The sequence below is a fragment of the Variovorax sp. GW821-FHT10C12 genome (assembly GCF_059415405.1).
This window is the reverse complement of the sequence record NZ_JBWKNE010000016.1, coordinates 1-44,123: the sequence shown is the minus strand read 5'-3', so window position 1 is coordinate 44,123 and position 44,123 is coordinate 1. Positions and strand designations below refer to the sequence as shown.

Sequence of the window (44,123 nt, the reverse complement as noted above, 5' to 3'; positions counted from 1 at the left end):
GAAGCGGAGGGACGCAGACAGCAGGGTCGCCTTTCTTTTGCCTACGTTTCTTTGGCGAAGCAAAGAAAAGTAGGTCGGCCGCCGGGCCGAGACCCGGCCCCGGAAAGCAAACCCAAAACGGCGTTCACCTAGCAGGAGCAGGTCAATGACCGACAACGCCCTTCCCCCGGAAGACGACCGCACCCGAGTCGTCTCACGGCCCGTGCCATCCACCAGCGAAGCTGACACAGGCGCCACCGTCATCACCGGCGGCGGCTTCACCACAGCCTCAGGCACCCCCGTCACCAGCCCAGCAACCTCAACCCACGACGCAGGCCTCCTCCCCGTAGGCAGCCGCCTCGCCGAATTCGAAGTCACCCGAGTCGTAGGCCAAGGCGGCTTCGGCGTCGTCTACGAGGCCTGGGACCACACGCTGGAGCGCGTAGTAGCCATCAAGGAATACCTCCCCACCTCGCTCTCCACAAGACAGCAAGACGGCACCGTAGTCCCCTTGTCAGAAAGACACAGAGAAACCTTCGACCTAGGCATGCGCAGCTTCATCAACGAAGCCCGCCTGCTCGCCCAGTTCGACCACCCCTCGCTCCTCAAGGTCTACCGCTTCTGGCAAGAAAAGGGCACCACCTACATGGTCATGCCCTTCTACAAGGGCGACACCTTGCGAGAGGCACTCGTAGCGATCCCCGCAGGCGTCGACGAAGCCTGGCTCACCCGCATCATGGACGGCGTCACGCAAGCCCTTGCCGTGATGCACAACGCCCACTGCTACCACCGCGACATCGCCCCCGACAACATCATCCTGCTCGAAGGCTCCGGCCGCCCCGTGGTGCTCGACTTCGGCGCCGCGCGCCGCGTGATCACCGACAAGACGCAGGCGATCACCGTCATCCTCAAGCCCGGCTACGCGCCCATCGAGCAGTACGCCGAGATGCCCGACATGTCGCAGGGCGCGTGGACCGACGTCTACGCGCTCGCCGCCGTGATGCACGTCGCCGTGTGCGGCCGGGCACCGCCGCCCTCGGTGGCGCGGCTGCTGTCCGACAGCTACGTGCCGCTGGCGGGCAACGACATCCTGCGCCAGCGCTACAGCGACCGGCTGCTCGCAGCGATCGATGCGGGCCTGGGGGTGCGGCCCGAGGCGCGGCCGCAATCGATGGCGGAGCTGCGCGCGTCATTGGGTCTCGAAGTCGGCCACAGCATCGCGCCCACGCCGCGCACCGTGCCGCCGTCGGGTGCACGAGGTAGCAGTCAGTCGGGTGCCGATGCACCGACCGTGATCGGCACGGCCCACATGCCGAAGCCGATCGCCGCCAAGGCACCTGTTGCTAACAACAGCAAGGGCGGTGGCAGCAACAAGGCCGTCCTCGGCGCCGTCGCCGCCGCCGTGCTGGTCGTTGCAGCGGGCGGCGGATGGTGGTTCCTCGGCCGCTCGGGCAGCGAAGGCGATGCCGGCAAGACGGCGCAAACCGCCACACCCGCACCCCCATCCGACACCCCCACCCAGGTCGCCGAGGCCCCGCCGCCACCTCCTCCACCGCCGCCTCCCAAACCACGCACCCCCGCCGAATCCCTGCAATCGCTCGCGGCAGGCGCCGCCCCGGGCTTCGAAGTCACGGCCACGCCGAAAAAAGCCGAGGTCGCGATCGGCAAGGACAAGCTGGCCTTCGAGGTGCGCAGCAAGCGCGACGGTTTCGTCTACGTGTTCCTGCTGTCCAGCGGCGGCGAGATGTTCCTGCTGTTCCCGAACCTGCTCGACAAGTACAACAAGATCACCGCCAACGCCGCGCTGGCACTGCCGCGCGCCTCGTGGCCGATGGACGCCGGCGGGCCGGCCGGCACCAACCAGTTCGCGGTGCTCGTGAGCGAGCACGAGCGCGACTTCGGCGCCTCGGGCGTGCAGAACGAAGGCGTGTTCCCGCAGTTCCCGCTGCCGGTGCTCGCGGCACTCGAAGCCACGCGCGGCACCGGGCCGTCGCCGCTGTTGGGCAAACCGGTGTGCGTGCCGGGCGCCCCGCCGTGCAACGACGTCTATGGCGTCGCGAATTTCAAAATCGTCGAGAAGTAATCGTCTGTAGAGCGTCGGCCGCTTTCGGCCCCCATTCCACGACCACGACCAGGAGACTTTCATGCACACGTCACCGTCGCCGCACTTCGCGCTTCCCCTCTGCCGAACGGCCGCCGTGGTCGCGCTGGTGCTGCTGGCCGCCTGCGCCAACACGCCGCCGTCCGCCACGGGCACGGCCGCCACCACGCCCACCACGACCGACACGGCGCCCGCCGCGTCGCGTCCCACCGGCGGCAGCGTGGCCGGGCAGGCGCGCACCTTCTCGACCCAGCTCGCCACCTACACCTCGGTCGGCTTCGACGCCGTGCCGGGCTGGGCGCGCGACGACTTCTCGGAAAGCTGGCCGGCGTTTCTGGGCAGCTGCAAGGTGCTCAACGGCCGCGGCGCCGAGTGGAAGGACGTGTGCGACCGCGCGCTGAAGGTCGACGGCAAGAGCACGCAGGCCATTCGCGGCTTCTTCGAGAGCGAGTTCTCGGCGTACCAGATCCGCGACGACGACCGCAAGCCCGACGGCGTGGTCACCGGCTACTTCGAGCCCGAGATCGCCGGCAGCCGCACCTACGTCGCGCCGTTCATCTACCCGGTCTACGGCCAGCCCGAGGACATGCTGTTCGTCGATGCACGCAAGCTCCCGGCCGGCAGCGCCACGGTGGCCGCGAAGGTCGAGGGCCGCAACGTGATCGTGCAGACCGGCCTGAGCACGCGCGACATGGGCGCACCGGGCCTGTACGCGCTCGAACTGTCGGCCATCACCCGCGACACGCTCGACCGCAAGGTGCGCCTGCGCATCGACGGCAAGCGCCTGCTGCCGTACTACACGCGCGAAGAGATCGAGACCAAGGGCGCACCCAACGCCAAGGTGCTGGCCTTCGTGAGCAGCGCCACCGCGCTGTACGAGATGCAGATCCAGGGCTCGGGCCGCATCAAGCTGCCCAGCGGCGAGATCGTGCGCGTGGCCTACGCCGAGCAGAACGGCCAGCCCTTCCGCCCGACCATCGCGCAGGCCGCCAACGGCAAGCCGCGCAGCGCCGTGAAGGTGCGCGGCGGCTCGCTGGAGCTGACGCTGGACGACGGCGACGACGAAGACACGGGCGCCATCGACAACAGCGTGATCCGCACGCGCGGCTTCACGCTGGCGCGGCCCACGGCCAGCGGTGCGGTGGTGGTGCCGGGCCGTCGCACGGCCGGCGCGGTGACCGGCTCCGGCATCAAGGACCCGAGCTACGTGTTCTTCAAGGAATCGACCTCGCCCGCGGGCGGCCCGGTGGGCGCCTTCGGCGTGCCGCTGTCGGCCGGCCGCTCGATCGCGGTCGATCCGCGCAGCACGCCGCTGGGCTACCCGGTGTTCGTGTCGACGCGCACGCCCGGCAGCGGCGCGCCCATGCAGCGCCTGACCATCGCGCAGGACACCGGCGGTGCCATCCGCGGCGCGGTGCGGGCCGACTACTTCTTCGGCAACGGCCAGCAGGCCGCCACCAACGCGCGCCGCATGAAGGAGCGCGGGCAGCTGTGGATTCTTCTGCCGCGCGGCCTGGCCGTGGCGCAGGCCGCGGTGTCGGGTGCGATCCGCACGCGCGGTGGCCCGGTGGGTGCGAACCTGCCGCAATGCCTGGTTCCTTCTGAAGGCGTCTGCGTCGACGACTGACCTCACTTTTCTCGAACCCCTTGGCCCTTCATGCAGGAAACCCTTTCGTCCGCCGAGAGCTCTGAACTCGTCCGCCTCTGGCGGCGCCGGCAGACGCTGTCCTCGGACGACATGGGCACCATGTACCGCATCGTGGGCGACGCGCTCGTGGCCTGCAATCCGCCCGAGCTGCAGGTGCTGGGCGAGGGGCGGCAGGAGCTGGTGGCGCAGTTCATCTACGTGAAGGTGCTGCGGCTCGACGCCGACCCCGACGAGTCGGAAGAGCGCGCCGGCCACAGCGCGCCGTCCACCGCTTTCGCACTGTGCGCGTACTTCCGCCGCTACCTCATCGACTGCACGCGCGCCAGTTCGTTTCGCCGCAAAGTCTCCATCGGCGACCAGATCACCGAGGCCCAGCTCGAAGACGAACTCGGCCCGGGTGAAGACCTCGACGGCTGCCTGGCCGAGCACGGCCTCAGCGCGCAGGCCGTGCAGCTGGCGGCGCGCGCCTTCATCGCCGGGCTGCCCGAGCCCGAGCGCATCCTGCTGTGCGAGGGCTTCGGACAGGAGGCCGAGGGCGGACTGTCGGGCGTGGCCTCGCGCCACGCCATCGCCTCGTACCACTACCGCGCCGGCCGGCTGGGCCTCGTGCACAAGCGCGAAGGGCTGGGCGCTGGCTATGCGCAGACCCGCATCGGCAGCTGGATCGGCCAGACCCTGGGCATCGCCATCGAGGCCGACAACATGGCGGCGATCCTGCAGGTTTTCAAAATCCTCGGGGCTGAAGCGTCTTATGTCTGAAGACATAGCCATTCAGGAACAGACGCCATGACCACCGACCTCTGGCCCCCGCTCAGCGTGATCCGCCATGCGTTCGAAACCGGCGCGCCGCCCGGCGATGCCGCGCCGGACGCTGCACCCGTCGCGATGCCGCACGGCAGCGCGGGCACGCCCGGCGTGTCGGACCTGCTGCTGCCCTTGACCGAATTGGCCCGGCGCCGCGAGGCTGTCGCCCGGCGCGCCTTCACCGCGCGCTGGGCGCCGGGCCGCCTCGTGAGCGTGGTGCACGACGGGCGCCTGCTCGGCGTGCTGCTCGACCGCTGCATCCACGGCGACCTCTGGCAGGGCTGGATGGCCGCCGGTGAGCCCGACTGGGCCTCCGACTTCGACGTGCTGCTGGAGCCCGACGACGAGCCCTTCGAGCCGATGTTCGGCGTGGTCCAGGCCTGGAACATGCTCACGCTCGAACCCAGCCCGCAGCTGGCCGCGCGCGTGCTCGGCGAGGTGTCGGCCACGCGGCTGGCCGCGATCCGCGCGGTGCACGACGAATGGGCCGCGCACGCGGCGTCCGCCATTGCACCGGAGCCGGGGCGCATTGCGCTGCGTGCCGTGGGCGGTGCGTTCTCGGTGCTCTCGGGCACGCCGCTGGGCCCGCAAGACCCGCGCACCGATTACCAGGCGCTGTACCGCGATGCGGGGTTGCAGCTCGGTCGCGCGTTGGCGCAGCCGCAGGACGACACCCCCGCCGCACCGTCGCCATCGCCCGCCCGGCCGCAGCCGCGGCCTGAAGACGGCTGGTGGGGCAGCATCCGCCGCTGGTTCGGCGCCGAAGGGTGGGCGCGCCCGGCGTTTGCTGCGGTGGCGTTGTTCGCGGTGATCCAGAACGTGGGGCTCATCGGTGGGCGCAGCACTGCGGAAGAGGACGAGGTGCGTTTTCGCTCCGTACCCACGGCGCCGGTCGCGGCGCAGGCCAACCTGGTCGTGCGCTGGAACGAGGGCGTGCGCATCGACGAGGCCGATCGCCTGCTGCGCACGATGTCGGCCGAGGTGGTCGGCGGGCCGGGTGCCAACGGCGTCTGGCGTCTGCGCGTGGCCGATCCGGTGGGTGGCCTGTCGGTGCTCGCGTCGTCGCCCTTGGTTGCGTCGGCCGGGCCGGCTTCGGAACAGCCATGACACGTGCCGCGCTGCCCCCGTCTGTCTCCCTCCCCTTCCGGGGGAGGGCAGGGGTGGGGGCAAGCGGCGTACCCATCGGGCAGGTGCTCCTGATGTTGGCGCTGCTCTTCTGCGCCAGCGCTGCCTTCGCCACCCCACGCGCCTTGCTCGTCGGCGTCTCCGAACTCGTCAACCAGCCCCAAACCCTGTGGCTGCAGGCGCCGCGCAACGACGTCACGCTGATGCGTGACGCGCTCCTCAAGCAGGGCTTCGCCGCCACCGACATCGCCGTGCTGGCCGACGGCGTGCCCGGTGCCGCGCTGCCCGAGGCGCAGGCCATCCACGCCGCACTCGGCCGCCTGCTCGCGCAGTCCAAGAGCGGCGACTTCGTGCTGTTGTATTTCTCGGGCCACGGCACACGCTGGCGCGACACCACCAAGCGCTACCAGGAGCCCGACGGCCTGGCCGAAAACTTTCTTGCGCGCGATGTGCGCGGCGCCATCGGGGCGGACAGCGCACTCGCAGGCGGCGTGCGCGATGTGGACTTCGACGCCTGGGTGCAGGCTTTTCTTGCGCGCGACGTGTTCGTGTGGTCGGTGTTCGACACCTGCGCCGCCACCTCGATGACGCGCGGCGCCGCAGCCGCCGCCGTGCCGGCCACCGCCGAAGGCCCGCCCGACGACGAGGTGCGCTGGCGCGGCCTGCGCGCCGCGCAGCTGCGTGCCGGCCCGCCACCGGCCGCCGCATCGCTCGCGACGCCGCCCGCCGTCGCCCGCGTGGCGCGCGCCCGCTACGTCGCCTTCTACGCCTCCGAAAGCCACCAGATCACGCCCGAGCTGCGCCTGCCGCGCCAGAGCCGCGCGGCGCGCCCGCAGGGCCTCCTGACCTGGGCCGTGGCCGGTGCGCTGGAGCGCAAGCCCGCCACCTGGCGCGAGCTGTTCGATGGCGTGCTCGCGCTCTATCCGCCAGTGATCGATGAGCTCGCCCAGCGCTTCCCCACGCGCGAGCTGCCCTCGCCGGTGGCCGAAGGCAACCTCGACGGCCGGCTGTTCGCCAACAGCGTGGCCGCGGCCTCGACCCAGCCGGTCTGGCGCGCGCAGCGCAGCGGCGACATGCTCACCGTGCCCGCCGGCCAGATCGACGGCCTGCAGCCGCGCCAGACGCTGCGCGTGCTGGCCACGCGCGAGGACGGCACCGTGCGCAGCGCGCAGGCCGCGCTGGCGCAGGCCGAATTCGACAGCGCGCGCCTGCCGGTGCCCGAAGCGCTGCGCGCGCTGTCGGGCGCGGCGACCTGGAGCGTCTCGCCGCTGGCGCCGCCGCCCGCGATCGCGCTGCGCGTGCGCAGCGACAGCGGCCAGCCGCCACCGCGCCTGAACCTCGACTACCCGGCCTCGGTGCTCGCGGCCGACGCAGACAGCACCGCCGACGTGCGCTGGACCGACCTGGGCGCAGGCGGCCAGCGCCTCGAGCTGCTCATGCCTTCGCTCGGCGGCAACGCGGCGGGCCGCGCCGAGCTGTTGCCCGACAGCGCCGCCGTGCAGCGGCGCCTCGAGGCGCTGGCCCGGCTCAAGTGGTGGAACCAGCTGCAGGCACTGGGCGCGGGCGCCGACGACACACCGCTCGACGGCTTCGACGCGGTGCTCGAAATCTGGAACGGCGACCGGCTGGTGCGCAGCGAACCCGCACGCCGCGCCGCCGGCCCGGCGCTGGCGCTGCGCCCCGGCGAGCGCGCGGCGCTGCAGGTGCGCAACACCAGCGGCCACTCGGTCGACCTCGTGGTGGCCGGCCTCGATGCGCAGGGCGGCCTGCGCGCCGTGTACCCCGACGACCCCGGCGACAGCAACCGCTTCGAGCGCGGCACGCGCGAGGCGCCCGCCGCCAAGCGCTTCGATCTGCCCTGGTTCGCCGGCGCCGGTGCGCGCCTGTATGTGTTTGCCATGCCCGCCACGCCGCAGAGCGCACCGCGCCTGTTCGGCTCGGGCGTTGCCGAATCGCCGATGGCCGAGCTGCGGCTGCGCGGCCAACCCCATCCTCAGAAGCGGCCGTTGTTCGCCGCCATGGTGTCCTGGTCGGCCGGGGAGGCGCCCGTGCGCTGATGACCGGAATTTTTTCTCAAGGAGATTGCAATGAGTCTGTCCGCTGAAGGCATCCTGGACCCCGACGAGCTGCTGCGCATGCTCGACCTGCTTGCGGGCGAGACCGCCAACGACTTCATGATGTCGATCGACAGCCGCGGTACCAAGGTCAAGGGCGAGTCGGAGCGCGGCATCGAGTTCATCGACATCGGCGGCTACTGCCACCAGATGGAAGTGGCCGCGCCGCCCGGTTCCACCAAGGGCAAGGTGCGCATCTTCCCGCTGGTGGTGGTGCGCGAGTGCGACGCCGCCACCGCCTCCATCTCGAGCCTGCTCGCGAGCCAGGAGGACAAGCTCGAGGTGTCGATCTTCGTCTACCGCGCCAGCGGCGACCACATGGTGTCCGACCCCTTCCTCGAGATCGTGCTGACCGACGCGCGCGTGGTCAGCCAGGCCATCCTCACGGGCGGGCGTCCGCGCCAGCCGCGCGAGGTCACGGTGTTCGCCGGCCGCAAGGTCGAGATCAAGTCGGCCGCCCAGCAGCACTCCGGCCTGCGCGGCGCGGTGCGCACCGCCACCATCACCGCCACCCAGTGACGACCTTCACGGAGCCCTCACCATGACCACCGCTTCCGCCGCGCTGCTCCAGTCCGCCGACCCGGCAGGCGCCCTCCAGGCCCTGAGCGACGAGGTGCGCGCCAAGCCCGCCGACGCCAAATTGCGCGTCTTCATGGCGCAGCTGCTGTGCGTGCTCGGGCAGTGGGAGCGCGCGCTCAACCAGCTCACCGTCGCGGCCGAGCTCGACGCGCTCGCCGTGCCCATGAAGCAGGTGTACGGCGAGGCCGTGCGCTGCGAAGGCCTGCGCGCCGACGTGTTCGCCGGCACGCGCACGCCGATGATCTTCGGCCAGCCCGATGAATGGCTGGCACTGCTCATCGAATCGCTGCTGCGGCAAGGCCGCGGCGAGAGCGGGCTGGCCGAAGACCTGCGCCAGCGCGCCTTCGACGGCGCGCCCGCCATCGCCGGCACCATCGACGGAGCGCCCTTCGAATGGCTGGCCGACGCCGACATGCGCCTGGGCCCGGTGCTCGAGGCCTTCGTCAACGGCAAGTACTACTGGATTCCCTACGCGCGGCTGGCGCACATCAAGATCGAGCCGCCCGAAGACCTGCGCGACTGCGTCTGGATGCCCGCGCACCTGCAGTTCGAGAACGGCGGCGAAACGCTGGCGCTCATTCCTACGCGCTACGAAGGCACCGAGGCGCAGGACGACGGCGCGCTGCGCCTGGCGCGCAAGACCGACTGGCGCGAGCTGCGCCCCGAGGTCTGGGCCGGCTACGGCCAGCGCGTGCTCGGCAGCGATGCCGGCGAGTACGCGCTGATGGACGTGCGCGAGATCCTCTTCACGCCCGCCGCCGACGACGCGGCCGAGGGCGGCGAAAGCAGCGGCGGTGGCTGATGCCAACGCGCCGGCCGCGCAGGAGCGGCTGCAGCCCTCGCTGCTCGACCGGCTCGTCGACCACGCGCCCGACGAGAAGCGCGAGGGCGACGACAAGCGCACGCTGACCAAGCAGGCGCTGCGCCAGGCCGTGCTGCGCGACCTGAGCTGGCTGTTCAACGCCACCGGTTTCGGCCTGCAGATGGACGACCGCCAGTACCCCAACGCCGCGCGCTCCGTCATCAATTACGGATTGCCTATGCTGTCTGGCCAGTTCACCTCGTCGGTGCAGCGTGTCAGCATGGAACAGGCTTTGAAGAACGCAATCCTGCAGTTCGAGCCACGCATCCTGTCCCGCACTCTCGAAGTGGAACTCGTCATGGAAGGCTCGGCATTGGACTCCCACAACAGCATCGGCCTGCAGATCCGCGGCATGCTCTGGGCGCAACCCGTGCCGCTGGAGTTCCTGATGCGCAGCCGTGTTGATCTGGAAGAAGGCCGCATCGAGATCGAGGACGTGAGCCAAAGCCCGAGATAAGTCCCCCGCATGGACCCCCGGCTTCTCACCCTGTATGAACAGGAACTGCGCTACTTCCGCGAAAGCGCCTCCGAGTTCGCGCGCGCCTTTCCGAAGATCGCGCACCGCCTGGGCATCGAAGGGCAGGAGGTCGCCGACCCGTATGTCGAGCGGCTGATCGAGGCCACGGCCTTCCTGTCGGCGCGCGTCAACCTCAAGCTCGATGCCGAGTACCCGCGCTTCACCGGGCACCTGCTCGACATCGTCTACCCGAACTTCCTGGCGCCCACGCCCGCGATGGCCGTGGTGAGCTTTGCGCCCGACCCCGACGACGCCAACCTGGCCATCGGCCCCACGCTGCCGCGCGGCAGCGGCCTGCGCGCACGCCAGGCCGTGGGCCAGAACACGCACTGCGAGTTCCGCACCGCGAGCGCGCTGCGCCTGTGGCCCATCGAAGTGCAGCGCGCGCAGTACTTCACCTACGCGCCCGACCTGCCGTTGGGCACGCACCCGCAGGCGCGCAGCATCCGCGGCGGCCTGCGCATCGGCCTGCGCGCCACGGCGGGGCTGAACTTCAGCCAGCTCGCGCTCGACGACCTGGTGCTGCACTTCGGCGGCAGCGAAGACGTGGCCTGGCAGCTGCACGAGTGCGCGCTCGGCCAGCCCGTGGGCGTGATGGTGCGCCCGCTCGCGCCTTCGGGTGCGCTGCAGGGCGAGGCGCGCAGCCTGCCGCCGTCGGCGATCCAGGCCGTGGGCTTCGAAGACGACGAGGCGCTGCTGCCCGTCACCGCCACCGGCTTCTCGGGCTTCCGGCTGCTGCAGGAGTACTTCGCCTTTGCGCCGCGCTTCCAGTTCGCGCGCATCGCGGGCCTGCAGCCGCTGCTCGCCGCCATGCCCGTCACCGACATCGAGATCGTGCTGCTGTTCTCGCGCGGCGATGCGGCGCTCGAAAAGCTGGTCGGCACCGACAACGTGCAGCTGCACTGCGTGCCGGCCGTGAACCTGTTCAGCCGGCGGCTGGACCGCGTGCCGCTGACCGAAGGCGTGAGCCAGTTCCACCTGCTGCCCGACCGCACGCGACCGCAGGACTTCGAGGTGCACACCGTCACCGAGGTCATCGGCCACGGCGCGCCGGGCACCGACAGCGCGGCGGTCGAGCAGGCGTTCCGCCCGTTCTACTCGGCCTTCCACGGCGCGCGCCACAACCACCCGGCCTACTTCACGACCACGCGCGAGCCGCGCATGCTGTCGGTGCGCCAGCGCACCGAAGGGCATCGCAGCAGCCACATCGGTTCCGAGGTCTACCTGCAGATCGTCGATCCGCAGCAGGCGCCGTACCCGGCCGCGCTGCGCCAGCTCGCGGTGACGGCGCTGTGCACCAACCGCGACCTGCCGCTGCTGCTGCCGATGGGGCGCGACAACGATTTCGACTGCGTCGAGTCCTTCCCCGTGCAGCGCGCGCGCATGGTGCGCGGCCCCTCGCGCCCGGTGTCGCCGGTCGTGAGCCAGGGCCTGGGATGGCGCGTCATCGACCACCTGGCACTCAACTACCTCTCGCTGTCCGACAGCACGCCCGAGCAGGGCGCGGCGGCACTGCGCGAGACGCTGATGCTCTATGCCGTGCATGCCGACGAGATGCGCCAGGGCCAGGTGCGCGGGCTCTTGTCGGTCAAGAGCCAGCCGGTGGCGCGCCGCCTGCCGATGAAAGGGCCCATCGCCTTCGGGCGCGGGCTCGAGGTGACGCTCGAGGTCGACAAGGACGCCTTCCACGGCCACAGCGTGTTCCTGTTCGGCGCCGTGCTCGCGCGCTACCTGTCGCGGCATGTCGAGGTGAACCATTTCGTCGAGACCGTGCTGCGCCTGTCGGGCAAGGGCGAGCTGATGCGCTGGAGGCCGCTGTGCGGGACGCGCCAGATTCTGTAGCGCGCGTCCATCCGGCGATCCCCGATGTCGGTGCGCGCGCGCGTGTCGATGCCGCGGTGCAGGCCTGGTCGAGCGATCCCTGGGCGTACGACTACTTCGCGGTGATGCGCCGGCTGGAGTCGGTCGCGAAGACCACGCCGCGCTGGGGCCGCGCGCTGCTGCCCAGTGCCGAACCGGTGCGTGTGGGGCAGGAGCCGTCGCTCTCGTTCGCGCCCGCCAGCTTCAGCCGCTTCGAGCGCGCGACCGAGGCCTCGCCGCCGCGCCTGCGCCAGCACTTCTTCGGCTACATCGGCCCCAACGGTCCGCTGCCGGTGCACCTGAGCGACTTCATCCGCGAGCGCAGCCTGAACCACGGCGACCCAACCTGGCTGGCCTTTCTCGACAGCTTTTCGCACCGCTTCTCGCTGCACTTCTACCGCGCGTGGGCACAGGCACGCCCCGCCGTGGCGCTCGACCGGCCGGGCGAAGACCGCTTCCGCCTGCAGGTCGGCGCGCTGGTCGGCATCGGCACGCCGGGGCGCATCGGGCGCGACGAGATCCATGACGACGCGCGGCTGCACTTCTCGGGCTGGCTCGCGCGCCGTGTGCACAACGTGGAGGGCGTGGCGTCGGTGCTGTGCAGCTACTTCGGCGTGCCCGTGACGCTGGAGCGCTGGGTCGGTCACTGGATGCGCGTGCCCGCGGACGAGGTCACGCGGCTGGGGCAGGGCGAGAGTTCACGCGCGATGGGCATGGGCGCGATGCTCGGCACGCGCGCCTGGGACCGCCAGCACCGCGTGCGCCTGCACCTGGGGCCGCTCACGCTCGACCAGTACCGCATGTTCCTGCCCATCGGACCGGCACGCCCCGTGCTGCAGCGCTGGATGCAGCAGCTCCTGGGCGACGAACTCGAATGGGACGCCGAGCTGGTGCTCGACAAGGCCCAGGTGCCGCCCACCCGGCTTGGCCAGCGCGCGGGCAACGCGCCGCGCCTGGGCTGGGCCTCGTGGCTCGGCACGGCACCCCGCGCGCGCGACGCGGCCGACGTGCGCATTGCGCGCCGTTCGGCCCCGGCGTTTCAAACCACCCCCTCGCCAATCGTCTAGATGAGATACGGAGTCCTCCATGAGTGAAATCAGCCGCACCGCCCTCTTCGGCAAACTCAACTCGCTGGCCTACAAGGCCATCGAGGGCGCCACCGTCTTCTGCAAGATGCGCGGCAACCCGTACGTGGAACTGGAGCACTGGTTCGCCCAGCTGCTGCAGGCGCAGGACTCCGACCTGCACCGCGTGATCCAGCACTACGGCCTCGACGTGTCGGTGATCGCCAAGGACATGACCGCCGCGCTCGACCGCCTGCCGCGCGGCGCCACCGCCATCAGCGATTTTTCGCCGCACATCGAGAACGCCATCGAGCGCGCCTGGACCTACGCCACGCTGCAGTTCGGCGAGGCGCAGGTGCGCACCGGCTACATCCTGGTGGGCATGCTGAAAACGCAGAGCCTGCGCAACCCGCTGTTCGGCTTGTCGAAGCAGTTCGAGAAGATCAAGGTCGAAGACCTGGCCGACAACTTTCCGAAGATTTGCGACGCCTCGCCTGAAGCGCAGATGCGTGCCCAGGACGGCACCGGCATGGGCAGCGGCGCACCCGGCGAAGACTCGGGCGCGATGGCGCCGGCCGCCATGGGCAAGGGCGATGCCCTCAAGAAATTTGCTGTCGACCTCACGGAGAAAGCCAAGAAGGGAGAGATGGATCCGGTGACCGGGCGGGACGAGGAAATCCGCCAGATCGTCGACATCCTCATGCGCCGCCGCCAGAACAACCCGCTGCTGACGGGTGAGGCGGGTGTGGGCAAGACCGCGGTGGTGGAAGGCTTCGCGCAGCGCCTGGCGCGCGGCGACGTGCCGCCGCAGCTGAAGGACGTGAAGCTGCTCACGCTCGACATCGGCCTCTTGCAGGCCGGCGCGAGCATGAAGGGCGAGTTCGAGCAGCGCCTGCGCCAGGTGATCGACGAGGTGCAGAGCTCGCCCACGCCGATCATTCTGTTCATCGACGAGATCCACACGCTGGTGGGTGCGGGCGGCGCGGCCGGCACCGGCGACGCGGCCAACCTGCTCAAGCCGGCGCTGGCGCGCGGCAACCTGCGCACCATCGGCGCCACCACCTGGGCCGAGTACAAGAAGTACATCGAGAAAGACCCGGCGCTCACGCGGCGCTTCCAGGTCGTGCAGGTGCCCGAGCCCGACGAAACCAAGGCCATCCTCATGCTGCGCGGCGTGGCCAGCGTGCTCGAGAAGCACCACCGCGTGCAGCTGCTCGACGAGGCGATCGAGGCGGCCGTGAAGCTCTCGCACCGCTACATTCCCGCGCGTCAGTTGCCTGACAAGGCCGTGAGCTTGCTGGACACCGCTTGCGCGCGCGTGGCTGTGAGCCAGCACGCCACGCCGCCTGAAGTCGAAGACTGCATGCGCCGCATCGAAGGGCTCACGGTCGAGCAGGAGATCATTGGCCGCGAAGAAGCCATCGGCATCGACGTGACCAAGCGCGCCGCGCTCGTGGCCACGCTGCTGGCCGAATCGAAGGTGCAGCTCGAGGCGCTGAATGCGCGCTGGCAGGAAGAGAAGGGGCTGGTCGATCGTTTGCTCGAACTGCGCAGCAAGCTGCGCGCGGGCAACAAGCCGGTCGATGAACCGGCGGCCGGTGAAGCCGCCGCCGAGGCCGCCCCCGACCGCGCCACGCTGCTGGCCGAGCTGCACGAACTGCAGGCCAAGATCCACGCGGTGCAGGGCGAGTCGCCGCTCATCCTGCCGTCGGTCGATGAGCAGGCCGTGGCCTCGGTGGTCGCCGACTGGACCGGTATTCCCGTCGGCCGCATGGTCAAGAACGAAGTCGAAGCGGTGCTCAAGCTCGCCGACACGCTGAACCAGCGCGTCATCGGCCAGAAGCACGGCCTCGAAATGATCGCGCGCCGCATCCAGACCTCGCGCGCGCGGCTGGACAACCCGCAAAAGCCCATCGGCGTCTTCATGCTCTGCGGCACCTCGGGCGTCGGCAAGACCGAGACCGCATTGGCGCTGGCCGAGGCCCTGTACGGCGGTGAGCAGAACATCATCACCATCAACATGAGCGAGTTCCAGGAGGCGCACACCGTCTCCACGCTCAAGGGCGCGCCGCCCGGCTACGTGGGCTACGGCGAGGGCGGCATCCTGACCGAGGCCGTGCGCCGCCGGCCCTACAGCGTGGTGCTGCTCGACGAAGTGGAAAAAGCCCACCCCGACGTGCACGAAATCTTCTTCCAGGTCTTCGACAAGGGCTGGATGGAAGACGGCGAGGGCCGCATGATCGATTTCAAGAACACGATCATCCTGCTGACCACCAACGCCGGCAGCGAGCTCGTGATGAGCATGTGCCGCGACCCCGAGCTGCTGCCCGATTCGAACGCGCTGGCCGATGCGCTCAAGGCGCCGCTCATGAAGGTGTTCCCGCCCGCGCTGCTGGGCCGCATCGTCACCATTCCCTATTACCCGCTGTCGCCCGACATGATGAAGAAGATCGTGCGGCTGCAGCTGGGCCGCATCAAGAAGCGCGTGGAAACCAACCACGGCGTGCCCTTCGAATACACCGAGGCGGTGATCGAGCAGGTGGTCGCGCGCTGCCAGGACCCGGAGTCGGGCGGGCGCGTGATCGACGCGATCCTCACCAACACCGTGCTGCCCACCATTTCGGTCGAGTACCTGCAACGCCTGGCCTCGGGCGGCGAGATCCGCCGCGTGGCGCTGGACGTGAAGGACGCGGACTTCACCTACGCGTTCGACTAAGAAGGTGCGAACGAACCCGCCATGACCGCTCATCCCGCCCAGACACGCCCCCTCTGCGTTGCAAATGCTCGCCATAGCCCGAGCTATGGCTGCGCTTTGCGCCTTGATGGGGCGCGCCTGGGCGGGCTGCTCGGCCACGCCGGGTTCATTCACACCTTCTGACCGGACGCCCCAACCTCCAGAGACACAAGATGGCCGACCTCGAGTTCCGCATCGACAGCGATTCCCCCGCCAACGACGACCTGAAGTTCTGGCGCATCGTGGGACACGAGGGGCTGGCGCGGCCGTCGAGCTACGAGCTCACGGTGCTGTCGGCGCGCGAGGACATCTCGGCCAGCGACATCCTCGGGCGGGCCTTCGACGTGGTGATCGAGTTCTTCGATGCCGACGAGGGCAAGCACGAACGCCACGCCAAGGGCCATGCCGTGCGCTTCACGCGCATGGCGCAGATCGGGCGTTACTTCGAGTACCGCATCAGCCTGCGCTCGTGGTTCTGGCTGCTGACCAAGCGCATCAACTCGCGCATCCTGCAGGACAAGCCGGTGCTCGAGGTGCTCGACGCGGTGTTCGAGGACAGCCCCATCACGAGCATCAAGAAGACCAACGTCGACGGCGTGATCGCCACCCACGACCCGCGCCGCTATTGCGTGCAGTTCCAGGAAAGCGACTTCAGCTTTCTCTCGCGCATCCTGGAAGACGAAGGCATCTACTACTGGTTCGACGCGCACGACACGCCCGGCACCATGTGCCTGTCCGACGCGAGCGACATGGCGCACGCCTCGCTGCCGGTGTCCGGCGTGATGCGCTTCATGCCCAAGGGCGCGGGCGAGGCGCGCTTCAACGAGTTCGAGCAGTGGGTCAGCGCGCGCCAGTTCCAGTCGGGCACCTACGCCTCGCGCGACACCGACTACAAGGCGATCAACCGCGTGCTCAAGCCGACCGCGACGGTGGCAGACGACCACGAGCTGTCCAGCCTCGAGGTCTTCGAGTACCCCGGCGGGTACTTCAAGCCAAAGGAATCCGACGTGGTCGTTCCGCGCCGCGCCGACGAGATGATGGCGCGCCGCCAGCTGCATTGGGCGATCACGCATTGGCCCGACGTCACGGCCGGGCGCAGCTTCACGCTCGAGGGCGACCCCGACGGCACGCGCAACGGCGACTACCTGATCGGCGGCTGCATCTTCGCCGTGACCCACCCGGGCTACGAGGGCCTGGGCCAGGAGGCCGCCTCGCAGCCCGTCGAAGAAGTGCTGCGCGAGGCCATCGCGGCCGACGCGGTGAATGTCGACTGCCTGGCGCCGCTGGTCGAGATGATCCGCAGCACGCCGGCGCTGCGCAGCGCCACGCGCGGCACCGGCACCTTCCTGATCACGGCGCTGCCGGCCAAGACCTCGTTCCGCCCGCCGCGGCTCACGCCGCGGGTGACCATGCCGGGCCCGCAAAGCGCCATCGTGGTCGGCGGCAAGGGCAAGGAGCACGACGTGGACGAGATGGGCCGCGTGATGGTGCACTTCCACTGGGACCGCTACGACCAGCGCGACGACAAGTCGACCTGCCGCATCCGCGTCTCGCAGCCCTGGGCCGGCAAGGGCTGGGGCGGCTACTTCGCGCCGCGCATCCACCAGGAGGTGATCGTCGACTTCATGAACGGCGACCCCGACCGGCCGATCATCGTCGGGCGGGTCTACAACGACGACCAGCCGATCCCGTACAAGTCGGCCACGCAGAGCGGCTTCAAGACGCGCTCCACGCCGGGCGGCGGCAACGCGAATTACAACGAGATCATGTTCGAGGACAAGAAGGGCGAGGAGCTGGTCAACATCCACGCCGAGCGCAACATGTCCCGCTCCGTGGAGGTCGACGACTCGATCACCGTGGGCCACGACCAGAGCATCACGGTGGACAACGACCGCACGGTCCACACCATCGGCAACGAGAAGCGCGAGGTCGACAAGGACCAGCGCAACATCATTCACCAGCACCAGCACACCAACGTGACCTGGTGCCAGTACAACCACATCGGCCAGCACCAGCAGAACATCGTCGGCGACAAGGGCCAGTTCAACCAGATCGCCGGCAAGGTCGACATGATCATCGGCCAGACGCTGAACACCAACGTCACGGGCGCCATGACGCAGTACTCGGCTTCGCTGGCGCTCACCTCGGGTCCCGTGACCATGGCGGTGGGCACGCTGGGCATCGGGGCCTCGGGCAACATCAGCGTCGCCTCGGCCGCCGACCGCAAGGACACCAGCGGCGGCAGCCACATGATCGCGGCCACCTCGGGCATCAAGATCGTGAGCGCGGGCGATGTCGACCTGATGTCGTACGCGAACATCAACCAGACCTCGACCGGCTCCAACACGACCGTGCTCGGATCGAACAGCAGCGGCTACCTGGGCATGTCGAACGAAGCCAACATGGGCCTGGCGACCAGCACCTTCCTGGGCCTGCAGATGGGCAACTTCATGGGCGCCTCGATCGACAACGCCCTGGCCATCAGCATGGAGAACTGCGCGGGCCTGCGCATGGGCAACATCGGCGCGCTCGACCTGAGCCTGTCGGCCTTCGACATCGACTCGACCGGCATCAAGGTCGTGAACCCCGGTGCCGGCGGCGGCGCCGCGGCGGGCGCGATGGTGGCGGTGTCGGCGCTGGCCGGGCTGGGCGCCGCGGCCATGGGGGTCTCCGGCGTCGCCGCCACGCTGCAGCAATATGCCGACGCGGCCAAGGCGCTGCGCGACACGGCGGCCGAACTCGACGACATGCCGGTGCTGCAAAGCAAGTTGAACGAGATGGCGTCGGCGGCCGATCGTCGCCTGGCGCAGGGCCGGGCCGGTGCGGGCGCGGCCATCGGTGCCGTGGTCGGCGGCGCTGCCTTGGGACCGGGCGGCGTGCTGATCGGCGCAGGCATCGGAGCCGCCGCCGGGGATGCCGCGTTGCCGGCCACCGTCGCGACGCCGCCGGGCCCGCCGGCCCCGCACGAGGCGCCCCGGGCGGCGCCCACGCAGCCGACGCCGCCGACCGCGCCGCCTGCGCCCGGCCCGTCGGGTGGTGGTTCAGGAAGTGGTGGATCGGGAGGCGGATCAGGATCAGGCGGCGGATCGGGAGGCGGCTGATGCAGGTCTACAAGCCGCTGTCGCTGGGGCTGCTCAGTCGCGCGGTCGAGTACCGCAAGCGCTTCGGCCTGTGCCTGAGCGGCTTCCTGCACGTGCCCTTCGAGCAGGGCGACCGCGGCCGGATCTGGGGCGAGCAGTCGCTGTGGAATTTCGTGGCCGGCGAGATGGCGGTGCCGATGCTCGACGAGGGCATTGCCAAGCTCACGCCGGAATTCCTGGTGCACGGCCATGCGTACCCGGGGCCCGAGGCCACGCAGGGCTGCGCCGTGCGCGTGCGCCTGGGCGGCACCGAGAAGACCATCCTCGCCTTTGCCGACCGCTACTGGGACGGCGACGCGCCCAAGGCCGTGCCGCCCGCCGCCGTCGCACCGATTCCGCTGACCTGGGACAAGGCCTACGGCGGCCCCGACTACCCGCTCAATGCGGTGGGCGCGGGCCGTGTCGAGACCCAGGGGCGGCGCTGGCTGCCCAACCTGGAGCTGCCGCGTTCGCGCGTGCTCACGCCGCGCTCCGAAGTCATTCCCGCCGGCTTCGGCCCGCTCGACACCGTGCACCCGCAGCGCGTGGCCTACCGCGGCACCTACGACGAGACCTACCTCCAGGCGCATTCGCCCGGCTTTCCGCCGGACCTCGACTGGAAGCATTTCAACCTCGCCCCCAGCGACCAGTGGCTGGCCGCGCCGCTGAAGGGCGACGAGCCTTTTGCGCTGGACAACCTGCATCCCACGCAAAGTCGCATCGAAGGCCGGCTGCCTGCGCTGCGCGTGCGGATGTTCGTCAACTACAACCTCGCCGGCGGCAAGGGCGCGCCACCGCAGCAGAAGCTGCGCGAAGTGCCGATGCGCCTCACGACCGTCTGGTTCTTTCCGCATGCGCAGCGCATGGTGCTGGTCTTCCACGGCATGGCCGAGTGCGCGGAGGACGACGGCTCCGACATCGCCGCCGTGCTCGGCGGCGTGGAGCGCCTGGGCGAAGCGAAGGACGACGCGCACTACGTGGACGTGCTCGCGCGCCGCAGCGACCCGGTGGACGGCGGCATCGAAGCCTTGAACGACACCGACCTGCTGCCGGGCGGCATCGACATGACCGACCCGTCGAGCGAGCAGGTCCAGGAGGCCTTCCAGATGGACGGCCTGCAAGGCGACGCGCAGCGCCGCCGTGCCGAGATGGAAATCCAGCTCGCCCGCGAAGCCGCCGCCGCGCAGGGCAAGGACCCCGATGCGCTCGGCCTGCAGCTGCCGCCGCCGGAAAAAACGCCGCCCCTGGCCGAACTGCCGGCCTACATCAAGGCCAAGCGCGAGGAAGCGCGGGTGCAGCAGTGGGCCGGCGTCGAGCGCATCGTCGACGAGTTGAAGCGCGCCATGGACCTGGAAGACGCGGGCAAGGTCGACCTGAAGAAGCTCGCGCATCGCGGACCGCCGCGCTACAACGCCGACCTGCACATGGCCGAGCTGATGGCCCAGCGCAGCCAGGGCGCCGTGTTCGACCCTGCCGCCGTTGAGCGCAAGCTGGGCCAGCGTGAAGCAGCGGAACGCGCCGCCTATTTGCAAAGTGCCCATCTGCAGCCGCCTGCGTATGCGCTGCAAGGCCAGGCCGCCACCGACGGCCGCACGCAGCTCAAGTGGATGCTCGACCACGGGCTGCGCAACCTGCCGGGCATCGACCTCACGGGCGCCGACCTGTCGGCCCTCGACCTGCGCGACGTGAACTTCACCGACGCCTGGCTCGAAAGCGCCAACCTGCAGGGCGCCAATGTGTCGGGCGCCTGCTTTGCGCAGGCGGTGCTGGCCCATGCGAAGCTCGACCAGGCCGTGGCCATCGGCACCGACTTCACGGCGGCCAACCTCGGGCGCGCCACCCTGGCCGGTGCCGTGCTGGACGATGCCACGCTGGCCGGCACGATGCTCAGCGGTTGCGACCTGGCGCGCACGCAGCTGCGCGGCGCGCGCATCGCGGGGGCGCACCTGCTCGACACCACCTGGGGCGTGGCGGACTGGAGCCGCGTGCAGGGCGCGCAGTCGCTCTTCTACAAGCTGAAGCTGCAGGGGCTGCAGCTCACCGAGGCCGACCTCTCGGGCAGCAACTTCATCGAGTGCGACCTGGGCGGCATCGACCTGCGCGGCGCACGCCTGGGCGCCGCCACGTTCCTGCAATGCAACCTGGCCGGCGCGCGGCTCGAAGGCGCGCAGCTCGACGGCGTCGTGTTCGCCAAGGCCTGCTCGCTCGCGGGCGCCGACCTGTCGCAGGCCAGCCTGAAGAACGCCAACCTGGCCGAGGTCGACCTGCGCGGCGCCAAGCTGGTCAAGGCACAGCTCATGGGCGCGCACCTGTCGCTGGCCCAGCTGGACGGCTGCGACGCGCGGCTGGCGAACCTCGAAGGCGCGCTGCTGCGCCGCACCGGGCTGTCCCGCGCGCGGCTGGCGGGCGCCAGCTTCAAGGACGCCGTGCTGCAGCATGCCGACCTGCGCAGCGCCGACCTGCGCCAGGCCAACCTGTTCGGCGCCGACCTGTCGCGCACCAGGCTCGACGGCGACGTGCGCTTCGACGGCGCCCTGCTCGAGCGCGTGCGCACCTGGCCGCGCCTGTCGCCGGACCAGCAGGCGCAGTACGCCGCGGAGCGACCGCTGTGAAAGCCGAGACGCTCTCCTTTGCCCTGAGCATGGGCGAACCGGTCGACGGCCTGAACCTGCGCAAGGGCCAGTTCGCGCGCACCTTCCTGGGCGGCGGCGTGTTCACCCAGGCCGACCTGCAGGACGCGGACTTTCGCGAGTCGGACCTGCGCGAGAGCGTGTTCGACCAGTGCACGCTCGACGGCGCGATGTTCAGCGGCGCCAACCTGCGCCGCGCCGTGTTCAACCGTTGCAAGCTCGACCACGCGGACTTTCGCGGCGCGAACCTGCACAACGCCACCTTCAGCGAATGCGCGCTCGCGCATGCCCAGCTGGGGCAGGCCTGGCTCGGCATGGCGACGGTGTCGCGCTGCAAGCTCGACCACGCCAGCCTGGCCGGCGCCGACCTCGAGGCGGCGACGTTCACCGAGACGTCCCTGCTCGACGTGAACGCCGACGACACCCACTGGAAGCACACGACGGTGCTGCAGTGCGACTTCGCGCAGTTGACCTGGGCCCGCGCCCGCATGACGCGCAGTGCCTTCATCCAGAGTGCGATGCCCGGCCGCTCCTTCGTGGGGCTGGTGCTCGACGGCTGCCAGTTCTCTTCGGCGGACCTGAGCGGCGCGGACTTCTCCGGCACATCGATCCAGCAGTGCAACTTCCAGGGTGCGCGGGTCGGCGGCGCCAATTTCTCGCGCGCCAGCGGCAGCCACGTGCTGTTCTGCGAGGCGCAGGGCGCGCAGGCGAACTTCACAGGCGCGAAGCTACGGCAGTCGCTGTTCACGGCGGGCCAGTTCCAGGGTGCGCGCTTCGACGGGGCCGACCTGTACCAGTGCCACTTCGCGAAGGCGCAACTGGCGGGCGCGAGCATGACCGGGGCCGAGCTGACCTACGCCGATTTCCGCCACGCCGACCTGAGCGGTGCCGACCTGCGCCAGGCCACCTTGCTGCGCGCCTGCCTGCACGGCGCCGCCACCGACAACGCCCGCATGACGGACCGCGCCCGCGCGCTCGAGACCGATCCCGAACTGGCCAAGGCCGAACGCTGGGCCGTGGTCGGCTGAAGGCCACGCCGCACCGCTCGCCCGCACCTCACATGCTCCCAGGAGATCTTCCATGACACACAGCAGCAACAGCACCGCCGCGATGCCCCGCAAGCGCACCGTCGACCTCGGCGGGCCGACGATGGCCCAGCACTGCGTCGGCCTGGTCGTCGCCAGCGACGAGGACGGCTTCACCATCGCCAGCGGGTCGCAGCGCGTGCGCGGCCGGCGCGCGGCGAGCTGCCTGCTCGAGCCCTGCCGGGGCGACACCGTGGCCGGCCTTCTGGTGGCGCCCGACGAGCTGTGGGTGGTGGCCGTGCTGCAGCGCGAAGACGACGTGGAGAACGTGCTGCGCTGCCAGGGGCCGACGCGGCTGGAGGTCGAGGGCGGTGCGCTCACGCTGGCCGCCGAGCACTTCGCGTTGCGCGCGCAGACGGCCCGGTTCGCCGTGGACGACACGCAATGGGTCGGGAAGAAGCTGCACTTCATCGGCAGCACCATCAAGCTCGTGGGCTCGGTGTTCTCGACGGTCTTCGAACGGGTGGCGCACTTCAGCAAGAGCCATGTGCGCACCACCGAGGGCATCGACCGCGTGCAGGCGACGCACCTCGAATGCGAGGCCCAGCAGCTGGCGCGCATCTCCGGCCAGCACCTGCTGCTGAACGGACAGGACCTCGTGAAGGCGCGCGGCGGCCAGATCCATTTCGGCTGAGCCGCACATCCACCTTCAACGGAGTCCGACATGTTCGCCAACTGCCAGATGATGGGCACCGACATGGGCTTTCCCGATGTCTGCATCACGCCAGCCGCGCCATCGCCCATTCCCGTGCCGTACCCCAACATCGCGATGGGGCCGATGGCGATTCCCAACTGCCCGACCATCCTGCTCATGGGCATGCCGGCGCACAACCTGGGCACCACCATCCCGATGACCAACGGCGACAACGCAGGCGTCATGATGGGCGTGGCCTCGGGCACGGTGATGGGGCCGAGCCGTCACCTGACGGCCGCCTTCACCGTGCTCTTTTGCGGCATGCCGGCCACGCGCCTGACCAGCGTCTCGCTGCAGAACAGCACCAACTGCCCCGGCGTGCGCGTCGTGCCGAGCCAGGCGTTGGTGCTGCTGCTGGCGCCATAGAAGTCTCGTGCATCGACGACTGGAACCGGACCGATCGATCCCCTTGAAAGGCATACCTCTTCCGGCGAGATTGCCAACGCGACACCCGAAATGAATACTCCTTCAGCGTTTCCTTGCTTGCCGCATGCAAGCAGCGTTTGGGCGTCGCCCTGAGGGCCGGTTCATGATTCAAATCACTGTTGTCACCCGGCAAGGCCTCCCGGCGGGGCCGCCGATGGCCGCGGAGTTCGGTCCCCACGGCGGCACCATCGGCCGCGCGGAGACCAACACGCTGGTGCTCGACGATCCCGACCGCACCGTCTCGCGCGTGCATGCGCAGGTGCTGTGCCGCGACGGACAGTACGTCGTCATCGACCGCGGCAGCAACCCGATGCAGTGCAACGGCGTGTCGCTGGGCTCCGGCAAGGAGGCCGTGCTGACCGACGGCGCGCGCCTGGTGGTGGGGAGCTTCGAGCTTGCGGTGCGCGTGATGGCTGCGGCGGCGCCGCCACCATCACCACAAGCCATTCCCGACACCCTGTTCGGCGGCGCCCCGGCGGTGCCCGTGGCGGCGGCGCCATCATCGAGCGACGATCCCTTTGCCGATCTGCTGGCGGGCCTTGCACCGGCCACCGCGCCTGCGGCGCCGGCGCCTGCTGCTTCAGCGGCGCCCGCCGATGCCATGCTGTTCCCCGACCCGATGGCCACCGGCTCGCGCAATGCGCAGGCCGCGCAGATCGATCCCTTCGCCGACCTGCTGGGCGCCGCGCCGTCGGCTGCGCCCGCCGCGGGGCTCGGTGCGCTCGACGACTTCTCGGACCTGGGCGAACCGCCCGCGCACGGCAAGGCGGCGAGCATCGATTCGCTGTTCGGTGGCACGGCAGGGGCCGGCGGCATCGGTGGCGATCCGCTCGCGCTGTCGCCGCTGGCCGATCCGCTGCTGCAGCCCAACACCGCGTCGGACGCCGACCCGCTCGCCGCGTTCCAGCGCGCCGCGCCCGCCACGCCGGTGCCGCGCTCCGATCACCTCCCGATCGACCAGTTCGGCTTTGCGCCGCCGAAGGCCATCACGCCGCCACCGCCGCCACCACCACCACCACCTGTTGCCGCACCGCTGGCCAACTTCGACGACATGACAGGCCAGCCGATCCGCATCAGCGGACCCGAGAACGCCGGCCGCGTTGCGGAGCCGCCACCGCCGCCGCCACCACCGCCGCCCGTGCATGTCGCGCCGCCGGCACCCGCAGCAGCCGCGGCCCCGCGCGTCGCCTCCGACGACGAACTGCTCGCCGCCTTCCTGCGCGGCCTCGCGAGCACGCACCAGCCGCCCGAGATGCTCACGCCCGGCCTCATGGAGCGCGTCGGCGCGATGCTGCGTACGGCCACCGAAGGCACGCTGCAGCTGCTGCTCACGCGCCAGGAGTTCAAGCGCGAGGTGCGCGCCGAGGTCACGATGATCGCGGCGCAGGCCAACAACCCGCTGAAGTTCTCGCCCACGGTCGAGGTCGCGCTGGCGCACCTGCTGGGCCCCGGCGTGCGCGGCTTCATGCCGCCCGAGGCCGCGATGCGCGACGCCTTCGACGACCTGCGCGCGCACCAGTTCGGCGTGATGGTGGGCATGCGCGCGGCGCTGGCCCATGTCATCGGGCGCTTCGAGCCGGCCGAGCTCGAGAAGAAGATCAGCGCCAAGACCGCGCTCGACGCGCTCTTTGCCGCCAACCGCAAGGCCAAGCTCTGGGACCAGTTCGTGGCGCTGTACGGCGGCATCGCGAGCGAGGCCGAGGACGACTTCCACAGCCTCTTCGGCAAGGCCTTCCTCGCGGCCTACGAAGAGCAGATGGCGCGCCTGAAGTCCGACACCTGAAGACCACCAGAACCACCCCAGCACTCGCGAGGCACCCCGCTTGGAAATCGAAATCGTCACGCTCTCCCGGCAGGGCGGGCGCACCTACAACGAGGACGTGCACGGCCACTGGCACGACGAGCGCTACGTCGCCTGCCTGGTGGCCGACGGCGCGGGCGGCCACGGCGGCGGCGACGTGGCGGCGGCCACGGTGCGCGCCAGCATGCTCGGCGGTTTCTCCGCCGCGCCCTCGCTGGACGAGGCCGCGCTGCGCGCGCTGGTCGAGCGCGCCAACCTGGACGTGGTGGCGCGCCAGGCCGAAGGCGGCAAGCTCGCCGGCATGCGCTCCACGGTGGTGTTCGCGGTGATCGACCTGGAGCGCGAGGTGCTGGCCTGGGTCCACAGCGGCGACAGCCGCGCCTACCTGTTCCGCGGCGGCGCCATCGTGGCGCGCACCACCGACCACAGCCTGGTGCAGCAGATGGTCGCGGGCGGCATGCTCGACGAGGAGGGCGCGCGCCTGCATCCGCAGCGCAACATGCTGCTGTCGGCATTGGGCTCGATCGAGGAGCCGCCCGACATCGCGGTGTCCGACCGCATGCGCCTGATGCCCGGCGACGTGCTGCTGCTGTGCAGCGACGGCGTGTGGGAGCCGCTGGGCGACGAGTGCCTGGTCGACACGCTGCATGCGTCGCGCACGCCGAGCCAGTGGACCGAGCTGCTCGACGCGCAGATCAAGGCCAACGCCAAGCCGGGCCACGACAACTACACGGCGCTCACGCTGTGGGTGATCGAGGACGCGGACGACGACATGACACGGCTGCTGCCCGAGAGCGTCGCGTCGACGGACCCCTGAGCGCGGCCCGCCTCGCGACGCAGGCGGTGCCATCCTTCAAGCAAAACGCCCATCCGTCAGATGGGCGTTTTGCTTGGGGCGCCGAGGCCGCTCAGCTGTACTTGCTGGCCTTCTTCTTGACCCGCTTCAGCGCGCTGCGCAGCAACGCGGGCATGTCTTCCCGGTTCGGCAGGTTGGTGTAGTTGTCGATGTTCTGCTCTTCGCAGCAGTTGGCGCAGCCGTTGTTCAGCAGGTCGAGCGCATAGCGCGTCTTGCTGATCGTGCTGGACGCACCGGGTTCGCGGAACGGATCGAAGATGCCGTCCGGCAGGACCTTGCGACCGCGCGCGATCGCCTGTTCCTGGAAGTGCGTGATGTGCTTCAGGGTGACCGGCCCGTAGTAGCCGTCCACGACGATCACTTCGTTCCATCCGGGGGGCGGGTCGAAGTCGTGGTTGAAGCCGAGCAGCTCGTAGTAGAAGATCTTGAACAGGGCCTGCACCAGCATCACGTCTTCACGCGTGTTGGAGCCGATCCGTCCGACCGACCAATCGGAGTTGTAGGTCGTGTGCAGCTTGCCGCTGGTGCCGATGAGTGTGGTGCTGAATGCCATGGCATTGCTCCGGTGAGGACGTGCAGGGGCCGGCCCCTGCACCGTGGGTGCCAGGGGCGGACTGGGCTGACGAGTCCGTCGCCCGTCAGCGGGTTTCGGTGGTGGCCACGTTCCAGCCGAACTTCACCTCGCCGCCGCCGGCGCCCTTGTCGTCCTGGCCCTTGTAGGCGAACTCGATGTCCTTGAAGCTGCAGGACACCTGCTCGTGCACGTCGCCGCCCTGTGCGCCGCCGGGGCCCACGCTGGAGATGAAGACTTCCTTGAGCGTGACCTTCAGGTACTCCTGCTGGCCTTCGCCCGACTTGCGGCAGGTCATGACCATGTCCTTGAAGTGCTTGCCGCTCACGCAGTTCTTGGCGAGCACGGGCGATGCCTTGTCGTAGACGTGCGTGAAGTTGAATTCACCCGGCGAGGCCTTGCCCTTGCCCGAACCGCCACCCGATCCCGCGCCCGATGCGTTGCTCACGTTCCAGGACCACGACGAAATCTCGATCTCGTCCTTGTGGTCCTTGTGCGAAGACTCGCCCTTGACGCCGTCGAGCTTGATGTGAAAGTCAGATGACATGTTCCTACTCCTTGGAACCCGATTGCATTCGGGCGGTTGATGATCGAAACGAAAAAAATGGCTGCCGGCGGTGGGAGAAAAGTTCCGCTGCCCGGCAGCTACTCATAGAACGAAACGGAACCGGCAATTCAAGAAGAATTCGCAGATTTTTTCAACCGGCACCCTTGGCCGTCGGCAGCTTGGACACCAGCCGCAGCGAGACCGTGAGGCCTTCGAGCTGGTAGTGCGGGCGCAGGAAGAACTTGGACGTGTAGTAGCCCGGGTTGCCTTCCACTTCCTCCACGATCACCTCGGCGGCGGCCAGCGGCTTCTGGGCCTTGGTGGTTTCCGACGAGTTGGCGGGGTCGCCGTCCACGTAATTCATGATCCACTTGTTGAGCCAGCGCTGCATGTCCTCGCGCTCCTTGAAGCTGCCGACCTTGTCGCGCACGATGCACTTCAGGTAGTGCGCAAAGCGGTTGCAGGCAAAGAGGTAGGGCAGGCGCGCCGCCAGGTTGGCGTTGGCCGTGGCATCGGGGTCGTCGTACTCGGCCGGCTTGTTCAGCGACTGGGCGCCGATGAAGGCCGCGAAGTCGGAGTTCTTGCGGTGGATCATCGACAGCAGCCCGGCCTTCGACAGCTCGGCTTCGCGCCGGTCGCTGATGGCGATTTCGGTGGGGCACTTCTGGTCCACGCCGCCGTCGTCGCTGGGGAAGGTGTGCAGCGGCAGGTTTTCCACCGCGCCGCCCGACTCGATGCCGCGGATGCGCGACCCCCAGCCGTACAGCTTGTACGAGCGGTTGATGTTGGTCGCCATCGCATAGGCGGCGTTGGCCCAGGCGTACTTGCTGTGGTCGGCGCCGGCGGTGTCTTCCTCGAAGTCGAACTCTTCCACCGGGTTGGTGTTGGCGCCGTAGGGCGTGCGCGCCAGGAAGCGCGGCATGCACAGGCCCAGGTACTTGGAGTCGTCCGACTCGCGCAGGCTGCGCCAGCCGGCGTACTCGGGCGTGGAGAAGATCTTGGTCAGGTCGCGCGGGTTGGCGAGTTCCTGCCACGATTCCATCTGCATCAGGTTGGGGCTCGCGCCGGTGATGAAGGGCGCATGCGCGGCGGCGGCGATCTTGGCCATTTCGCCGAGCATTTCGACGTCGGGCGGGCTCTGGTCGAAGTGGTAGTCGCCCACCAGTGCGCCGAAGGGTTCACCGCCGAATTGGCCGTACTCTTCCTCGTAGATCTTCTTGAACATCGGGCTCTGGTCCCAGGCCGCGCCCTTGAACTTCTTGAGGTTCTTGGCCAGCTCGACCTTGGAGATGTCCATCACGCGGATCTTCAGGTTCTCGTCGGTCTCGGTGTTGTTCACCATGTAGTGCAGGCCGCGCCACGCACTCTCGAGCTTCTGGTAGTCGGGGTGGTGGATGATCTTGTTGACCTGCTCGGTGAGCTTGGCGTCGATCGCGGCGATCATGGCCTGGATCGACTTGGTCACGTCCTTGCCGATGACGGTGCTGTTGCTCAGCGCCTGCTGCGCCAGCGTGAGCACGGCGGCTTCGACGGCGCTCTTGGCTTCGTCGCTGCGCGGCTTGAATTCTTTTTGCAGCAGCGACGAAAAGTCGCTTCCCGCGTACGCAACGTCTTTCAGTGCGCTCTGCTCGAGTGCGTCGGCCATGATGGTTTCTCCTCGTGTACCGGTGTGTGTCTGTCAGGAAATTCGGGCGGGATGAGACTCAGGCGGCGGCTTCGCCGTCTTCGGGCTTCTTGCTGGCGGCCAGCGTCTGCAGCAGGGCCGGGTCCTCGAGCACCTTGGCCAGCAGGTCTTCGGCGCCGCCCTTGCCGTCCATGTAGGTCACGAGGTTCGACAGCTGCGTGCGCGCTTCGAGCAGCTTGGCAAGCGCCCCCACCTTGCGGGCCACGGCCGCGGGCGAGAAGTCGTCCATGCCGTCGAAGGTGAGCTCGACCTTCAGGTCGCCCTCGCCGGTGAGCGAGTTCTCCACCGCGAAGGCGGCGCGCGGCTTCATGGCCTTCATGCGGGCGTCGAAGTTGTCGACGTCGAACTCGAGGAACTTGCGGTCGACCACGGGCGCGAGCGGGTCGGCCGGCTTGCCCGACAGGTCGGCCAGCACACCCATCACGAAGGGCAGCTGGATCTTTTTCTCGGCGCCGTACAGCTCGACGTCGTATTCGATCTGGACCCGGGGTGCCCGGTTGCGTGCGATGAATTTCTGACTGCTCTTGGCCATGGCGATGCTCCTTGCGGGAATGAAAGGGGACGGGTGGAAACGGGGTCGGTCATTCGGACTGGCGTTTGCCCGTCACGGTCTCGATGGCGTCCATCGCGCCGGGCGCGAGGTTGGCCATGATGTCCAGGAAGCTCACGCCGATGAGCTTCTTGGCGCGTTCGATCAGGAGCGGCGCGGGGTTGCCGGGCTCGGCCTGTTCGAGGTAGCGGATGACGCGGTCGAGCATCTGCACCGCGTCCTGGCGGTTCTGGATCTCGCCGCGCGCTGCGGCGGGTCGGGCGGCGTTGCCGGACGGCGCTTCGTCGTCAGCGGCTTCACCTTCATCGGCAGACGCCTCCAGCGCGCCGGCTGCCGCCGTGCAGGCCTTCGCGACCGCGCGTGCGGCGGTGCGCAGCGTGCCCAGGTCGACGGCATCGGTGCGGCCGGTGCGCTCGCCCAGCAGCTTCTGCAGCCGGTCGAGCAGGGCGGGGAGGCCGATGGCGGCCTGCAGTTGTTCGGGGTGCGCCGCGTGCAGGGCCTCGAGCCCGCCATGCACCTGCGCGGACGAATAGGTGGCCTCGCCGCCGACCGCGTTCAGCACGCCGTGCGCGATGGCGATGTCGCGCACGCGGATCGGGCCCACGCCGGGCGCGTTGCCCACGGCAGCGTCGTACAGGTCGCGCGGCACCATGCTTTCGTCGCCCAGCGGCGCGAGCGCGTTCAGGCGCATGGTGGGGTCGTTGTCGTCGTCCGCATCCAGCTTTGGATGTATGCCGTCCCAGAAGGTGTCGAGCAGCCCGGTGAGCAATTGCAGGCCGGCGACGAAGCCGACCGTGCCTTGCAGGCGCGTCGCGGCCCGCAGCAGCAGCACGGCGGCGCGCACGTCCTTGCTGCGGCGCAGCTGCGCATCGGCGCGTTCGGCCACGTCGCGCCAGTCGGGTTCGACAGCGGGGATCACGGTGTCGCCGAACTGCTGCTCGGCCTTGCCCTGCGCCGCAGCGATGAGCGCCATGAAGTCCGCGTCGTACTCCAGGTCGTCCCCGCAAGGCGAGGCCTCGCCGATGGGCGTGAGCAGTGCGTCGACGAGTTGTGGAGTCAGCATGTTGCCTGTTCGAGTTCGCTGGTGATAATCAAAGATGCGTCAGGACCGGTCAATGCAACGAAGGGAATAGCATGCGCACGCTGGGTACACACCATTCGTCCTATGAGGGCCTCCTTGCAGTCGCATCGCGACGCCGTATCGCGGCCCTTGGCCTTGCTGCAGCGGGTCTTTGGCTGGCGGGCTGTGCGAGCAAACCGGTGGTCACGCCGGTGTCGATCACGCTCACGGCCGGCGCCGATGCCAACCCCGATGCGCGAGGGCGCGCTTCGCCGCTCACGGTGCGCGTCTACGCACTCAAGTCGCCAGGGCCCTTCGAGGGCGCCGACTTCTTCTCGCTGTTCGAGAAAGACCAGGCCACGCTCGGCGCCGAGCTGGTGCAGCGCGAAGAGATGCTGCTGCGCCCCGGCGAGAGCCGCAAGCTCGAGCTCACCCTGCCGGCCGATGCCAAGGCGATCGGCGTGATGGCCGCGTTCCGCGACCTCGACCGCGCACGCTGGCGCGAGGTGCGCGCGGTCGTGCCGGGCCAGGCGCAGGTGCTCAACGTGAGCTTCGGCGCGCGGCAGATCCGGGTGGACGCTGCGGCCAAGTAGCGTCAGCCGCACAAGAGGCCTTCAGCGCAGTTCCGCCGGCACGGTGGGCGCAAAGCGCCCCGGCCGCACCAGCGGTTGGTCCGCCGGCAGGAAGCGGCCGAACAGGTCGCTCACGAACGCGGCGCCCGCACCGCCCTCCGATGCGGTGGCCGTGAGGTAGAGCCCGCGCCAGCGCGGCGCGCGCGCCCCTTTGCCGTGTCCCTCGAACAGCCCCTGCGCCACTTGCCGCAAGGCCGGCTGCAAGGTGCGCACGCTTTCCACGAAGCCATGCAGCGCGAGCCGTCCCGCGGGGCCCGGCTGCTCGCGCAGCAGGGCCATGCGCAGGCCGTGCAGCTGGTCCACGAGCGGATCGAACAGCGCATCGAGCCGGTCGGCGGCGCGCGTGGCGTGCGCTGCGAACGGGTGCTCCACGCGGTGGCCGAGCGCCTGGGCGAGCACCTCTGGCGGCAGCGCGGCGCGCAGCGTGGCGTAGCCCTTCAGTCCTTCGAGGCCTGTGACGACGAGGTAGACCGGCAGCTGCAGGCGCAGCGTCTCGCCGGCCTCGTCGAGCAGGCGGCGCATGTTCGCGGTGGCGCGCTTGCGCAGCGCCGGATCGCCGTGCAGCAGGTCGCCGGCCGCCACGCACACCACCACGCCGTGCAGCGGCAGGCGTTCACGCCGCTCGGCGAGTGCCAGCAGCGACTGCAGCCAGAGCCCGCGCGCGGGCGCCGTGCCCGCCTGGTCGCCGATGGCGTCGGGATGCAGCTCGATGGCCGTGAGCGCGCCGGTGGTCCACCAGCGCCACCAGGGGGTGCCCGGCGCCTCGTTCGCGGGCGGTGCCACGCATTCGGCGCGGGCGGCCGAAAGCAACCCCGGCAGCCCGGTGGCCGGGCCGCCGATGAAGAGGAACCACGGCGCCGTCGCGCGCGTGCGCGGCGCCTGCCGCAGTGAGTTGCGCGCCTGTGCCATGGCCTCTTTCAGCGCATCGACGGCGGCGTGATCGGCCGGCGCACCGAGCGCGTCGACGCGCCGCAGCAGCCCCCGGCGCCGTGCGCCGCGGCCAGCGTCGCGCACGGCGGCGAACAGCAGCGCCAGGCCAATGAGGCAGGCAGCGAGCAAAGGCCAGAAGAGGTGTGCGGGCGAGAGCGTGTCGAACATGGGGAGGAAGGGCCCGGTCAGCGCGCCATGGTTTCGAGGAAGATGAAATCGGCGATGAGCCGCTCGCTGTTCTTGCTGGCCGCCAGCGCCTCGCGCAGGCGCAGCAGGTAGGCCGAGGCCATCTCGTACGGCGGTCGGTCGGAGGTTTCGCTGAACGGCATCGGCGCCGACAGCACGGTGATCAGCACGTTGCCGAACGGCGGACTCACGAGCCAGCTCGAGGGGATGTCGCGCCCCAGCTCCAGCGACTCGCCCGCGCGCAGCCGCGTCGGGGCCTGGCCGGTGTTCAGGTGCATCACGGAGCCGTCGGCGGTGTAGTAGTCGACCCAGATGTAGCTCTCGTGGCGCGGCGCGACCACCTGCACGCGCACCGGATCGCCCTCGCGCAGCCGGCCGTCGCGCGCCGACGGCGCGCTCACGCTCAGCCCGTAGCCCTTCTGGCGGTTGCGCGCCTGCGAGGGCTTGAGGATGGCGAACACCTCGCAGTGCGGCCACACGCGCAGCCCGATGTCGAAGTGGGGCGCGCGCACGCCGGGAATGGCCGCGACGTCGTCCGCCACCTTCAGCAGGTCCTCTTGCCGAGAGACGAATCCCGTCACGCGCGGGTGGCCGTCGGGGTCGATCGACGCTTCGAGGTCCGCGCAGGCATAGCTGGCGAGTTGCCGGTCGATGCGCTGCGTGAGCGCCGTTTCGGCGGCCGGCGGCCCGGCCAGCCAGTGCCACAGCAGGAACAGCGCGGGCACGAGCACGGCGAGCGCGGTGCCGGTGCGCAGCACGGTGCGGTCGCGCCGCCGCATGTCGGCCGGGCCGCGCGGGTCGGGCACGCCGTAGGGCTGCGGCGTGATGCGGTCCTGTGCGAGGCTGCCGAGTGCGAGCGGCGGCGGTTGCAGCTGCCGGCCGTGCAGGTCCTTCAGCTTGCCCAGCTCGCCTTCGTCGCCCGACTCGAAGTAGTACTGGCCCTTGAAGCCGTGCGCCAGCGCGTGCCAGTAGACCTCGCGCACCGCGTGGTCCTGCGCGCCGAGGGCCGAGAGGTGGTGGAAGAACTCGCTGTGCGCGTTGTTGGAGTTGAACAGCTGCACCTGCAGCGGCGCGGCGCCGTCCACCGCATCGGGGTGGCGCCCCAGGATCTCGTCGAGCCACGCGACCATGGCGAAGGCGGCCGATTCGATCTGCGCCGCGCTGGCGCCCGCCACCTTGGCGTCGGCACGTGCGATGTCGAGCAAGCGCAGGGCTTCGCGCTGGGCGTCGCCGTGGGGGAGGGTGGGTTGCCCGGCGGCGATCGATGCGTCCAGGCCGAGACCGAAAGCGATGAAGGGCGAGAAGCAGTCGAGCAGGCGGGCCATGAGGGGTGCCCGCTTCTCAAGCGTGCATTGCGAAGCATGCCGTGCACCGGCGTCTGCAGCGATCGCACATGCCCATGTCCCCGGTGGTTCGAGTGGGCGTTCATTTTTTCAAGGGGTCCACCGGGCCGCCATACCGCTTGGGGTCTATGCCGTTGGTAGGGCGCAGCGGCCTTGCTGGACGGGGCAATCGCCGTTATCTTCGCAGTCGCAGAAGAATCCAATGCACATTGACGTTGGGACACTGGGGTATGCCATGAAAATTCTGATCGCCGACGACCACCGGCTCGTCATCGAGGCGGTCAAAGCCAAGTTGTCGGAACTGGGTGCCGGCATCGAGTTCGTCCTGGCGCTGAGCGTCGACGAATTGCTTGCCGGCGCGACCGACGATCTCGACCTGGCCCTGATCGACCTCAACATGCCCGGCGCGGACGGGCAGGCCCACATCGACGAGATCCGGCGACGACACCCGGCCGTGCCCGTGATCGTGCTGTCGGGCTACGAAGACCCGGCCATCATGCGCAGCGCGCTCGAACGCGGCGTGCTCGGTTTCATTCCCAAGGCCTATTCACCCGAAGTCATGCTGTCGGCCGTGCGCCTGGTGCTGGCAGGCGGCGTGTATGTGCCGCCGATGATGCTCACGGCGCTGCCGCCGGGCATCGTGGCCGGCGTGTCGGCCTCGTCTGCTGCGGCGGGCGAGCCCTTTGCGCGCGGCGGCAACGGCGGTGGCGGCACCCAGACCCTCGAACACCTGCGCAGCGTGCTGACCGAGCGGCAGGTCGAGGTGCTGCAGCTGCTGTCGCAAGGCAAGCCGAACAAGCTGATCGGGCGCAGCCTGGGTATCAGCGAAGGCACGGTGAAGATCCACCTGGCAGCCATCTTCCGCGCGCTCAACGTGCGCAACCGCACCGAAGCGGTGGTGGCGGCGCAGGCGCTGACGGAAGCGCAGCAGGCCTGAAGAGGCTCAGTCGGCGACAGCCGACGCCGGGCGGCGCATGAAGCCGCGCGAGGGCACGATCCATTCGACGATCTGGTCCGTCTCGGGCACGGGCGTCGTTGCGTCGTCCGTGAACAGCATGCGCTCTTCGACCAGCAGGAGACCTCGCGCGCCCAACACCTGCAGCGTGGCACCGCCAAGGTCCAGGGACTGCGGCGCAGCGTCAACCGACAACACCCATCGCACCGGTCCGGGCGCCGCGGCCCTCAGCGCGGCCTCGTGCGCCGCATCGCCGGGCACGCGGTTGATCAGCGCCCAGCCCTCGGTACCGCCGATCACGAAACTGTTGAGGCCGCTGTCGTGCACGACGCGCACCACGCGCGCGGACAGCGGCGTGACCAGGCCCGCTTCGAGCGCATAGCGACCGCCGCCCTGGCCGTCGGGGTCGAGGTGACCGATCTCGTCGTAGGCGGGTTCTTCCATGTTCACCGGCCGACGACCTGCGGGGCCATCGGCCAGTCGCGGCATGGTCAATGGAATGCGGCGCAACCCGCGCGCATGGGCCATGAAGTCGTCGACGCAGGCGAAGGTGGCCAGGTGCTCGAGCACGCGCCGCGTCACGTTCAACAGCTTGAGGCCGCGTGCGGGGCTCACTGCATCGGCAGGCTTCAGCCACAGGTGCTCGACGGTCTCGCGGCCGTCGGGGCGCACCTCTTGGCCGACGGGCATCGCCGCCGCAAAGAAGCGCGTGTCGAAACGGCGCGGCATGCCGGGCGGGGTCAGCCAGTGGCTGAAGTACGCGATGCGATCGACGGCGAGACGCCAGCCCCGTTCGGCGCACAGCGCGAGCAGCGCATCGGTGCTGCGCTCGGCGGCGGCGCGCATCGCGTCGAGCTCGCCCGACGTGAGCGTGAGCAGCTCGACCGGCCGGCCCTGCGCATCGTTCGCCAGCAACAGGCCGGCCTCTTCGAAGCATTCGCGGATCGCCGCTGCGTGGAAGTCGAGCCCACCTTCGGCCAGGCCCAGGCGCGCGCTCGCGGCGGCGTCGTCCAGGCCGGTGCACAGCGGGTGCAGCAGGCGGTCGTGCGCATCGACCATGCCGCCCGGAAAGACGCTGGCGCCGCTGTTCTGGTCGTTGGCTTTTTCGGCCCGCCGCAGCATCAGCACTTCGAGGCCTTCGGGACCGTCGCGCAGCACGACGAGCGTGGCGGCGGTGCGAATGGGGCGAGGGGCGGAGGGCGGGGGCGTCGTGGGGGTCATGGGCGCCTATTTTGCGGCCGAGGGAGAATGCGTGCCTCGCGCATCCTCCACTTACTTTGCTCCCCGGGAGCCGCCTGTTTTGGACACTCTTCGCACCGATCTCTCCCGCTTCGACGCTGCCATCGTCGACCTCGACGGCACCATGGTCGACACGCTCGGCGACTTTGCCGAGGCCCTGAACCGCATGCTGCGCGACCTCGAGTTGCCGCCGGTGCTGCCCGCCGCCATCGAGCGCATGGTGGGCAAGGGCTCGGAGCACCTGATCCTGTCGGCGCTGGCGCACGTGGGCGCGCCGACCCCGGCGGCGCTGTTCGATCGCGCGTGGGAGCGCTACCAGCACCACTACCTCGAGATCAACGGCCGCCATTCGGCCGCGTACCCCGGCGTGGTCGAAGGCCTGAAGGCACTGCGCGCGCGCGGGCTGCGGCTGGCCTGCCTCACGAACAAGCCGACGGCTTTCGCCAAGCCGCTGCTGGCCGCGAAAGGGCTCGACGGCTTCTTCGAACAGGTGTTCGGCGGCGATGCCTTCGAGCGCAAGAAGCCCGATCCGCTGCCGCTGTTGAAGACCTGCGAGGCGCTGGGCACGGTGCCCGCGCGCACGCTGATGGTGGGCGATTCGAGCAACGACGCACGTGCCGCGCGCGCCGCCGGCTGCCCCGTGGTGCTCGTCACCTACGGCTACAACCACGGCGAGCCGGTGCACGGCGTGGATGCGGACGGGTTCGTGGATTCGCTGGCCGACCTCGCGGCGGCCTGACGGACAGACTGCCCCTTACTGCTTTCCGAGCAGCGCGTCCTTCAGCTTCCAGTCGGCCGGGTTCGGGCCGAGCCAGATGCGCATCAGTGCATTGAAGAACGCCACTTCCTTCACCGGGTCGGGCTGCGGCACGCCGCGCACCGTGATCAGCGTGCCCGTGCCGGGCACCCAGTCGATGGTGAAGGTGTCGCCGGCCTTGAGCTGTTTCTGGTCCGCGAACATCTGGCCCATGCGCAGCAGGCCGGGGATCAGGTTGACCATCTCGCTCTTGGGCGAGTTGTCTTCCACGCCCTTGACGAAAAGCTTGCCGAGTTCGTTGGCGTCGATGTCGCGCAGCATCGTGATCGCCACGCGCTTGGGGCCCGGCACGGCCAGCGCCTCTTCGGTGGTCGAGGCCTTCTTGCCCAGGTACAGGCCGGCCGTGTAGACCTTGATGATGGTCTTGTAGCGGATGCCCGCGCCGTTGAGCACCAGCGGGGCGCCGCGAAGGTCCATCTGGTCGTCGAGCTTGACGCCCGCCACCTCGACCTGCGCCGCGAAGGCACTGCCGCAGAGCGCGGCCGACAGGACAGCGAGCGCCGCGAGGCGGGAGAACACGGCCGGGAGCAGGGGTGCGAGCAAGTGAGTCTCCTTGAATTTGCGAACGGTCGTGCGAATGTATCTTTTCGTTTTATCCGAGAGGCTCCGGGGGAACCCTGAAGCCAGCGGTTGCACAAGGCCTGGTTTTCGTGGGCTAAACTCGGCGCTCCATGTTCGTTCATCACATCATTCAAACAGGTGAAGGCAGCCGGGGAGCCTGGCCCTGGCGTCGCCATACATCGCTGACTGTTTGATTGCGCGGCGCACGCCGTGCGCCCGCGGTTCCGAGCCGGCACGCATGCCGGCACCGGGCCACTCTCGTGAATGACCTTGCCACCGGCCAAAGGAGCGTCGGCAGGCAACTGGAGAACGATCCGTGATCACCGAACTTGAATTCAAGAGCCTCAGCGCCCAGGGCTACAACCGCATCCCGCTGATGGCCGAGGCCTTTGCCGACCTCGAGACGCCTCTTTCCCTGTACCTCAAACTCGCCCATTCGCAGGGCGGCGGCAAGCACAGCTTCCTGCTCGAATCGGTCGTCGGTGGCGAGCGCTTCGGGCGCTACAGCTTCATCGGTTTGCCCGCTCGTACGTTGCTGCGTGCCTCGGGCTTCGGCGACGAGGCCGTCACCGAAGTCGTGACCGACGGCCAGGTCGTCGAGAGCGCCAAGGGCAACCCGCTGGACTTCGTGGCCGACTACCAGAAGCGCTTCAAGGTCGCGCTGCGGCCCGGCCTGCCGCGCTTCTGTGGCGGCCTGGCCGGTTACTTCGGCTACGACACCGTGCGCCACATCGAGCGCAAGCTCGAAAAAAGCTGCCCGCCCGATGCGCTGGGCTGCCCCGACATCCTGCTGCTGCAGTGCGAAGAGCTGGCCGTCATCGACAACCTCTCGGGCAAGCTCTACCTCATCGTCTACGCCGACCCGAAGCAGCCCGAGGCCTATGCCGTGGGCAAGCGCCGCCTGCGCGAGCTCAAGGACAAGCTCAAGTACTCGGTGAGCGCGCCCGTCGTGAAGCCCACGCAGGCGCACCCGCCCGAGCGCAGCTTTGCCAAGGCCGACTACATCGCGGCCGTGGAGCGCGCCAAAGAGATGATCGCCGCCGGCGACTTCATGCAGGTGCAGGTGGGCCAGCGCATCAGCAAGCGCTACACCGAGTCGCCGCTGTCGCTGTACCGCGCGCTGCGTTCGCTGAACCCGTCGCCCTACATGTACTACTACAACCTGGGCGACTTCCACGTGGTGGGCGCCTCGCCCGAGATCCTGGTGCGCCAGGAGAACACGGGCGACGGCGAGCAGAAGATCACCATCCGCCCGCTGGCCGGCACGCGCCCGCGCGGCGCGTCGCTCGAGCTCGACAAGGCGGCAGAGGTCGAGCTCATCAACGACCCGAAGGAGCGCGCCGAGCACGTGATGCTGATCGACCTGGCGCGCAACGACATCGGCCGCATCGCCAAGACCGGCACCGTCAAGGTGACCGAGGCCTTCGCGGTGGAGCGCTACAGCCACGTGATGCACATCGTGAGCAACGTCGAGGGCACGCTGAAGGACGGCATGACCGCCATCGACGTGCTCAAGGCCACGTTCCCCGCCGGCACGTTGACCGGCGCGCCCAAGGTGCATGCGATGGAACTCATCGACCAGCTCGAACCCACCAAGCGCGGCCTCTACGGCGGCGCCTGCGGCTACATCAGCTACGCCGGAGACATGGACGTGGCCATCGCGATCCGCACCGGCATCGTGAAAGACCAGATGCTGCACGTGCAGGCGGCGGCCGGCGTGGTCGCCGACTCGGTGCCCGAGCTGGAGTGGAAAGAAACAGAAGCCAAGGCGCGCGCACTCCTGCGTGCCGCCGAACTGGTCGAGGAAGGCCTGGAATGAGCAACGCACCTGATATCCAGAACGACTTCTCGCACGAGATCATCGGCGCCGCCGTCGAGGTGCAACGCGTGCTCGGCACGGGGCTCGACGAAGGGGCCTATGCCGCAGCGCTGGCCATCGAACTCGCCGAGCGCGAGATCGGCTTCACGCGCGACGTGGCGCTGTCGGCCAGCTACAAGGGCCGGTCGCTCGGCGAGGTGTACCGCGCGGGTTTCGTGATCGAGCAGTCGGTCATCGTCGAACTCAAGGCGGTCGATGTGCTGACCGACCTGCACCGCGCGCAGGTGCTGGCCGCATTGCGCCTCTCGGGCCTCAAGCTGGGCCTTCTCATCAACTTCAACGTGTTCCCCGTCGTGAAGGGCGTGCACCGGATTGTGAGCAAGCCATGAAACTGCTGATGATCGACAACTACGATTCGTTCACCTACAACATCGTCCAGTACTTCGGCGAGCTGGGGGCGGACGTGCAGGTGCACCGCAACGACGAGATCACCCTCGAGCAGATCGGCGCGCTGATCGCCTCGGGCGTGACGCGGCTGGTGGTGTCGCCGGGTCCGTGTTCGCCGGCCGAGGCGGGCGTGTCGGTGGCGGCCATCGAGGCCTTCGCGGGCAAGCTGCCCATCCTGGGCGTGTGCCTGGGCCACCAGGCCATCGGCGCGGCCTTCGGCGGCAAGATCGTGCGCGCGCAGCAGCTCATGCACGGCAAGACCAGCGAGATCACGACCACGCAAGAGGGCGTGTTCGCGGGGCTGCCGCAGAAGTTCATCGTCAACCGCTACCACTCGCTCTCGATCGAGCGCGAGAGTTGCCCGAAGGAACTGGCTGTCACCGCGTGGACCGACGACGGCGAGATCATGGGTGTGCGGCACACCGGCTTCGCGCACGACGTGCGCATCGAAGGCGTGCAGTTCCACCCCGAATCGATCCTCACAGAACATGGCCACGCCATGCTCAAGAACTTCCTGGACTGATCACCATGACCGACCGCTCTTCCCTCGTCGACCTGCGCAGCGACACCGTCACGCAGCCCACGCCTGCGATGCGCGAGGCCATGGCGGCCGCACCGCTGGGCGACGACGTCTTCAGCGCCGACCCGAGCGTCAACGCGCTGCAGGAGAAGATCGCCGCGCTGCTGGGCTTCGAGGCGGCACTGTTCGTGCCGACCGGCACGCAGAGCAACCTGTGCGCGATCCTGTCGCACTGCGGCCGTGGCGACGAGTACATCGTCGGCCAGCAGGCGCATGCCTACCGCTGGGAAGGCGGCGGCGCCGCGGTGTTCGGCAGCGTGCAGCCGCAGCCGCTCGACCATGCGCCCGATGGCACGCTGCCGCTCGCGCAGATCGAAGCAGCCATCAAGCCCGACGACGCGCACTTCGCGCGCACCAAGCTGCTGGCGCTGGAGAACACGCTGGGTGGCAAGCTGCTGCCCTTCGAGTACGTGCAGGCCGCGACCGACCTGGCGAAAAGCAAGGGGCTGCAGCGGCACCTCGACGGCGCGCGGCTCTTCAATGCCGCCACCGCGCAGGCCGCGCTGAACAAGCGCACCGACATTCGCGCCGAAGCCCGCCGCATCGCGCAGTGCTTCGACAGCGTGTCGGTGTGCTTCAGCAAGGGCCTGGGCGCGCCCATTGGCTCGGCGCTGGTTGGCTCGCGTGACTTCATTGCGCGCGCGCACCGCATCCGCAAGATGGCGGGCGGCGGCATGCGGCAGGCGGGGTTGCTTGCCGCAGCTGCGTCGCACGCGCTCGATCACCACATCGATCGCCTGGCCGACGACCATGCGCTGGCGCAGCGGCTCGCACAGGGGCTCGAGGGCATCGAAGGCCTGACCGTCGAGGCGCCGCACACGAACATCGTGTTCGTCGATCTTACGGGGGCGGCGCAGGCGCGTTCTTCGGAGCTGCTTGCCAGCCTCAACCAGCAGGGCATCCTTGCGACCGGGCTCTACCGCCTGCGCTTCGTGACGCACCTGGACGTCGATGCTGCGGGCGTCGACCGCGCGGTCGCGGCGATCCGCGGCTTCTTCAAGGCCTGAAGTCTGGCTACACGCACACACCGAGGAGACATTCCCATGATCACCCCCCAGGAAGCGCTGCAGCGCACCATCGAACACCGCGAAGTCTTCCACGACGAGATGCTGCACATCGTGCGGCTCATCATGAGCGGCGAGTGTTCGCCCGTGATGATGGCCGCGCTGATCACCGGCCTGCGCGTCAAGAAGGAAACCATCGGCGAGATCACTGCGGCCGCAGAGGTGATGCGCGAGGTGTCGACCAAGGTGCCCGTGGCCGACACCACGAACCTCGTGGACATCGTCGGCACCGGCGGCGACGGCTCGCACACTTTCAACATCTCGACCTGCTCGATGTTCGTGGCGGCCGCGGCCGGCGCCAAGGTCAGCAAGCATGGCGGGCGCAGCGTGTCGAGCAAGTCGGGCAGTGCCGACGTGCTGGAGTCGCTGGGCGTCAACATCAACCTCAAGCCCGAGCAGATCGCGCAGTGCATCGCGCAGGTCGGCATCGGCTTCATGTTTGCGCCGAACCACCACCCCGCGATGAAGAACGTCGCGCCGGTGCGCAAGGAGCTCGGCATCAAGACGATCTTCAACATCCTCGGCCCGCTGACCAACCCGGCCGGCGCACCGAACATCCTGATGGGCGTGTTCCACCCCGACCTCGTGGGCATCCAGGTGCGTGCGCTGCAACGCCTCGGCGCCGAGCATGCGCTGGTGGTCTACGGCCGCGACGGCATGGACGAGATCTCGCTGGGCGCCGCCACCATGATCGGCGAGCTCAAGGACGGCGAGATCCGCGAGTACGAGCTGCACCCCGAGGACTTCGGCTTCCAGATGGCGAGCAACCGTTCGCTGCGCGTCGAGACGCCCGAGCAGTCGAAGGCGATGCTGATCGGCGTGCTGGACAACCAGGCTGGTCCGGCGCTGGACATCGTGCTCCTGAACGCGGGCGCGGCGCTGTACGCGGCCAACGTGGTCGACTCGGTGCCGGCGGGCGTCGAGCGTGCGCGCCAGGCCATCGCATCCGGTGCGGCGAAGGCCAAGCTCACTGAGCTGGTCAAGGCCTCCACCTCCTTCTGAGAATCAGGCCGTCGTGCCACCGAAAGCAGAGCAAGCCATGTCAGACATTCTCGACAAGATCGTCGCCGTCAAACGCCAGGAAGTCGCTGCCGCGCTGAAGCGCGCCCCGCTCGAGGCCGTGCGCTTCGACGCCGAAAGCCGCGTGCTCACGCGCGACTTCGAAGCCGCCTTGCGCGCCAAGATTGCGGCCGGCCAGGCGGCGGTGATCGCCGAGGTCAAGAAGGCCAGTCCGAGCAAGGGCGTGCTGCGCGAAGACTTCATTCCTGCTGACATCGCGCAAAGCTATGCCGAGGGCGACGGCGTGGTCAGCGCGGCCTGCCTCTCGGTGCTGACCGACAAGCAGTTCTTCCAGGGCGGCGTCGACTACCTCAAGCAGGCGCGCGCCTCGTGCGACCTGCCTGTGCTGCGCAAGGATTTCATCGTCGACGCCTACCAGGTGTACGAATCGCGCGCGATGGGCGCCGACGCGATCCTGCTGATCGCCGCCTGCCTCGACGACGCGCAGATGAAGGACTACGAAGCCATCGCGCGCGGGCTGGGCATGGCGGTGCTGGTCGAGGTGCACGACGCGGCCGAACTCGAGCGCGCGCTGAAGCTCAAGACGGCGCTCATCGGCGTCAACAACCGCAACCTGCGCAACTTCGAGGTGTCGATCCAGGCAACGATCGATCTGCTGCCCAAGCTGCCAGCGGATCGCCTGCCAGTGACCGAATCGGGCATTGCCACGCGCGAAGACGTCGCCACGCTGCGCGCCGCGGGCGTCAACGCCTTCCTGGTCGGCGAAGCCTTCATGCGCGCCAAGGAACCCGGCGAGGCCCTCGCTGCGTTGTTCAAATGACGCGGCCGGATCAGCTGTCGAGCAGCGATCCTGCCGACTGGCCAGTGGCGCCGGGCTGGCAGCCGCTGGTCGATGATTTCTTTGGCGGCGCGGTCGGCCAGAAGCTGCAAGGGTTCCTGCGCGAGCGCCTCGACGCCGGGGCGGTGATCTTTCCGCCGCAGCCGTTGCGGGCGCTCGAACTCACGCCGCCGGAAGACGTGCGCGTGGTGATCCTGGGCCAGGACCCGTACCACGGGCGCGGGCAGGCCGAGGGCCTGGCCTTCTCGGTGGCGTCGGGCGTGGCCCTGCCGCCGTCGCTGCGCAACATCTTCAAGGAACTCCAGCGCGACCTGGGTACGCCGCCGCCGGCGTTTCCAAACCCGGGCGGCAGCCTCGTGAAGTGGGCGACGCACGGCGTGCTGCTGCTCAACACCTGTCTCACGGTCGAAGAGGCCCAGCCGGCCAGCCATGCAGGCCGCGGCTGGGAGGTGCTCACCGACGCCGTGATTCGCCACGTGGCGCAGGGCGAGCGGCCTGTTGTTTTTATGCTATGGGGCTCGCACGCGCAAAGTAAGCGCGCGTTGATTGACGTTGGGCGCCATAAGGTGCTGATGTCGAATCATCCCTCGCCGCTCTCTGCGCTCCGGCCGCCCGTTCCGTTTATCGGCTGCGGTCATTTTGGCCAAGCCCGTGCATGGCGTGAGGCGCAGCAGTCGGGAGGCTCCGAACTTCGCTCATAATCAGAGGCTTCACACCTCGAGCAGGTTTCCACGCTTCATCTTTTGCTGGGAATCCTGTGTAGTCACAAAATCGTGCTATATTTCGAGGTTCGCCGGAGAGGTGGCCGAGTGGTTAATGGCAGCAGACTGTAAATCTGCCCTCTTACGAGTACGCTGGTTCGAATCCAGCCCTCTCCACCAGCGATGAATTTGGTTTCTAAGAGCGATTGGATCTAGCGCTTTGGGTGCCTTGAAGTGCCCCCGATGCGGGAGTAGTTCAATGGTAGAACCCCAGCCTTCCAAGCTGATGACGCGGGTTCGATTCCCGTCTCCCGCTCCAGAGACCCGGTTCGGCGCCGGAAGCGATTTGGTTAGAACAAAAGCCCTTTTGGCTCAGTGGTAGAGCACTCCCTTGGTAAGGGAGAGGTCGCGGGTCCGATTCCCGCAAAGGGCACCAGTTTTCTGGGGTTGCAACGACAGGCTTGCGACCCATCTGCATGCGTTGAAATCGTTTTTTTCGGAGTCGAAAAATGGCAAAAGGTAAATTCACCCGCACCAAGCCGCACGTGAACGTGGGCACGATCGGTCACGTTGACCACGGC

Annotated in this window: 37 protein-coding genes, 3 tRNA genes and 1 pseudogene; 32 read left to right on the top strand and 9 right to left on the bottom strand. The window is 69.1% G+C overall.

Annotated features, from left to right (window positions below; all coding sequences use genetic code 11):
- Positions 1-145 precede the first annotated feature (145 nt).
- The 18 genes from AC07OH_RS31665 to AC07OH_RS31580 all read left to right on the top strand — a co-directional run bounded on the left by AC07OH_RS31665 (position 146) and on the right by AC07OH_RS31580 (position 25,959).
- Positions 146-2,062: a protein kinase domain-containing protein gene (locus AC07OH_RS31665; RefSeq protein WP_495303329.1), complete on the top strand. Its 1,917-nt coding sequence runs from the start codon at positions 146-148 to the stop codon at positions 2,060-2,062.
- Between the two features lie 61 nt (positions 2,063-2,123).
- Complete coding sequence (mltA, locus tag AC07OH_RS31660) at positions 2,124-3,707, top strand: murein transglycosylase A (protein WP_495303328.1); 1,584 nt, start codon at positions 2,124-2,126, stop codon at positions 3,705-3,707.
- A gap of 30 nt (positions 3,708-3,737) precedes the next feature.
- Entirely contained in the window at positions 3,738-4,487 is a 750-nt protein-coding gene (locus AC07OH_RS31655; protein WP_062482983.1) for a hypothetical protein, read from the top strand.
- A gap of 27 nt (positions 4,488-4,514) precedes the next feature.
- Entirely contained in the window at positions 4,515-5,639 is a 1,125-nt protein-coding gene (locus AC07OH_RS31650; RefSeq protein ID WP_495303327.1) for a hypothetical protein, read from the top strand.
- Between the two features lie 92 nt (positions 5,640-5,731).
- On the top strand, positions 5,732-7,714 hold the full coding sequence (locus AC07OH_RS31645; RefSeq protein ID WP_495303326.1) for a caspase family protein: 1,983 nt from the start codon (positions 5,732-5,734) through the stop codon (positions 7,712-7,714).
- 30 nt (positions 7,715-7,744) lie between these two features.
- A complete protein-coding gene (locus tag AC07OH_RS31640) occupies positions 7,745-8,290 on the top strand; it encodes a type VI secretion system tube protein Hcp (RefSeq protein ID WP_489062713.1) in 546 nt (181 codons plus the stop codon).
- 22 nt (positions 8,291-8,312) lie between these two features.
- Entirely contained in the window at positions 8,313-9,152 is an 840-nt protein-coding gene (locus AC07OH_RS31635) for a type VI secretion system accessory protein TagJ (protein WP_495303325.1), read from the top strand.
- Positions 9,145-9,669 (top strand): type VI secretion system baseplate subunit TssE, encoded by a 525-nt coding sequence (gene tssE / locus AC07OH_RS31630; RefSeq protein ID WP_492683710.1) that lies wholly within the window; start codon positions 9,145-9,147, stop codon positions 9,667-9,669. Before AC07OH_RS31635 ends, tssE begins: the two co-directional genes overlap by 8 nt.
- 9 nt (positions 9,670-9,678) lie before the next feature.
- Positions 9,679-11,571 carry a type VI secretion system baseplate subunit TssF gene (gene tssF, locus AC07OH_RS31625; protein ID WP_495303324.1) on the top strand — a complete coding sequence of 631 codons (1,893 nt, stop codon included), beginning with the start codon at positions 9,679-9,681 and terminating at the stop codon, positions 11,569-11,571.
- The gene (tssG, locus tag AC07OH_RS31620; protein WP_495303323.1) at positions 11,547-12,656 is read left to right on the top strand and encodes a type VI secretion system baseplate subunit TssG; all 1,110 of its coding nucleotides are present in this window, start codon (positions 11,547-11,549) and stop codon (positions 12,654-12,656) included. The genes tssF and tssG overlap by 25 nt, the downstream gene beginning before the upstream one ends.
- A 19-nt stretch (positions 12,657-12,675) precedes the next feature.
- Positions 12,676-15,369 carry a type VI secretion system ATPase TssH gene (gene tssH, locus AC07OH_RS31615; protein WP_495303322.1) on the top strand — a complete coding sequence of 898 codons (2,694 nt, stop codon included), beginning with the start codon at positions 12,676-12,678 and terminating at the stop codon, positions 15,367-15,369.
- Between the two features lie 191 nt (positions 15,370-15,560).
- Positions 15,561-18,488, top strand: a complete 2,928-nt coding sequence (locus AC07OH_RS31610; protein WP_495303321.1) for a type VI secretion system Vgr family protein — start codon at positions 15,561-15,563, stop codon at positions 18,486-18,488.
- The gene (locus AC07OH_RS31605) at positions 18,488-21,118 is read left to right on the top strand and encodes a DUF2169 family type VI secretion system accessory protein (RefSeq protein ID WP_495303320.1); all 2,631 of its coding nucleotides are present in this window, start codon (positions 18,488-18,490) and stop codon (positions 21,116-21,118) included. Before AC07OH_RS31610 ends, AC07OH_RS31605 begins: the two co-directional genes overlap by 1 nt.
- Complete coding sequence (locus tag AC07OH_RS31600; RefSeq protein WP_495303319.1) at positions 21,115-22,164, top strand: pentapeptide repeat-containing protein; 1,050 nt, start codon at positions 21,115-21,117, stop codon at positions 22,162-22,164. Before AC07OH_RS31605 ends, AC07OH_RS31600 begins: the two co-directional genes overlap by 4 nt.
- A 52-nt stretch (positions 22,165-22,216) precedes the next feature.
- Positions 22,217-22,855, top strand: coding sequence for a DUF3540 domain-containing protein (locus tag AC07OH_RS31595; RefSeq protein ID WP_495303318.1), 639 nt, complete (start codon positions 22,217-22,219; stop codon positions 22,853-22,855).
- 30 nt (positions 22,856-22,885) lie between these two features.
- Positions 22,886-23,281 (top strand): DUF4150 domain-containing protein, encoded by a 396-nt coding sequence (locus AC07OH_RS31590; RefSeq protein ID WP_099794832.1) that lies wholly within the window; start codon positions 22,886-22,888, stop codon positions 23,279-23,281.
- 163 nt (positions 23,282-23,444) lie between these two features.
- Complete coding sequence (gene tagH, locus AC07OH_RS31585; protein WP_495303317.1) at positions 23,445-25,124, top strand: type VI secretion system-associated FHA domain protein TagH; 1,680 nt, start codon at positions 23,445-23,447, stop codon at positions 25,122-25,124.
- Between the two features lie 40 nt (positions 25,125-25,164).
- Positions 25,165-25,959: a PP2C family protein-serine/threonine phosphatase gene (locus AC07OH_RS31580; protein WP_495303316.1), complete on the top strand. Its 795-nt coding sequence runs from the start codon at positions 25,165-25,167 to the stop codon at positions 25,957-25,959.
- 91 nt (positions 25,960-26,050) lie between these two features.
- Here the strand turns inward: AC07OH_RS31580 and AC07OH_RS31575 are convergent, their stop codons facing one another.
- The 5 genes from AC07OH_RS31575 to tssA all read right to left on the bottom strand — a co-directional run bounded on the left by AC07OH_RS31575 (position 26,051) and on the right by tssA (position 30,413).
- Positions 26,051-26,551, bottom strand: coding sequence for a peptidoglycan-binding domain-containing protein (locus AC07OH_RS31575; protein ID WP_495303315.1), 501 nt, complete (start codon positions 26,549-26,551; stop codon positions 26,051-26,053).
- Between the two features lie 85 nt (positions 26,552-26,636).
- Positions 26,637-27,116, bottom strand: a complete 480-nt coding sequence (locus AC07OH_RS31570; RefSeq protein ID WP_095743412.1) for an Hcp family type VI secretion system effector — start codon at positions 27,114-27,116, stop codon at positions 26,637-26,639.
- A 151-nt stretch (positions 27,117-27,267) separates the two neighbouring features.
- Positions 27,268-28,761, bottom strand: coding sequence for a type VI secretion system contractile sheath large subunit (tssC, locus tag AC07OH_RS31565; protein ID WP_495303314.1), 1,494 nt, complete (start codon positions 28,759-28,761; stop codon positions 27,268-27,270).
- Positions 28,762-28,819: 58 nt separating this feature from the next.
- Entirely contained in the window at positions 28,820-29,332 is a 513-nt protein-coding gene (gene tssB / locus AC07OH_RS31560) for a type VI secretion system contractile sheath small subunit (protein WP_495303313.1), read from the bottom strand.
- Positions 29,333-29,381: 49 nt separating this feature from the next.
- On the bottom strand, positions 29,382-30,413 hold the full coding sequence (gene tssA, locus AC07OH_RS31555; RefSeq protein WP_495303312.1) for a type VI secretion system protein TssA: 1,032 nt from the start codon (positions 30,411-30,413) through the stop codon (positions 29,382-29,384).
- Positions 30,414-30,484: 71 nt separating this feature from the next.
- On the opposite strand from tssA, the gene tssJ reads away from it, so the two are divergent.
- A complete protein-coding gene (gene tssJ / locus AC07OH_RS31550; protein WP_489062740.1) occupies positions 30,485-31,003 on the top strand; it encodes a type VI secretion system lipoprotein TssJ in 519 nt (172 codons plus the stop codon).
- Between the two features lie 21 nt (positions 31,004-31,024).
- On the opposite strand, the gene AC07OH_RS31545 is transcribed toward tssJ, so the two are convergent.
- Both AC07OH_RS31545 and AC07OH_RS31540 read right to left on the bottom strand, forming a co-directional pair.
- Positions 31,025-32,140, bottom strand: coding sequence for a type VI secretion system protein (locus AC07OH_RS31545; protein WP_495303311.1), 1,116 nt, complete (start codon positions 32,138-32,140; stop codon positions 31,025-31,027).
- Between the two features lie 17 nt (positions 32,141-32,157).
- Positions 32,158-33,483, bottom strand: a complete 1,326-nt coding sequence (locus AC07OH_RS31540; RefSeq protein WP_495303310.1) for a DotU family type IV/VI secretion system protein — start codon at positions 33,481-33,483, stop codon at positions 32,158-32,160.
- Between the two features lie 253 nt (positions 33,484-33,736).
- Here AC07OH_RS31540 and AC07OH_RS31535 point away from each other — a divergent pair, with 253 nt between their 5' ends.
- Positions 33,737-34,438, top strand: a complete 702-nt coding sequence (locus tag AC07OH_RS31535) for a LuxR C-terminal-related transcriptional regulator (RefSeq protein WP_495303309.1) — start codon at positions 33,737-33,739, stop codon at positions 34,436-34,438.
- 6 nt (positions 34,439-34,444) lie between these two features.
- Here the strand turns inward: AC07OH_RS31535 and AC07OH_RS31530 are convergent, their stop codons facing one another.
- Positions 34,445-35,677, bottom strand: coding sequence for an NUDIX hydrolase (locus tag AC07OH_RS31530; protein ID WP_495303308.1), 1,233 nt, complete (start codon positions 35,675-35,677; stop codon positions 34,445-34,447).
- Positions 35,678-35,756: 79 nt separating this feature from the next.
- Here AC07OH_RS31530 and AC07OH_RS31525 point away from each other — a divergent pair, with 79 nt between their 5' ends.
- On the top strand, positions 35,757-36,434 hold the full coding sequence (locus AC07OH_RS31525) for a phosphoglycolate phosphatase (RefSeq protein ID WP_495303307.1): 678 nt from the start codon (positions 35,757-35,759) through the stop codon (positions 36,432-36,434).
- Between the two features lie 15 nt (positions 36,435-36,449).
- Here the strand turns inward: AC07OH_RS31525 and AC07OH_RS31520 are convergent, their stop codons facing one another.
- Complete coding sequence (locus tag AC07OH_RS31520; RefSeq protein ID WP_095743420.1) at positions 36,450-37,055, bottom strand: chalcone isomerase family protein; 606 nt, start codon at positions 37,053-37,055, stop codon at positions 36,450-36,452.
- Between the two features lie 334 nt (positions 37,056-37,389).
- On the opposite strand from AC07OH_RS31520, the gene trpE reads away from it, so the two are divergent.
- The 11 genes and pseudogenes from trpE to AC07OH_RS31465 form a co-directional block, all read left to right on the top strand.
- The gene (trpE, locus tag AC07OH_RS31515; RefSeq protein ID WP_495303306.1) at positions 37,390-38,892 is read left to right on the top strand and encodes an anthranilate synthase component I; all 1,503 of its coding nucleotides are present in this window, start codon (positions 37,390-37,392) and stop codon (positions 38,890-38,892) included.
- Positions 38,889-39,281 (top strand): GxxExxY protein, encoded by a 393-nt coding sequence (locus AC07OH_RS31510; protein ID WP_056514741.1) that lies wholly within the window; start codon positions 38,889-38,891, stop codon positions 39,279-39,281. The genes trpE and AC07OH_RS31510 overlap by 4 nt, the downstream gene beginning before the upstream one ends.
- Positions 39,278-39,862: an aminodeoxychorismate/anthranilate synthase component II gene (locus AC07OH_RS31505; RefSeq protein WP_489062753.1), complete on the top strand. Its 585-nt coding sequence runs from the start codon at positions 39,278-39,280 to the stop codon at positions 39,860-39,862. Before AC07OH_RS31510 ends, AC07OH_RS31505 begins: the two co-directional genes overlap by 4 nt.
- 5 nt (positions 39,863-39,867) lie before the next feature.
- Complete coding sequence (ltaE, locus tag AC07OH_RS31500) at positions 39,868-40,926, top strand: low-specificity L-threonine aldolase (RefSeq protein ID WP_495303305.1); 1,059 nt, start codon at positions 39,868-39,870, stop codon at positions 40,924-40,926.
- Positions 40,927-40,962: 36 nt separating this feature from the next.
- Positions 40,963-41,985 carry an anthranilate phosphoribosyltransferase gene (gene trpD, locus AC07OH_RS31495; protein WP_062479304.1) on the top strand — a complete coding sequence of 341 codons (1,023 nt, stop codon included), beginning with the start codon at positions 40,963-40,965 and terminating at the stop codon, positions 41,983-41,985.
- 37 nt (positions 41,986-42,022) lie between these two features.
- On the top strand, positions 42,023-42,823 hold the full coding sequence (gene trpC / locus AC07OH_RS31490; protein WP_495303304.1) for an indole-3-glycerol phosphate synthase TrpC: 801 nt from the start codon (positions 42,023-42,025) through the stop codon (positions 42,821-42,823).
- A complete protein-coding gene (locus AC07OH_RS31485; RefSeq protein WP_495303303.1) occupies positions 42,820-43,542 on the top strand; it encodes a uracil-DNA glycosylase in 723 nt (240 codons plus the stop codon). The genes trpC and AC07OH_RS31485 overlap by 4 nt, the downstream gene beginning before the upstream one ends.
- Before the next feature lie 94 nt (positions 43,543-43,636).
- Positions 43,637-43,722 (top strand) — tRNA-Tyr (locus tag AC07OH_RS31480).
- A gap of 65 nt (positions 43,723-43,787) precedes the next feature.
- A tRNA-Gly gene (locus AC07OH_RS31475) sits at positions 43,788-43,861 on the top strand.
- Between the two features lie 42 nt (positions 43,862-43,903).
- Positions 43,904-43,978: transfer RNA gene (locus tag AC07OH_RS31470), tRNA-Thr, on the top strand.
- 73 nt (positions 43,979-44,051) lie between these two features.
- Positions 44,052-44,123 (top strand): annotated as a pseudogene (locus AC07OH_RS31465) (GTP-binding protein); the annotation flags it as partial.

What these genes read in the sequence shown, in the direction of transcription:
- AC07OH_RS31635 (WP_495303325.1), top strand. Translation starts at nt 8,313, where the DNA reads ATGACCACCGCTTCCGCCGCGCTGCTCCAGTCCGCCGACCCGGCAGGC.
- tssB (WP_495303313.1), bottom strand. Translation starts at nt 29,332, where the DNA reads ATGGCCAAGAGCAGTCAGAAATTCATCGCACGCAACCGGGCACCCCGG.
- tssC (WP_495303314.1), bottom strand. Translation starts at nt 28,761, where the DNA reads ATGGCCGACGCACTCGAGCAGAGCGCACTGAAAGACGTTGCGTACGCG.
- AC07OH_RS31650 (WP_495303327.1), top strand. Translation starts at nt 4,515, where the DNA reads ATGACCACCGACCTCTGGCCCCCGCTCAGCGTGATCCGCCATGCGTTC.
- tssJ (WP_489062740.1), top strand. Translation starts at nt 30,485, where the DNA reads ATGCGCACGCTGGGTACACACCATTCGTCCTATGAGGGCCTCCTTGCA.
- AC07OH_RS31510 (WP_056514741.1), top strand. Translation starts at nt 38,889, where the DNA reads ATGAGCAACGCACCTGATATCCAGAACGACTTCTCGCACGAGATCATC.
- AC07OH_RS31610 (WP_495303321.1), top strand. Translation starts at nt 15,561, where the DNA reads ATGGCCGACCTCGAGTTCCGCATCGACAGCGATTCCCCCGCCAACGAC.
- tssF (WP_495303324.1), top strand. Translation starts at nt 9,679, where the DNA reads ATGGACCCCCGGCTTCTCACCCTGTATGAACAGGAACTGCGCTACTTC.
- AC07OH_RS31570 (WP_095743412.1), bottom strand. Translation starts at nt 27,116, where the DNA reads ATGTCATCTGACTTTCACATCAAGCTCGACGGCGTCAAGGGCGAGTCT.
- AC07OH_RS31655 (WP_062482983.1), top strand. Translation starts at nt 3,738, where the DNA reads ATGCAGGAAACCCTTTCGTCCGCCGAGAGCTCTGAACTCGTCCGCCTC.
- AC07OH_RS31575 (WP_495303315.1), bottom strand. Translation starts at nt 26,551, where the DNA reads ATGGCATTCAGCACCACACTCATCGGCACCAGCGGCAAGCTGCACACG.
- AC07OH_RS31530 (WP_495303308.1), bottom strand. Translation starts at nt 35,677, where the DNA reads ATGACCCCCACGACGCCCCCGCCCTCCGCCCCTCGCCCCATTCGCACC.
- AC07OH_RS31505 (WP_489062753.1), top strand. Translation starts at nt 39,278, where the DNA reads ATGAAACTGCTGATGATCGACAACTACGATTCGTTCACCTACAACATC.
- ltaE (WP_495303305.1), top strand. Translation starts at nt 39,868, where the DNA reads ATGACCGACCGCTCTTCCCTCGTCGACCTGCGCAGCGACACCGTCACG.
- trpD (WP_062479304.1), top strand. Translation starts at nt 40,963, where the DNA reads ATGATCACCCCCCAGGAAGCGCTGCAGCGCACCATCGAACACCGCGAA.
- AC07OH_RS31640 (WP_489062713.1), top strand. Translation starts at nt 7,745, where the DNA reads ATGAGTCTGTCCGCTGAAGGCATCCTGGACCCCGACGAGCTGCTGCGC.
- AC07OH_RS31665 (WP_495303329.1), top strand. Translation starts at nt 146, where the DNA reads ATGACCGACAACGCCCTTCCCCCGGAAGACGACCGCACCCGAGTCGTC.
- tssH (WP_495303322.1), top strand. Translation starts at nt 12,676, where the DNA reads ATGAGTGAAATCAGCCGCACCGCCCTCTTCGGCAAACTCAACTCGCTG.
- tssA (WP_495303312.1), bottom strand. Translation starts at nt 30,413, where the DNA reads ATGCTGACTCCACAACTCGTCGACGCACTGCTCACGCCCATCGGCGAG.
- AC07OH_RS31545 (WP_495303311.1), bottom strand. Translation starts at nt 32,140, where the DNA reads ATGTTCGACACGCTCTCGCCCGCACACCTCTTCTGGCCTTTGCTCGCT.
- tagH (WP_495303317.1), top strand. Translation starts at nt 23,445, where the DNA reads ATGATTCAAATCACTGTTGTCACCCGGCAAGGCCTCCCGGCGGGGCCG.
- AC07OH_RS31605 (WP_495303320.1), top strand. Translation starts at nt 18,488, where the DNA reads ATGCAGGTCTACAAGCCGCTGTCGCTGGGGCTGCTCAGTCGCGCGGTC.
- AC07OH_RS31595 (WP_495303318.1), top strand. Translation starts at nt 22,217, where the DNA reads ATGACACACAGCAGCAACAGCACCGCCGCGATGCCCCGCAAGCGCACC.
- AC07OH_RS31590 (WP_099794832.1), top strand. Translation starts at nt 22,886, where the DNA reads ATGTTCGCCAACTGCCAGATGATGGGCACCGACATGGGCTTTCCCGAT.
- mltA (WP_495303328.1), top strand. Translation starts at nt 2,124, where the DNA reads ATGCACACGTCACCGTCGCCGCACTTCGCGCTTCCCCTCTGCCGAACG.
- AC07OH_RS31645 (WP_495303326.1), top strand. Translation starts at nt 5,732, where the DNA reads ATGTTGGCGCTGCTCTTCTGCGCCAGCGCTGCCTTCGCCACCCCACGC.
- AC07OH_RS31540 (WP_495303310.1), bottom strand. Translation starts at nt 33,483, where the DNA reads ATGGCCCGCCTGCTCGACTGCTTCTCGCCCTTCATCGCTTTCGGTCTC.
- AC07OH_RS31485 (WP_495303303.1), top strand. Translation starts at nt 42,820, where the DNA reads ATGACGCGGCCGGATCAGCTGTCGAGCAGCGATCCTGCCGACTGGCCA.
- AC07OH_RS31535 (WP_495303309.1), top strand. Translation starts at nt 33,737, where the DNA reads ATGAAAATTCTGATCGCCGACGACCACCGGCTCGTCATCGAGGCGGTC.
- trpC (WP_495303304.1), top strand. Translation starts at nt 42,023, where the DNA reads ATGTCAGACATTCTCGACAAGATCGTCGCCGTCAAACGCCAGGAAGTC.